The following is a 56,330-nucleotide window of genomic DNA, read 5'->3' as shown; positions in this document are numbered from 1 at the left end:
CTCGACGCCGCCAAGAGCGGCGTGAACGCGGTGCACATCATCGACGGGCGGGTGCCGCACGCGATGCTGCTGGAGATCCTGACCGACCAGGCCTACGGGACGATGATCCGCGCCCGCTGAGAGGGGGCTAGCGGTATCCTTCCGGATTGGCTTGCTGCCATCGCCAGCTGTCTGCGCACATCTGGTCGAGGTTTCGATGCGCACGCCAGCCGAGCGTGGCCTGAGCACGTGATGGATCGCCCCAGTAAGCGGGAACATCGCCAGGGCGGCGTGGACCGACCTCGTAGGGAATAGGTCCGGAGCTTGCGCGTTCGAAGGCGCGAACCACATCTAGCACCGACGCCCCCTGGCCAGTGCCGAGATTCAGCGTGACCAGCCCTGCATGGGTCTTCGCGTACTTCAGCGCTGCAACGTGTCCCTCGGCCAGGTCCATGACGTGAACATAGTCGCGAACGCCAGTGCCATCGGGCGTTGGATAGTCGGCGCCATGTACATGTAGCTTGTCGCGCAATCCCGTAGCCACTTGGCACACGAATGGCATCAGATTGTTAGGTTTGCCTTTCGGGTGCTCGCCTATCAGCCCGCTCTCATGAGCCCCGACCGGATTGAAATAGCGAAGCAGCCCGATGCACCAGCCTGGCTGCGATCGATATAGATCCGTCAGGGCCTCCTCCACCACGAGCTTCGAGCGTCCGTAGGGATTGGCTGGCCGCCGTGGCGCATCTTCCGGGATCGGCGAATGGTCGGGTGTGCCATAGACCGTGGCTGAGGAGGAGAAGATCAGAGTGCGCACCTCCGCTTGCTGCATTGCAGATGCAAGAACGAGACTGCCATGCACGTTGTTGTCGTAGTAGTCCAGAGGGGCCGCAACCGAATCGCCGACTGCCTTCAGGCCCGCCAAATGGATCACGGCTGCCAACTCTTGTTGGCCGAATATCTGAGCAAGCAAATTTCTGTCACGGACGTCACCTTCTATCAACTTGGGCGCGGTGCCCGTGATTTGACGCAACCGCTCCAGCACGCGCATATCGCTGTTGCAGAGGTTATCGAGGATGACCGGCGTATAGCCCTCGGCTGCGAGCGCCACGCAGGTATGACTGCCAATGAAGCCAGCTCCGCCGGTGACCAGAATACGTTGGCTCATGAAGGCTCTTTGTCTTGCCGAAAAAGTAGATTCTGTATCAGCTTTTGCCCACGGGCGTTGGCATGCGCTCACTGCGTCGCGCTGTGCGAGAATCAATTGATTACATCTTTGCACGCGCTCCCATGCAGAACGAAGAGACGACCAGTGCTTCCGGCGTAGAGACCCCCGCGGACACGCTCACTCCCCCGGCGCGCAAGCGCCCGAAGCCGGGTGAGCGGCGCGTGCAGATCCTGCAGGCGCTCGCCGCCATGCTCGAGCAGCCCGGCGCCGAGCGGGTCACCACCGCCGCGCTGGCCGCCCGTCTCGAAGTGAGCGAGGCCGCGCTCTACCGCCATTTCGCCAGCAAGGCCCAGATGTTCGAGGGCCTGATCGATTTCATCGAGCAGAGTGTTTTCACGCTGGTCAACCAGATCCTCGAGCGCGAGGGTGCCATCGGCGCCCAGCAGGCCGCCAAGATCCTCACGCTGCTGGTCCAGTTCGCCGAGCGCAACCCTGGCATGACCCGCGTCATGGTGGGCGACGCGCTGGTCTACGAGAACGAACGCCTGCAGCAGCGCATGAACCAGTTCTTCGACAAGATCGAAGCCACCCTGCGCCAGGTGTTGCGCGGGGCTGCCGCGGCCGACGGCTCGGCCACGCCCAGCGTCGACGCCCAGGTGCGCGCCGCTGCGCTCACGGCCTTCGTCGTGGGCCAGCTGCAGCGCTTTGCGCGCTCGGGTTTCCGCCGCGCACCGTCTGAGCACCTCGAAGCCACGATCGCATTGATCGTTTGATTCGCGCTCGTCCCTTGCGGGGCGTCGACCGGCTCGCCTTGGGTCTTCGAGCGGAGTAGCATCAACTCGCCCCTTGCCGCCGGGCCTCGGCGGCAGGCCAATGTTTGCGCAGGTTCCTCGATGGAGGGCGCATGCCCGATGACGCGCGCGACAACCGGCAGCCCACGCTGCAGACGATCCTCCTCACGGCGGTGGCCATGCTCGCGTTCGCGGCCAATTCGCTGCTGTGCCGGCTCGCGCTGCAGTACAAAGGCATTGATGCAGCGAGCTTCGGCAGCGTCAGGCTCGTGGCGGGAGCGCTCATGCTGGGGCTCATCGTGCGGTTCAGGGCGCAGCCGCCGGTCTCGTCCGCCCGCGTCGATTGGCTGGCCGCCGTCATGTTGTTCGGCTATGTCGCGTTCTTCTCCTTCGCCTACCTCAGCCTGTCGGCGGGCACGGGCGCGCTGATCCTGTTCGGCGCGGTCCAGCTGACGATGTTCGGCGTGGGCTTGCGCTCCGGCGGCGAGCGCTTCGGGGCTCTCGCATGGTTCGGCTTTGTCCTGGCGGCTGGCGGACTCGTCTACCTGGTGTCCCCGGGCATCGCCGCGCCGCCGCTTCTCGGCGCCGTGCTGATGGCGATCGCGGGTGTGGCGTGGGGCGTGTATTCCTTGCGCGGCCGTGGGGTGGCTGACCCGCTGGCCGCTACGGCACGCAACTTCACGCGGGCCGTGCCGCTTGCCTTGGCGTTGAGCCTGGTGTTTGCGGCCAGCGCTCGCGTGGACGCGACCGGCCTTGTGCTTGCCGTGGCTTCCGGCGCGTTGACATCGGGCCTCGGCTACGCGGTCTGGTATGCGGCGCTGAGCCGTCTTTCGGCCATGCGCGCGGCCACCGTGCAGTTGTCGGTGCCGCTCCTGGCTGCGTTCGGCGGCGTGCTGTTCCTGTCGGAGGCGATCACGCCGCGGCTGGCGGCTGCTTCGGTGGCAATTCTAGGAGGCATCGCGCTGGTGCTGAGTCAGAAGTCGCGAAGCGCCCGCCGATAGCCGCCGGCGCCAAAGCCCTATGCGACGGCCACGCCTACCTTGGCTCCCGCCGCGACGATTTCTCCCCACGTCGCGTCGTCCACCCAGATTCCGTCCTTGCGCCGCGCCGCGCGCGCCTTGCGCTCCGGCTCGCCGGCAATCTGCACTTCGTCGAAGCCTTGCCCCGGCGGGCTCTGCCGCAGCCAATCGACGAACTCCCGCGCCTCTTCATCGAAGGACTTTTGCGTGCCCAGCCGCGCCGGGTCGATCAGCACCGTCAGCATGCCGTTCAACACCGTGCGCGCCGTGTCCGCCGGCCGGTGCCACGTGCCGCCGCCAGTGAGCGCACCGCCGAGCAGCTCGCACGCCACTGCCATCCCGTAGCCCTTGTGCTCGCCGAAAGTCATGAGCGCGCCGAAGAGCCCGTTGCCCTGCGGCACCACCACCACGCCGGGGTCGTTGGTCGGCGCGCCGTTCTCGTCGATCAGGTAGCCGTCGGGCACGCGCTCGCCCTTGTTGTGCGCCACGCGCATCTTTCCCTGCGCCACGCGGCTGGTCGCGTAATCGAGCACGAAGGGCTCGGCACCCGCGAGCGGAATGCCGATGCAGCACGGGTTGGTGCCAAAGCGCCCGTCGCCACCGCCCCACGGCGCGACCACCGGCCGCGACAGCACGTTGACGAAGTGCATGGCCACCAGCCCCTGCGCCGTCGCCATTTCCGCGAAATGCCCGATGCGCCCCAGATGGTGCGCGTGCGAGAGCGTGAAGATGCAGCTGCCGTGCTGCTTGGCTCGCGCGATGCCGAGTTCCATCGCCTGCACGCCGACGATCTGCCCGTAGCCGTGCTGGCCGTCCAGGCCCATCAGCGTGCCGATGTCGAGGTTGACGCGCACCGCTGCGTTCGGCTTCAGTCCGCCCTCGGCCACTGCATCGACGTAGCGCGGCAGCATGCCCACGCCGTGCGAATCGTGGCCGCTCAGGTTCGCCAGCACGAGGTTGGCAGCCACCTGTTGCGCTTCGGCCGGCGAACTGCCCGCGGCCTCGAGGATGCGGGTGACGGTGGCTTGCAGGCCGTTGGCCTCCAGTGTTCTGGACATGGATCAGACTCCCTTCGCGTTCAGCGTGATGGCATAGAGCGACGTGGTCGCGCAGATGAAAAGGCGGTTGAGCTTGGGCCCGCCGAAGCAGACGTTGGCCACGCGCTCGGGGATCAGGATCTTGCCGAGCAGCGTGCCGTCGGGGTGATAGGCGTGCACGCCGTCGAGTGCGCTGGTCCAGATGCGGCCTTCGGTGTCGAGCCGGAAGCCGTCGAACAGCCCGTTGGTGCATTCGGCGAACACCTCGCCGCCGTCCAGCCTCCTGGCATAGGGGCCGACACTGAAGCGGCGAATGTGCCGCGGCCCGTCCGCCGCATGGCTCGCACCCGTGTCGGCGATGTACAGCGTCGATTCGTCGGGCGAGAACGCCAGGCCGTTGGGCTTCACGAAATCGTCGGCCATGCGTTCGACTTCGCCGCTCGCCGGGTCGATGCGGTAGACATGGCAGGCGCTGATTTCGCTGTCTGCCTTCAGGCCCTCGTAGTCGGAGAGGATGCCGTAGCTCGGGTCGGTGAACCACACGGCGCCGTCCGAATGCACGACCACGTCGTTGGGCGAATTGAGACGCTTGCCCTGCCAGTGCGAGGCCAGCACGGTGATCGTGCCGTCATGCTCGGTGCGAGTCACGCGCCGCGTGAGGTGCTCGCAGCTCACGAGCCGGCCCTGGCGGTCGACCGTATTGCCATTGGTGTTGTTCGACGGCTCACGGAAGATGCCGACCGTGCCATTGACTTCGTCGTAACGCAGCATGCGGTTGTTCGGAATGTCCGACCACACCAGCGTGCGGTGCGCCGCGAACCACACGGGGCCTTCGCACCAGCGCGCACCGGTCCACAGGCGCTGCACGCGCTCGGGGCCGGGAATGCAAGACTTGAAGCGAGGGTCTCTATGCTCGAAGCCGGTGCCCTCGAGAAAGCCGAAGGGGAGGTTGGCCATGTCGTTCCTTGCCGATGGATTCACATCACGTCACATCACCGCGCCGACCTGCCACGGCACGAACTCGTTCTGGCCGTAGCCGTGCTGTTCGCTCTTCGACTGCGCGCCCGAAGCGGTCGCCAGCACCAGCTCGAAGATGCGCTGGCCCATCTCCTGGATCGACGCCGTGCCGTCCACGATCTCGCCGCAGTTGATGTCCATGTCTTCTTCCTGCCGCTGCCACAGCGCGGAGTTGGTCGCGAGCTTGAGCGAGGGCGAAGGCGCGCAGCCATACGCCGAGCCGCGCCCGGTCGTGAAGCAGATCAGGTTGGCGCCGCCGGCCACCTGGCCCGTGGCGCTCACCGGGTCGTAGCCCGGCGTGTCCATGTAGACGAAGCCGTGCGCGGTGACGGGCTCGGCGTATTCGTACACCGCCTCGAGGTTGCTGGTGCCGCCCTTGGCCACCGCGCCCAGTGACTTTTCGAGAATGGTGGTAAGCCCGCCGGCCTTGTTGCCCGGCGAGGGGTTGTTGTTCATCTCGCCTTCGTTGATTTCGGTGTAGTGCTCCCACCACTTGATGCGGTCCACCAGCTTCTGCCCCACTTCGCGCTTCACCGCGCGGCGCGTCAGCAGGTGCTCGGCGCCGTACACCTCGGGCGTTTCGCTGAGGATGGCGGTGCCGCCATGCGCCACCAGCAGGTCGACCGCCGCACCCAGCGCCGGGTTGGCGCTGATGCCCGAGTAGCCGTCCGAGCCGCCGCACTGCAGTCCGATGGTGATGTGCGCCGCACTGCACGGCTCGCGCTTTGCCGCGTTGGCGCGCGGCAGCATCTCGTTGATGAGCGCCACGCCCTTCTCGACCGTCTTGCGGGTGCCGCCCGTGTCCTGGATGTTGAAGGTGCGGAAGTTCTCGCCCTCGGCGAGATGGCCGGTCGCGAGCCAGGCGTTGATCTGGTTGGCCTCGCAGCCGAGCCCGACCACCAGCACGCCCGCGAAGTTCGGGTGCGTGGCGTAGCCCGTCAGCGTGCGCTCCAGGATCTGCATGCCCATGCCCTGCGTGTCCATGCCGCAGCCGGTGCCGTGCGTGAGCGCGACGATGCCGTCCACGTTCGGGAACGCCGCGAGCGCCTGCGGGTTGGTCTTGCGCGAGAAGTGGTCTGCAATGGCGCGCGCGGCCGTGGCCGAGCAGTTCACGCTGGTCAGCACGCCGATGTAGTTGCGCGTGGCCACGCGGCCGTCGGCGCGCTTGATGCCCATGAAGGTGGCCTCGCGCTTCGCAGGGGCGGGCTTCACGTCGGCGCCGAAGGCGTAATCGCGTTCGAAGTCTCCCTTGTCCGGGCCCATGTTCAGGTTCTGCGTGTGCACGTGCTCGCCGGCGGCAATGGACTTGCTCGCGAACCCGATGATCTGGTTGTAGCGCCGCACCGGCTCGCCCTGGGCGATGTCGCGCATCGCGATCTTGTGGCCCGGCGGAATCAGGCCGCGAACGGCCACACCTTCGACGACGGTGCCGCCGAGCAGTTGCGAGCGCGCGATGACGACGTCATCGGCGGGGTGGAGTCGGATGTAGGGAGTCATCGTGAGTGCCTGTCGGCGCTTGTTTGTTTGTCAGGAGACCTTCGCGCGGCGCCAGCTCGCGCTGAATCTCTGGTGGAACTTGTCCATGTGCTGGTGCATTGCCTCGCGCGCCGCTGCCGGGTCGCGCGCAGCGACGGCGTCGAGGATGGCTTCGTGCTCGCCGATGGCGGCCTGCCACGAGTCCATGGTCTCGAAGTAATCGATCATCCGCGCAAAGATCGGCCCGTGGCGCGACTCCAGGAAGCCCTGCACCGTCTCGGTCAGCACCACGTTGCCGCAGGCGTTGACGATGGCCAGGTGGAAGGCGCGATCGCCCTCGTGCGGTACTTCGCTGCGCGCGGCCATCTCGCGCATCATCTTGATTGCGCGGCGGATGGCGTCCACGTCCTTGCGCTTGCCGTACTGGGCCGCCGTGGCGGCGGTCTCGCCTTCGACCAGGCGGCGCGCGCGGATGATTTCGAGCGGCCCCCACTCGGCGCCAGCCGCTCCGTTGGCGGGCGGCGCCGTGCGGTGCGAGCGGTCGAGCACGTACACGCCCGAGCCGGTGCGGATCTCGACCCAGCCTTCCACCTCCAGCGCGATCAGTGCCTCGCGCACCGAGGGCCGGCTCACGCCCAGCTGCTTGGCCAGGTCGCGCTCGGCCGGAATGCGCGCGCCCACCGCGAACTCGCCCTTGCCGATGAGCACACGCAACTGTTCGGCAATCTGGCGGTAGAGGCGCTGGGGTTCGAGGGTCTGGATCGGCACGGGAACGAAAAAAGGAGGTCGAGGGGCTTAAGGGTTGTCCTGAATTGGACAAGTGGTAAGGCCAATTCAGAATACGATACACCGCCCGCGCCATCATCGGGCCTAACCCGAAGACACGACCAGAGGAGACACCGATGAGATTGCAGGGAAAGACCGCGCTGGTCACCGCCGCCGGCCAGGGCATCGGCTACGCCAGCGTGCTGGCCATGGCCGCCGAGGGCGCGCAGGTCTGGGCCACCGACGTCAACGAGAAGCTGCTCGAGCGCTACGCGGGCGTGCCCAACGTCACCGCGCTCAAGCTCGACGTGCTCGACAAGGCAGCCATCGGCGCGCTGGTGGCGAAGCTGCCCGCGCTCGACGTCCTCTTCAATTGTGCGGGCGTGGTGCACAACGGCACCATCGAGCAAGCCACCGACGACGAGCTGCTTTTCGCCTTCAGCCTCAACGTGCGCGCCCAGATGTGGACCATCCAGGCCGTGCTGCCCGGCATGCTGGCGGCCGGGCACGGCAGCATCATCAACATGGCGAGCGTGTGCTCCAGCATGAAGGGGCTGCCCAACCGCTTTGTCTACGGCACCACCAAGGCGGCGGTGCTGGGCCTCACCAAGAGCGTGGCGGCCGACTACGTGGCCCGGGGCATCCGCTGCAATGCCGTGTGCCCGGGCACGGTCGACACGCCCTCGCTTGGCGACCGCATCAACGCCAATGCCGACCCTGACGCCGCGCGCAAGGCCTTCATCGCACGCCAGCCCATGGGCCGGCTCGCGCAGGCCGAGGAAATCGCGCCGGTGGTTGTATTCCTTGCCAGCGACGAATCGGTCTTCGCCACCGGCCAGGCCTTCACCGTCGACGGCGGCATCACCATATGAACCAGCTCGACTTCAAGGGCCGCCACGCGGTCGTCACTGGTGGCGCCACGGGGCTCGGCTTCGGCATCGCGCAGCGGCTCGTGGCCTCGGGCGGCAGCGTCACGCTGTGGGACCGCGATGAAGACGCCGCTGCGAAGGCTGCCGAATCGCTCGGCGACAAGGCTTTTGCGCTGAAGGTCGACGTGTCGCAGCAGCCCTCTGTCGCCAAGGCCGTGGCCGCCACGCTGGCGCACGCGCCGCGTATCGACGCGCTGGTCAACAGCGCCGGCATCACTGGCCCCAACACCAAGCTGTGGGACTACCCCGTGGACGACTGGCGCCAGGTGATGGACGTCAACATCAACGGCGTGTTCCTGTGCTGCCGCGAAGTGGTCGCGCAGATGCGCAAGCAGGGCCCCGGCGGTAGCGGTGGCTACGGCCGCATCGTCAACATCGCCTCGGTGGCCGGCAAGGAGGGCAACCCCAACGCCAGTGCCTACAGCGCGAGCAAGGCGGCCGTCATCGGGCTGACCAAGTCGCTCGGCAAGGAGCTGGCCGACACCGGCATCCGCGTGAACTGCGTGACGCCCGCGGCCGTGAAGACGGCCATCTTCGACCAGATGACGCCCGAGCACATCGCCTTCATGCTCTCGAAGATTCCCATGGGCCGCTTCGGCACGGTGGAGGAGGTGGCCGCGATGGTCGGCTGGCTCTGCACCGAAGATTGTTCGTTCTCCACCGGCGCGGTCTTCGACCTCTCCGGTGGCCGCTCCACGTACTGATCAATTCAATTCAACGCACTGAAAGGAAAGCATGAAACTCGTCCGCTATGGCAACCCCGGCAAGGAAAAGCCCGGCCTCATCGACGACAAGGGCCAGCTGCGCGACCTGAGCGCCGTCGTCAAGGACATCGGCCCCGAGCAACTGGGCGATGCCGCCATTGCCAAGCTGCGCAAGCAGAAGATCGACAAGCTGCCGCTGGTCAAGGGCAAGCCGCGCTTCGGCAGCCCCGTGGCCAACGTCGGCAAGTTCATCGCCATCGGCCTGAACTATGCGGACCACGCGGCCGAATCCGGTCTGCCGGTGCCCAAGGAACCCGTGGTGTTCACCAAGGCCAACAGCTGCATCCAGGGCCCGAACGATCCGGTGATGCTGCCCAAGGGCTCGGTCAAGACCGACTGGGAGGTCGAGCTCGGCGTGGTCATCGGCACGCGCGCACGCTACGTGTCGCAAAAGAGCGCGCTCGACTACGTGGCCGGCTACTGCACCATCAACGACATCAGCGAGCGCGAATACCAGATCGAGCGCGGCGGCACATGGGACAAGGGCAAGGGCTGCGACACCTTCGGCCCGCTCGGCCCCTGGCTGGTGACGCGCGACGAAATCGAGAACCCGCAGAAGCTTTCGATGTGGCTCGACCTGAACGGCCAGCGCGTGCAGACCGGCAGCACCAAGACCATGATCTTCAGCGTGGCCAAGATCGTGAGCTACGTGAGCCAGTTCATGACGCTGATGCCCGGCGACGTCATCACCACCGGCACGCCGCCCGGCGTCGGCATGGGCATGAAGCCGCCGCTGTTCCTGAAGAAGGGCGACGTGATGACGCTGGGCATCGAAGGCCTGGGCGAGCAGCGCCAGGAAGTGATTCCGTTCAAGCTCTGAACGCGGTTCTCTGAGATCATCCGGCGGATGAAGACGCCGCCGGACCATCGCTCGCAGGTCTTTGGAACGCCCTGGGAGGGCGTCCACGGCACCGCGATGGACAGTGCCCGCCACTACGGCCGGCACTGGCATTCGACCTACGGCGTCGGCCTGCTCGACCATGGCGCGCAAAGCTCGGCCAGCGGCCGCGGCAAGGTCGATGCCTATGCGGGCGATCTGATCACCACCAATCCCGGGGAAGTGCACGACGGCCGGCCGCTCGGCGGGCCGTCGCGGCGTTGGCGCATGGTGTATCTCGACGCGGCAGTGATGGCGGGCATGCTGGGCGGCGCCGCGATGGACGGCAGCGTTGAATTCACACGGCCCGTGCTCAAGGACTTGCGGCTGGTCCAAACACTGCGCCGCCTGTTCACCCGTCTCGACGATTGGCGTAACTGCGCCGCGAGCGCCTCTGCAAGCGCCGAAGCCCTCGCCTGCGAAGAGTCGCTGGTCGAAGTCTGCGGCCTGCTGCTCGATGGCCATTCCACCGCCGTGCCGCAGCCCGAGATCGATGGCGACGTGCGGCTGGTGCGCGAGCGCCTCGCCGATGACCTGCTTGCCGCGCCCATGCTCGATGAGCTTGCAGCGATGGCCGGCCTCGGCAAGTTCCAGCTGCTGCGCCGCTTCCAGAAAGCCTACGGCGTGCCGCCCCACGCATGGCTTTTGCTGCAGCGCGCCGAACGCGCACGCGCCTTGATCCGCCGCGGCACGAGCCTCGCGGACACCGCCGCCGCAAGCGGCTTCGCGGACCAGAGCCACATGACGCGCATCTTCACGCGCCACTTCGGTTTCACGCCCGGCGCCTGGCAGCGGGCGTAGCGTTCAGCGCAGCACGCGGATCAACTCGTCGTACACCAGCCGCACGCGCGCCGGCACAGGCGCCCGTTGCGAGCGGTAGACATAAATCGGCCACGGCTCGGGCGCCTCGGCCTCCAGCACCGACACCAGCGCGCCGCGCTCGATCCAGGGCTCGGCCAGCGAGCCGATCAACTGGGCGAAGCCCAGGCCTGCGAGCACCGCGGCGCACTCGGTGTCGAAGTCGTCGGTGACGAAGGCCGGCGAGGTCACGGCCAGCTGGCGCTCTTTGCGGAACATCATCGGCCAGGGCCGGCCCGACTTGCGGTCGATCAATGCGGTGAGCGGCAGCGAGGCCAGCGCCTCGATCTTCTTCGGCACGCCGGTACGCGCGATCAGCGAGGGCGCGGCCACCACGTGCAGCGCCATCCGGCCGACCGGCCGCGCGACGAAGCGGGCATCGCGCAGCGGGCCCACGCGCACGCCGATGTCGATCTGCTCGCCGACCACGTCGGCATGCGACTCCGAGACGCGCAGGTCGAGCACCAGGCCCGGGTGCGCGGCGAGCATCGGCGCCAGCGCCTGCGGGATGAGCTGGCGCCCGAAGATGCCCGGCGCCGTGACCCGCACCGTGCCCTGGTGCTGCGACAGTGCGCGGCGGTCGGTGCGATGGAAGAGTTCGTCGACTCCGCTCAGGGCAGTGCGCGCCCGCTCCGAGAGCTGCCGACCGAAGTCGGTGAGCTGCACGCCGCGCGTGCTGCGGTGGAAGAGGGGCTCGCCGAGCTCGTCTTCGAGCTCGCGCACCGCGCGCGTCACCACCTGCGGTGACACCGAAAGCCGCGCCGCCGCGTCGCGGAAGTTGGCGGCATCGGCGGCGGCGCAGAACACGCGCAGGGCTTCGAGACGATTGGACATGGTGTTGAGAGTTCCTTTCTGAGGAATTCTGAAGTCGCCAGAGTTTCATTTACGGGAACATGTGGATTTTCCACACTGGAGGCACTTCTTCCACACACCCGAAAGGAATTTCCCATGACATCCGTTCAAGACAACATCAAGGGCAAGGTCGCCATCGTTACCGGCGCGAGCAGCGGGCTCGGCGAATCGACGGCGCGTCACCTGGCTGCGCGCGGCGCAAAAGTGGTGCTCGCGGCCCGCCGCACCGACCGGCTCGACAAAGTCGTCGCCGAGATCCGCGAAGCCGGCGGCGAGGCCATCGCCGTGGCCACCGACGTGGCCAAGCGCGCCGACCTCGACAAGCTCGCAGCCGCCACCGTCGAGGCCTTCGGCCGCATCGACGTGCTGGTCAACAACGCGGGCGTGATGCCGCTGTCGCCCCTCGACAAGCTCAAGGTCGACGAGTGGGACCGCACCATCGACGTCAACATCAAGGGCGTGCTCTACGGTATTGCCGCCGTGCTGCCGCGCATGCAGGCGCAGGGCAGCGGGCACATCGTCAACGTCGCATCCATTGCCGGGCTGAAGGTGTTCACGCCCATCGGCACCGTCTACAGCGCAACCAAGCACGCGGTGCGCGCCATCTCCGAAGGCCTGCGCGTGGAAGTGGGCAACAGCGGCGTGCGCGTGACCATCGTGTCGCCCGGCGCGGTCGAGTCGGAGCTGAAGTTCGGCAGCAGCGATGCCGAGTCCGCTGCGGGCGTGAAGGCGTTCTACGACGCCAACCAGATCCCGTCCGATTCGGTGGCGCGCGCCATCGTCTACGCGGTGGAGCAGCCGGCGAACGTGGACATCAACGAAGTCGTGCTGCGGCCGGTGTCGCAGGAATTCTGAAGAGAGCTTCCGAGGGGTAGGGATGGGGCCGATTGCGCCCCGTCCCGCATCAATTAACCTTCAATACCTGAAGGTTTCTTGCGGGCGAAAGTGGTAAAGCCCTGCAAAATAGAACGACCGTTCGTTTTTGCATGGAAATTCCACGATGACCGCAGCAGCCGTTCCCGCCAAGCCCGTTCGCGCCGCCCAGAAGGGCCAGCAGACCAAGGCCGTCATCGTCGACGCCGCGCTGGCGCTAGCCGCGCAGATCGGGCTCGAGGGCCTGTCGATCGGTGCGGTGGCTGAAATCACCAAGATGAGCAAGTCGGGCGTGTTCGCCCACTTCGGCTCGCGCGAAGAACTGCAGATCTCGGTGGTGCGTGAATACCACGCACGCTTCGAGCAGGAAGTGTTCTTCCCCGCCCTGAAGGCGCCGCGCGGCCTGCCGCGCCTGCGCGCCATGTTCGCCAACTGGATGAAGCGCACCTCGACCGAAATCGACTCGGGCTGCATCTACATCAGCGGCGCTTCCGAATTCGACGACCGCCCAGGCCCGGTGCGCGATGCGCTGGTCGAGTCGGTCAGCATCTGGCAGGCGGCAGTGCTGCGCGCCATCGTGCAGTCGCAGAGCGAAGGCCATCTGCGCGCCGATGCCGACGAGCGCCAGGTGGCGTTCGAGATTCACGGCCTGATCCTCGCACTGCACTACGAAGCGCGCTTCCTGCAGGTGCCCGGCTCCATCGGCCGCGCCAACGTCGGCTTCGACAACATCCTCGCGCGCAGCGCCACGCCCGATGCGCCCAAGGCCGACACGGCTGCGCCGGCCGGCCGCCGCCTCAAGACCGTGCGCTGAAGAAGCGCGCGGCCTGCCCCGTTTTCGTTTTCCCCTTTTTCTTTTTTCTATCTAGCTTCGACCAGGAGAGTTCCGGATGCCTACCTACAACCCACCCGTGCGCGACATGCAGTTCGTGCTGCACGAAGTGCTCAACGTCGCCGAGGAACTCAAGGCGCTTCCGGCACATGCCGAGACCGATGCCGACACCATCAACGCGGTGATCGAAGAGGCCGGCAAGTTCGCCGCCGAAGTGACCTTCCCGCTCAACATCAGCGGCGATGAAGAGGGCTGCACGCTCGACAAGACCACGCATGAAGTGAAGACGCCCAAGGGCTTCAAGGACGCCTACGCCAAGTACATCGAAGGCGGCTGGCCCGCGCTGTCGTGCGACCCGGCCTTCGGCGGCCAGGGCCTGCCGTTCGTGGTGAACCAGTGCCTGTTCGAAATGCTCAACAGCGCCAACCAGGCCTGGACCATGTACCCCGGCCTCTCGCACGGCGCGTACGAGGCGCTGGCGGCCCACGGCACCGACGAGCAGAAGAAGACCTACCTGCCCAAGCTCACCAGCGGCGAATGGACCGGCACCATGTGCCTGACCGAGCCGCACTGCGGCACCGACCTCGGCCTGCTGCGCACCAAGGCCGAGCCGCAGGCGGACGGCACCTACCGCATCAGCGGCAGCAAGATCTTCATCTCGGCCGGCGAGCACGACATGACGAGCAACATCATTCACCTGGTGCTGGCCCGCCTGCCTGACGCGCCCAAGGGCAGCAAGGGCATCAGCCTGTTCGTGGTGCCGAAGTTCAAGGTCAAGGCCGACGGTTCGCTCGGCGAGCGCAACCCGATCTTCTGCGCCGGCCTGGAGCACAAGATGGGCATCCACGGCAACGCCACCGCGCAGATCGTGATTGAAGGCGCCACCGGCACGCTGGTGGGCGAGCCCAACAAGGGCCTGGCCGCGATGTTCGTGATGATGAACGCCGCGCGCCTGGGCGTGGGCAACCAGTCGCTGGGCCTGACCGAAGTGGCCTACCAGAACGCGCTGGCCTACGCCAAGGACCGCATCCAGATGCGTTCGCTCTCCGGCGTGAAGGCCAAGGACAAGGAAGCCGACCCCATCATCGTGCACCCCGACGTGCGCAAGATGCTGCTCACTGCCAAGGCCTATGCCGAAGGCGGCCGCGCGCTGCAAATTTTCTGCACGCTGCTGCTCGACAAGGAACACAACCACCCAGACGAGAAGGTGCGCAAGGACTCCGGCGAACTGGTCGCGCTGCTGACCCCCATCGTCAAGGCCTTCATCACCGACAACGGCCACGTTGCAACCAACGCCTGCATGCAGGTGTTCGGCGGCCACGGCTTCATCAAGGAATGGGGCATGGAGCAGTTCGTGCGCGACAACCGCATCAACATGATCTATGAAGGCACCAACACCATCCAGTCGCTGGACCTGCTGGGCCGCAAGGTGCTGGGCAACAACGGCGCCTCGCTGAAGAAGTTCGGCAAGCTGGTTGCGAAGCTGGTGGAAGAAGAGGGCGTCAACGAGAAGATGGCCGAGTTCATCAACCCGATCGCGATGCTGGGCGACCAGCTCACCAAGTTCACGACCGAGATCGGTTTCAAGGGCTTCCAGAACCCCGACGAAGTGGGCGCCGCTGCTGTCGACTACCTGCGCGTGGCTGGCCACTTCGTGTTCGGCTACCTGTTCGCCCGCATGGCGCAAGTGGCCCTGCGCGAAATCGCCGCCGGCAACACCGACCCGTTCTACGTCGCCAAGCTGCAGACCGCGCGCTTCTACTTCGCCAAGCTGTTCCCCGAGACTGCGACGCTGATGCGCACCGCGCGCGCCGGCAGCAAGGTGCTGATGGACACCGACGCGGCACTGGCCTGAAGCAAGCCCTTTGCCTTTTCCTTCACTTCGCCGGGAGACACGCATGAAGAAAACATTCGCCGCCGTTCTGTTCGCCGTCACCGCAGCCTCGGCCATGGCCCAGGTCACGCCGGTCGGCCTGTGGCGCAACGTTGACGACAAGACCGGTGAGGTCAAGGCCGAGATCCGCATCGATGAAACCAACGGTGCGCTGCTCGGCCGCATCGAAAAGGCACTGGGCAAGGACGCCAAGCCCGGCGCCACCTGCGACGAATGCAGCGACGACCGCAAGGGCAAGCCCATGGTGGGCCTGGACATCATCCGCGGCGGCAAGAAGGCCGAAGGCAAGGAAGTCTGGGAAGGCGGCAAGATCCTCGACCCCGAGAACGGCAAGGAATACCGCGCGAGCTACACGCCCGTCGACGGCGGCAAGAAGCTCGAAGTGCGCGGCTACCTCGGTCCCTTCTGGCGTACCCAAACCTGGAACCGCGTGCAGTAACAAGCCTGCGCGCAACCAATCCAAGAAATACCAAGCAACATGTCCCGATTTCAAGTGAAGAAGGTCGCCGTGCTCGGCGCCGGCGTGATGGGCGCGCAGATTGCGGCCCACCTCGTCAACGTGCGCGTGCCTGTCGTGCTGTTCGACCTGGCCGCAAAAGAAGGCCCGAAGAACGGCATCGTCACGCGCGCCATCGACAACCTCAAGAAGCTCAAGCCCGCGCCGCTCGGCGACGTGGCCGATGCGGGCCTGATCGAACAGGCCAACTACGAAGACGACCTTGCCAAGCTCGGCGAGTGCGACCTCATCATCGAAGCCATTGCCGAGCGCATGGACTGGAAGCTCGATCTCTACAAGAAGATCGCGCCCCACGTTGCCAAGCATTCGATCCTGGCCTCGAACACCTCGGGCCTGTCGATCACCAAGCTCAGCGAGGCACTGCCCGAAGCGCTGAAGCCGCGCTTCTGCGGCATTCACTTCTTCAACCCGCCGCGCTACATGTTCCTGGTGGAGCTGATCAACACGCCCACCACGCAGCCGCAGGTGCTCGACGACCTCGAAGCCTTCGTCACCAGCACGCTCGGCAAGGGCGTGGTGCGCGCGCACGACACGCCCAACTTCATCGCCAACCGTGTCGGCATCGCCGGCATGCTGGCCACGCTGAAGGAAGTCGAGAAGTTCGGCTTGACGCCCGACGTGGTGGACGACCTCACCGGCAAGAAGCTGGGCCGCGCGAGTTCGGGCACCTTCCGCACCGCCGACGTGGTGGGCCTCGACACGATGGCCCACGTCGTGAAGACGCTGCAGGACAACCTCAACGCCGAGACCGATCCGTTCTACGCCAACTTCGCGACGCCACCGGTGCTCGCCAAGCTGCTGGAGCTGGGCAACCTGGGCCAGAAGGCCAAGGCCGGCTTCTTCAAGAAGGTCGGCCGCGACATCCTTCGCTTCGACCTGAAGAGCGGCGAGTACGTGCCCGCCGGCGCCAAGGCCGACGAGGTGTATGGCCGCATGCTGAAGAAGCCCGCGGGCGAACGCCTGAAGCTGCTGCGCGAGAGCGAAGGACCGCAGGGCCAGTTCCTCTGGGCCATCTTGCGCGACGGCTTCCACTACGCCGCTGTGCACCTGGGCGACATCGCCGAGAGCGCACGCGACATCGACTTCGCCATGCGCTGGGGCTTCGGCATGAAGCAGGGCCCGTTCGAGCTCTGGCAAGAGGCCGGCTGGGCGCAGGTCGCCAAGTGGGTGCAGGAAGACATCGACGCCGGCAAGGCACTGAGCAGCGCGCCGCTGCCCAAGTGGGTGTTCGAAGGTCCGGTGGCCGAGGCCGGCGGCGTGCACACGCCCGAAGGCTCGTGGAGCGCATCGCAGAACAAGTTCGTGCCGCAGCGCAGGCTGCCGGTGCATGACCGCCAGCTGTTCCCCGAGAGCGTGCTCGGCGCGAACGCAGCCGATGCCAACACCGCCGGCACCACCATCAGCGACGAAGGCGACGTGCGCGTGTGGACGCTCGATGGCGAAGTGCTCATCGCCAGCATCCATTCGAAGATGCACGCTATCAGTCCCGACGTGGCCGAGTCGCTTGGCGCCGCGGTGGAGTTGGCCGAGGCCGACTACAAGGGCCTGGTGATCTGGTCGCCCGACGAAGTGTTCTCGGTCGGCGCCGACCTGCAGGCGATGCTGCCGGCCTTCGTGGTCGCGGGCATTGGTGCGGTCGAAGGTGCCGAGGAAGAGCTGCAGAACGTGATGCTCAAGATCCGCTACGCCAGCGTGCCGGTGATCTCGGCCGTGCGCGGCATGGCGCTGGGCGGCGGCTGCGAGCTGGCCGTGCATTCGGCCAAGCGCGTGGCGGCGATGGAAAGCTACATCGGCCTGGTCGAAGTCGGCGTGGGCCTGATCCCCGGCGCTGGCGGCCTGACTTACATCGCACGCCGTGCTGCGGAGAACGCAGCGGCCTCCACGGGTAGCGACCTGCTGCCGTTCCTCACCGAAGGCTTCACTGCTGCGGCGATGGCGAAGGTCGGCACCGGTGCGCTCGATTCGAAGAAGCTGGGTTACCTGCTCGATAGCGATGTGATCGTGCCGAACAAGGACGAGCTGCTGTACGTGGCGCTGCAGCAGGCCAAGGCCATGGCCGACGCCGGCTACCGCGCACCACTGCGCCGCACCTTCCGCGTGGCGGGCCGCAGCGGCGCCGCGACCATCAAGGGCCAGCTCGTGAACATGCGCGACGGCGGCTTCATCAGCGCGCACGACTTCCACATTGCCAGCCTGATCGCGAACGTGGTCACCGGCGGCGACGTGGACGCGGGCTCGCTCGTGACCGAGGAATACCTGATGACGCTGGAACGCAAGGCGTTCTGCTCGCTCATCGTGCATCCCAAGACGCAGGAGCGGATCATGGGGATGCTCAGCACCGGCAAGCCAGTGCGCAACTAAGGACAGATTTCATGAGCAAGCAAGTACAAGACGCCTACATCGTCTCCGCCACCCGCACCCCCATCGGCAAGTCGCACCGCGGCTACTTCCGCAACTACCGTCCTGACGACCTGCTGGCCACCACGCTGCGCGCGGCGCTGGCCGCCGTGCCCAGCCTCGACCCGAAGGCCATCGAAGACATCATCTGCGGCTGCGCGATTCCCGAATCGCAGCAGGGCCTGAACGTCGCGCGCATCGGCGCGGTGCTGGCAGGCCTGCCGACCAGTGTCGGCGGCATCACCGTCAACCGCTTCTGCGCTTCGGGCCTGTCGGCTGTGCAGATGGCTGCTGACCGTATCCGCGTTGGCGAGGCCGACGTGATGATCGCAGCCGGTGTCGAAAGCATGAGCATGGTGCCGATGATGGGAAACTCGCCCTCGCTGTCGCCCTCGATCTTCGAGCGCGAAGGCGACGTGGGCATTGCCTACGGCATGGGCCTCACGGCCGAGAAGGTCGCGCAGCAGTGGAAGGTGAGCCGCCAGGCGCAGGACGAGTTCGCGCTCGCCTCGCACCAGAAGGCGCTGGCCGCGCAGAAGGCCGGCAAGTTCGCCGACGAGATCACGCCCATCGAAGTGACCGACCGCACGCCGAACCTGGAGACCGGCGAGTCGATTGCCAAGACTCGCACCGTGAACCTCGACGAAGGCGCGCGCCCCGACACCAGCATCGAAGGCCTCGCCAAGCTGCGCACCGTGTTCGCCGCGCGCGGCACGGTCACGGCCGGCAACAGCTCGCAGACCTCGGACGGCGCGGGCGCGCTGATCCTGGCGAGCGAAAAGGCCGTGAAGCAGTACGGCCTCACGCCGCTCGCACGCTTCGTGAGCTTCGCCAGCAAGGGCGTGCCGCCGCACATCATGGGCATCGGCCCGATCGAGGCGATTCCGGCCGCGCTGCGCTATGCCGGCCTGAAGCACGAGGACATCGACTGGTTCGAGCTGAACGAAGCCTTTGCCGCGCAGTCGCTGGCCGTCATCAACACGCTGGGCCTCGATCCGTCGAAGGTCAATCCGATGGGCGGCGCGATTGCGCTGGGCCATCCGCTCGGCGCTACAGGCGCCATCCGCTCGGCGACCGTGGTGCATGCGCTGCGCCGCGAGAACCTGAAGTACGGCATGGTCACGATGTGCGTGGGCATGGGCCAGGGCGCTGCCGGGATCTTCGAAAGGGTTTGAGCAAACCCCCAGGCTTCGCGCACTTCGTGTCGCTGCGCCAACCCCCTTGCAGGGGGCAACACCTGCGGCCCGGCAAAGCCGGTTCCGCGGTGTTCCGCGAATGGACCGTGACCGTTCTGGAGAAACGAGCATGCAACAGGAAGTTCTGAAGGTCGACGGCGGCGCACAGCAACTGGCGGTACGCCGCTACGAGCCCGCCGGCGCACCGCGCGCCAGCATCGTGATCGGCGGCGCAATGGGCGTGCGCCAGTCGTTCTACGAACCCTTCGCGCAGTGGCTTGCAGAACAGCAGGGCCTGCGCGTCTGGACCTTCGACTACCGGGGCTCGGGCGATTCGCGCGGCGATGCGTCGCTGCGCGGCTTCAAGGCCGACCTGTTCGACTGGGCGCGCGACTATGAAGCGGTGATCGATGCCGCCAAGGCCGCACTGCCTGACCAGCCGCTCTACCTGCTGGGTCACAGCCTTGGTGCGCAGTTGCCGGGCTTCCTGCAGCGCCCGGAACAAGTCGACGGCCTCGTCAGCATCGCGGCCGGCAGCGGCTACTGGCGCGAGAACGCGCCGAAGCTCAGGCGCAGCATCCTCTACTTCTGGTTCGTGCTCGTGCCGCTGGTCACGCGACTGTTCGGCTACTTTCCGGGCCGCAAGCTGAAGAAGGTCGGCGACCTGCCGCGCGGCGTGATCCTGCAATGGCGGCGCTGGTGCCTCAACCCGCGCTACAGCGTGGGTGCCGAGGGCGAGCTTGCATCGCAGAGCTACGGACGCGTGCGCTTCCCGGTGCTCGCGCTGTCGATCACCGACGACGAACTCATGACGCTCGCCGGCACCGAAAGCCTGGTGAGCTTCTATGCCGGCGCGCCGAGCGCGGTCGAGCGCATCGCGCCGGCGGACGTGCAGGCCCGGCGCATCGGCCACTTCGGCTTCTTCCGCGAGCAGTTCAGCCAGAGCCTGTGGCCGAGCACGATCGACAAGCTGCACCGGCTGGCTGCGTTGACCGAACGTACTGCGGTGCAGCACGCCAACGTCCCGCACACGACTGCGTGACGCCATCCTCCGGAGGCACACTGCCGATCATGACGACCACGCAGCACCCCTTCGACAAAGCCCTGACGATCCACCACAGCGACATCCGCGTGGGGCACTTCACCGGCATGACCAGCCCCGACTACTGGAACATGGTCGGGCCCTTTGGCGGCACCACTGCGGCCCTGGTGCTGCAGTCGGTGATGCAGCACCCCGACGTGCTGGGCACGCCCATCGCGCTCACCGTCAACTACGCGGCGGCGATCGAAGCCGGCGCGTTCGACATCCAGGCCACTGCCGTGCGCACCAACCGCTCGACGCAGCACTGGACGGTGCAGATCACGCAGGCCGGCCCCAGCGGTGCGCCCAACATGACGACCACCGCCACCGTGGTGACGGGCGCGCGCCGCGACACCTGGGGCGAGAGCGACATGCCGATGCCCGAGGCGCCAAGGCCCGAGACGGTCGACCGCATGAGCATCGGCCCGTCCGGCGTGGCGTGGATCAACCAGTACGAGATGCGCCCCTTCAGCGGCGGCATTCCCGCGAAGTGGGACGAGAGCCTGCACCACAGCGAAACCCGCATCTGGCTGCGCGACGCACAGCCACGGCCGCTCGACTTCGCCTCGCTCGCCGCGATGAGCGACATGTTCTATCCGCGCGTGTGGCTGCGCCGCGCGAAGCACGTGCCCGCGGGCACGGTGTCGATCACTACCTACTTCCACGTCGGGCCGGCGCAGCTGGCCGAGGTCGGCACGGGCTATCTCCTGGGCCGCGCGGCGGGGCAGCAGTTCTTCAACGGCTTCTTCGACCAGGCGGCGCATCTGTGGAGCGAGAACGGCGTGCTGCTGGCTACCTCGAACCAGATCGTCTACTACAAGGAATAAAGAGACATGACCACCCTGCAGAAAGCCGCACTCGTCGTCGGTGCCGGCGATGCCACTGGCGGTGCCATTGCCCGCCGTTTCGCGCGCGAAGGTTTTGCCACCTGCGTCACGCGCCGCAGCCTCGACAAGCTGCAGCCGCTGGTCGCGCAGATCGAGGCCGACGGCGGCCGTGCGCACGCCTTCGCCTGTGATGCGCGCAAGGAAGAGGAGGTGGTCGCGCTCGTCGAGCAGATCGAATCGACCATCGGGCCGATCGAGGTGATGGTGTTCAACATCGGCGCCAACGTGCCCGAGAGCATCCTGAACGAGACCGCACGCAAGTACTTCAAGGTGTGGGAGATGGCCTGCTTCTCGGGCTTTCTCAATGGACGCGAAGTGGCGAAGCGGATGGTGGCGCGCGAACTGCCGAAGGGCGGGCATCGCGGCACGATCATCTTCACGGGTGCGACGGCATCACTGCGTGGAGCGGCCAACTTCGGCGCTTTTTCGGGCGCGAAGATGGCTTTGCGTGCGCTCGCACAGTCAATGGCACGCGAGCTTGGGCCACAGGGCATTCACGTTGCGCACGTTGTGGTCGATGGCGCTATCGACACTGAATTCATCCGCAGCAATTTCCCCGAGCGCTATGCGTTGAAGGAGAGCGACGGCATCCTGAACCCGGAGCACATTGCCGACAGCTACTGGATGCTGCATTCGCAGCCTCGTGACGCGTGGACGCACGAACTCGACCTGCGGCCGTGGTCCGAGAAATTCTGAGAGAAGGAGACAACCCCATGGCGAAATCCGTCGACTTCTATTTCGACTTCGGCAGCCCCGCCGCCTACCTGGCGGCAACGCAGTTGCCGCACATCTGCGCCGACACAGGCGCCGAGCTGGTGTGGAAACCCATGCTGCTGGGCGGCGTGTTCCAGGCCACCGGCAATCATTCGCCCGCCGAGATCAAGCCCAAGGCCCCGTACATGACGACCGACCTGAAGCGCTTTGCCAAGCGCTACGGCGTGCCCTTCGTGCACAACCCCCACTTCCCGATCAACACGCTGCTGCTGATGCGCGGCGCCACGGGCGTCCAGATGAAGGAGCCGGCGCGTTTCGATGCGTACGTCGATGCGGTTTTCCACGCGATGTGGGTCGATCCGAAGAACCTCAACGACCCGGCAACCGTCGGTGCCGTCTTGCAAAATGCGGGCTTCGACGCCGCGGGCCTGCTTGCGCTGGCCGGTGCTCAGGAAACCAAGGACCGCCTCAAGGCCGTCACGCAGGAAGCCGTGGAGCGCGGCGTGTTCGGCGCTCCCACCATGTTCGTCGGCAGCGAGATGTTCTGGGGGCAAGACCGCCTCGATTTCGTTCGCGAAGCCCTTTGCGCCTGACCGCGGCGCCAATCTTTTTCATCCAAGGACTACCACCCATGAGCGACATCCTCGTCCACACCGAAGCCGGTGTGATGACCATCACCTTCAACCGCGTCGACAAGAAGAACTCCATCACCAGCGCCATGTATGCCGAGCTGGCCGACGCGCTGGCTACAGCCGAAAGCGAAGCGGCCGTGCGCTGCGTGCTGATCCAGGGCGACCCGACGATCTTCAGCGCAGGCAACGACATCGGCGACTTCCTCAACGGCCCGCCGTCGACGGAAGAGTCGCCGGTGTTCCGCTTCCTGCGCGGCATCGCGACCTTCCCCAAGCCGATCGTTGCGGCTGTGTGCGGCCCGGCTGTGGGCATCGGCACCACGATGCTGTTCCATTGCGACCTCGTCTATGCGGGTGACAACGCCGCTTTCTCGATGCCCTTCGTGAACCTTGGCCTGTGCCCCGAGGCAGCGTCGAGCCTGCTGGTGCCGCAGATGCTGGGCTACCACCGCGCGGCCGAGGCGCTGCTGCTCGGCGAACCCTTCATGGCGGAGGCCGCGCTCGAAGTGGGCCTGGTCAACCGCGTGGTGCCGCCGACCGAAGCGAACGCCATCGCGCAGACGCAGGCTCGCAAGCTGGCCGCCAAGCCGCTGAGTGCGCTGGTGGAAACCAAGCGTCTGCTGAAGAAGGCGCAGATGCCCGCCGTGCTCGAACGCATGGGTGAGGAGGGCGCGAGCTTCGGTCGCATGCTGCGCGAGCCGGCGGCACGCGAGGCTTTCGGTGCTTTCATGGAGAAACGCAAGCCGGACTTCTCCAAGGTCTGATGCGTTTTCGGGGCTTGCACGCGTACACTGGCCGCCGTGCAAGTTTCAGAGACAAGAACGCTCACAACGCCCGTCCAGCGGGCGAATGATGCTACTGAAAAAGTAGCAATCGACTTCACGCGCCGGCGTACTTTCGGCTTGCTGGCGGGTGCCTTGGCAGCGCCTTCGCTGGCCTTGGCGCGTGTGCGACCGCTGCGCATCGGCGTCATCGGCTCATGGTCCGGCCCTTACGCGGGCGGCGGGCGGCAGTTCGATGCCGGCATGGCCGTCTGGCTGGCGGCGCACAACCAGAACATCGCTGGCCGGCCGGTCGAGCTGCTGCGGCGCGATGTACCCGGCAGCGCGCCCGAGCAGGCACGCCGCCATGCGCAAGACCTCGTCGAAAGCGAGCGCGTCGACATGCTGGCGGGCCTGGATTTCAGCTCCAACGCCTACGCCGTCGGTACCGTCGCCACGCAGGCCAGGCTGCCCCTGGTGGTGATGAATGCTGCCTCTTCGGGCATCACGGCGCGCTGCCCGTTTGCGGTACGGGTGTCCTTCACCATCGGCCAGGTCACGCTGCCGCTGGCGCGATGGGCGCTCCAGCAGGGGTTGCGCGACGTCTGCACCGTGGTGGCCGACTACGCCTCGGGCGTCGATGCCGAAAGCGCCTTTGTCTCGGGCATCACCGCGGGCGGCGGCCGGGTCGGCGCGATGCTGCGGGTGCCGCTGAACACGCTCGACTACTCGGCCTACATGCTGCGGCTGCGCGAACTCAAGCCGCAGGCGGTGTTCTTCTTCCTGCCCTCGGGGCAGATGCCGGCCACCTTCCTCAAGTTCTGGCGCGACCGTGGCATGGCCGACACGGGCATCCGCCTGCTGGCCACCGGCGACGCCACCGACGACCACTACCTGGAAGGCATCGGGGAGCTGGCCGATGGTCTCGTCACCAGCCACCACTATTCGTTCGCCCACGAATCGCCGGCCAACCGCCGCTTCACGGGCATCTTCGAGACGGAGTACGGCAGCCATCTGCGCCCGGGGTATTTCGCGGTCGCGGCCCACGATGCGCTTGCCGCCATCGATGCGGCGATGAGCTCGCCCGTGGCGCGCGGCGGCGTGGTCGGGGAGCGGCTGGTGGATGCGTTCCGGGGCGTGAAGCTCGACAGCCCGCGCGGCCCGGTAGAGATTGACGCCCACACCCGGGACATCGTGCAGACCGTGTACATCCGCCGCGTCGAGCGGCGCGACGGGCGCTGGGTCAACCGCGAATTCGAACGCTTCGAGCGCGTGCGCGACCCGGGCGTCTGAGCCCGGGGGCGTTGCTCAGGGCTGCTGTTCGATGGGCCGTGGGCGGCCGTTGTCGTCGATGGCCACATAGGTGAACGTGGCCTGCGTCACCTTGATGTATTCGCCCTGCGCCCGGAAGCGCTCGGCAAACACCTCGACCGTCACCGTGACCGAGGTGCGCCCGATGCGCACCAGCTTCGAATAGAACGACAGGATGTCGCCCAGCCGCACCGGCTGCTTGAAGATGAATTCGTTCACCGCCACCGTGGCCTGGCGGCCCTTGGCGTAGCGCGCGGGGATCACCGAGCCGGCCAGGTCGCACTGCGCCATGACCCAGCCGCCGAAGATGTCGCCGTTGGCGTTGCAGTCGGCCGGCATCGGAATGACCTTGAGCACCAGCTCCATGTCGGTGGGCAGGCTCTTGAGGATGGCGGCAGCGGCAGCGCTGGAAGTATCTGACATGGGCACAATCTGGAACAAACAAGCAACCACGATTGTCTCCCATGCGCCGCAGCGGCGAAGCCCTTCCCCCCTCCCACTCCGTCTCCGGCCACCCGCCGGAGCGCAGCGACCGTTCCGACTGGGCGACGCTGCGCCGCCTGTTTCCCTACCTCTGGCAGTACAAGTGGCGGGTGGCCGCGGCGCTGGCCTTCATGGTGGGCGCCAAGGTGGCCAACGTCGGCGTGCCGGTGCTGCTGAAGAACCTGGTCGACACGATGACGCCCAAGCCGGACATGGCGCAGGCGCTGCTCATCGTGCCCATCGGCCTGCTGCTGGCTTACGGCCTGCTGCGTTTCTCGACCTCGCTGTTCGGCGAACTGCGCGAGCTGATCTTCGCCAAGGCCACCGAAGGCACGGCCCGGCAGATCGCGCTGGAGGTGTTCCGTCACCTGCACGCGCTGAGCCTGCGTTTCCACCTGGAGCGCCAGACCGGCGGCATGACGCGCGACATCGAGCGCGGCACGCGCGGCGTGCACTCGCTCATCTCGATGTCGCTCTACAGCATCGTGCCGACCATCATCGAGCTGGTGCTGGTGCTCACCATCCTGGGCGTGAAGTTCGATTCGCTGTTCGTCTGGATCACGGCGGCGGCGCTGGTGCTGTACATCACCTTCACCGTGACGGTGACCGAGTGGCGCACGCAGTTCCGCAAGACCATGAACGAGCTCGACTCGGTGGCGCAGAGCCGCGCGGTCGATTCGCTGCTGAACTACGAAACCGTCAAGTACTTCAACAACGAAGACTTCGAGGCCGGCCGCTACGACGCCAGCCTCGACCGCTATCGCAAGGCCGCCATCAAGAGCCAGCGCACGCTGAGCATGCTCAACACCGGGCAGCAACTTCTGATTGCAGTGAGCCTGGTGCTGATGCTGTGGCGCGCCACCTCGGGCGTGGTCGAAGGGCGCATGACGCTGGGCGACCTGGTGATGGTCAACGCCTTCATGATCCAGCTCTACATTCCGCTGAACTTCCTGGGCGTGATCTACCGCGAGATCAAGCAGAGCCTGACCGACCTCGACAAGATGTTCGTGCTGATGGAAAAAGAGCGCGAGGTGCGCGATGCGCCGGGCGCGCAGCCGCTGGCCGGCGCCGACGCCACCGTGCGCTTCGAGGACGTGAGCTTTGCCTACGAGGCCGCGCGCCCGATCCTCAAGCACGTGAGCTTCGAGATTCCCGCCGGCAAGACGGTGGCGGTGGTCGGGCCCTCGGGCTCGGGAAAGTCCACGCTCGCGCGGCTGCTGTACCGCTTCTACGACGTGCAGCACGGCCGCATCACCATCGGCGGGGAAGACATCCGCGAAGTGACCCAGTCAAGCGTGCGCCGCGCCATCGGCATCGTCCCGCAGGACACGGTGCTGTTCAACGACACGGTCGAATACAACATCGCCTACGGCCGCCCGGGGGCGAGCCGCGAAGAAGTGGAGGCCGCCGCACGCGCCGCGCGCATCCACGACTTCATCGTGGCCACGCCCAAGGGCTATGAAACGACCGTGGGCGAGCGCGGCCTCAAGCTATCTGGCGGCGAGAAGCAGCGCGTGGCCATTGCACGCACACTGCTGAAGAACCCTCCGATCGTGATCTTCGATGAGGCCACCTCGGCGCTCGACTCGGCCAACGAGCGCGCCATCCAGTCCGAGCTGAAGAGCGCCGCGCAGGACAAGACCACGCTGGTCATCGCGCACCGCCTGTCGACGGTGGTCGACGCGCACGAGATCCTGGTGCTGGAGTCGGGCGTGATCGTCGAGCGCGGCACGCATGCCGAGCTGCTCGCGAAGCAGGGCCGCTACGCCCAGATGTGGGCTTTGCAGAAGAGCGAAGCAACTCCATTGATGTAGCGCGATCATCCATTCCTTTTTATCGATCTCAGGAGTTCAGACGTGTCGACCAAGATTCCCCTGCTGGTGCTCAGCGGCCTCTCGAGTGCCCACCAGGCCCAGATTGCCGAGGTCTATGACATGACCTACGCCTTCGACCCCGCCCTGCGCGCGGCCGCCATCGCCGAGCACGGCAAGAAGTTTCGCGCGGTGCTGACCATAGGCGTCATCGGCATCACGCCCGAGGAAATCGCGGCGATGCCGGCGCTGGAGCTGATCTGCTGCATGGGCGCGGGCTACGAAGGCGTGCCGCTTGAAGTGACGCGCGCTCGCGGCATCGCGACGGCCAACGGCGCGGGCACCAACGACGACTGCGTGGCCGACCACGCCTTCGGCCTGCTGATCAGCATCGTGCGCGAGTTCCGCAAGCTCGACCGGTTGTGCCGCGAAGGCGTGTGGCGCGAAGCCATTCCGCAGCCGCCGAACGTGTCGGGCAAGAAGCTGGGCATCCTGGGGCTGGGCACCATCGGCCAGAAGATCGCGAAGCGGGCGGCGGCCTTCGACATGGAGGTCGGCTATCACAACCGCAAGCCGCGCGAAGGCGCAACGCAGCGCTACTTCGACGACCTGAAGTCGCTGGCCGCGTGGGCCGACTTCCTGGTGCTGGCCGCACCGGGCGGGCCCGCGACCAAGCATCTGGTCAATGCCGAAGTGCTCGACGCGCTGGGGCCGCAGGGCTACCTGGTGAGCATCGGGCGCGGCAGCGTGGTCGACACCGAGGCGCTGGCGGCCGCATTGCGCGAGAACCGCATCGCCGGGGCCGGCGTCGACGTGTACGAGAGCGAGCCGAAGCGGCCCGAGCCGCTGGTCGGCCTCGACAACGTGCTGCTGACGCCGCACATGGCCGGCTGGTCGCCCGAGGCGACGCAGAAGTCGGTGGACCATTTCCTCGCGAATGCCGAAGGGCACTTCGCGGGGCGCGGCGTGTTGACGCCGATCTGAGGCCTCAGCCCAACGCGGAGGGGCGGTACGCCGCCCAGCCGCAGGCCTGGTCATAGGCATGCCCGAGCCGCAGCACGTCGAGGTCCGCATGGATCGGCCCCGCCAGCTGCAGCCCCATCGGCAGCCCGCCTTCGCCGAAGCCGGCGCGCACATTCAGCGTCGGCAGCCCTGCCAGCGTGAACGGCGTGACGATCTCCATCCAGCGGTGGTACGTGTCGCTCTTCACACCGTTCACCTCGGCAGGCCAGTGCAACTCGGCATCGAACGGAAACACCTGCGCCGTCGGTGCCAGCACGAAGTCGAAACGTTCGAACAGCTTCAGGAACGCGCGGTACACGTTCGAGCGGTACACCGATGCCTGGTACAGCGAAGCCGCATCGAGGTGCCGGCTCTGCTCGATTTCCCATTGGGCCTCGGGCTTGAGCTGCCCGAACAGCTTCGGGTCGCTGAGGTAGGCGCCGAGCTTGCCGCCCACCAGCAGTTGCCTCAACCGCAGCCACGCGCTCCAGTTGTGCTCGCGCGGCACGTCGAGCGTGCAGGGCTCGACTTCGCAGCCGATGGTGCGGAAGGTGCCGAGCGCCTTCTCACCCAGCTCGCGGATGCCGGGGGCCAGCGGCAGGTCGGGCCAGATGCTGCCGAGCCAGCCGATGCGCAGACCCTTGCCGTCGCCGTCCAGCTGCAGCGCGTCGGGCGAGGGCAGGGCGTGCGGCGACGACAGCGGCACGCGCGTGTCGAAGCCCGCCTGCACGGCCAGCAGCCGCGCCGCGTCTTCCACCGTGCGCGCCATCGGGCCTTCGCAGCCCAGTTGCTGGAAGAACAGTTCCTCGTCGGGGTTGCCCGGCACGCGCCCGCGCGATGGCCGCATGCCGATCACGTTGTTGAAGGCGGCCGGGTTGCGCAGCGATCCCATCATGTCGCTGCCGTCCGCCACGGGCAGCATGCCCAGGGCCAGCGCCACGGCCGCACCGCCGCTGCTGCCGCCCGCGCTGCGCTCGGGTGCATAGGCGTTGCGCGTGATGCCGAACACCGTGTTGTAGGTGTGCGAGCCGAGCCCGAACTCGGGCGTGTTGGTCTTGCCGATGACAACGGCGCCGGCCGCCCTGGCGCGGGCCACGTGCAGGCTGTCGGTGCGCGCCGGCGAATGCGGTGACAGCGGCGAGCCCATCGAGGTCGGCAGGCCGGCGGCATGGCTCAGGTCTTTCACTGCCAGCGGAAAGCCATGCATCCAGCCGCGCCGGTCGCCTCGCGCCAGCTCGGTGTCGCGTTCATCGGCCTCGACCAGCAATTGCGCCGGATCGCGCAGCGACACGATGGCGTTGAAGCGCGGGTTCAGCGCCTCGATGCGGGCCAGCGAGGCCTGCATCACCTCGCGGCAAGACACGTCGCGCGCGGCGATGCGGCGGGAGAGTTCGGTGGCGCTGAGTTCGAGCAGGTCGGCTGAAGGCATGGCGAGTGCGGGAAAAGGAGGGGGCGCCCAGTATGGCGCGGCGCTCGCATAATCGCCGCGTATGGAAACCAAGTGGCTCGAAGACTTCATCAGTTTGGCGGAAACCCGCAGCTTCAGCCGCTCGGCTCAATTGAGGCATGTGACCCAGCCGGCGTTTTCCCGCCGCATCCAGGCGCTCGAAGGCTGGGCCGGCACCGACCTGGTAGACCGCAGCTCCTACCCCACACGGCTCACGCCAGCGGGCCAGACGCTCTACAGCCAGGCCATCGAGATGCTGCAATCGCTGCAGAGCACCCGCGCCATGCTGCGCGGGCACTCGGCCGCCGGGCAGGATGTGATCGAGATCGCCGTGCCGCACACGCTGGCCTTCACCTTCTTCCCCTCGTGGGTGACCAGCCTGCGCGAGCACTTCGGGCCGATCAAGAGCCGCCTCATCGCGCTCAACGTGCACGACGCGGTGCTGCGGCTGGTCGAAGGCAGCTGCGACCTGCTGATCGCCTACCACCACCCCTCGCAGCCGCTGCAGCTCGATGCCAACAAGTACGAGATGGTCAGTCTCGGCGAGGAAACCGTGGCCCCCTGGGTCAAGGCCGATGCCGAAGGCGCGCCGCGCTACCGGCTGCCGGGGCGTCCCGGCCAGCCGCTGCCCTACCTGGGCTATGCGCCCGGCGCCTACCTGGGCCGCGTGGTCGACCAGCTGCTGAAGGAGTCGGGCACTGCCATCCACCTCGACCGCGTTTACGAGACCGACATGGCCGAGGGCCTGAAGGTCATGGCGCTCGAAGGCCACGGCATCGCCTTCCTGCCGCAGAGCGCGGTGCGCAAGGAGATCAAGGCGCGCAAGCTCGTGAGCGCGCTGCCGCCCGAAATCGACAGCCTCGAGGCGACCATGGAAATCCGCGCCTACCGCGAGCGGCCCGGTGCGCCGGTGCCGGTCAAGGCCGGCGCCAGCCGTGCCGCCAGCAAGGCCGCGGCCGCTGACAGCCTGCAACCCAAACGCACCGCCGATGCGCTATGGTCTTACCTGGTCGGCACCCAGCCGCACCGCTGACAACGGAGATTTGTGCACCGCACAATCTATAAATGCCGCGCATAGGACTCCCCGCAAACGGCATTGGCGCCCCGAACCCGGCGCCTCTACAGTCGCGGCTGCTTTTAGTCGCTGTCACAGCAACATCTCCGGCACGCGCCCTGCGCGTGCTTTTTTTTAAGCCGAGGAACCTGTATGAGCCCCAATTTCAGGACTGAACACGACTTCCTCGGCGACAAGCAGATCCCTGCCGTCGCCTACTGGGGCGTGCACACGGCGCGTGCGGTCGAGAACTTCCCCATCTCCGGCACGCGCATCTCGGCCATGCCCGACCTGGTGCGAGCGCTGGCCTACGTGAAGAAGGCCGCCACGCGCGCCAATGCCGACCTCGGCGCCATCGACCGCGACCGCGCGGCGGCCATCATCCTGGCCTGCGAGGACATCATCGACGGCAAGCTGCTCGACGAGTTCGTGGTCGACGTCATCCAGGGCGGCGCGGGCACCTCGACCAACATGAACGCCAACGAGGTCATCTGCAACCTCGCGCTCGAAAAGCTGGGCCACGAGAAGGCGCGCTACGACGTGCTGCATCCCAACGACCACGTCAACGCCTCGCAGAGCACCAACGACGTGTACCCCACGGCAGTGCGGCTGGCGCTGTGGTTCGCCATCGGCCGGCTGCTCGAATCGATGGCCACCCTGCGTCGCAGCTTCGAGGCCAAGGCGCTCGAGTTCAAGGACATCCTCAAGATCGGCCGCACCCAGCTGCAAGACGCGGTGCCGATGACGCTGGGCCAGGAGTTCCTGACCTACGCGATCATGATCGGGGAAGACGAGGCCCGCCTTGGCGAGGCCCGCGCGCTCATCGAAGAAATCAACCTCGGCGCCACCGCCATCGGCACCGGCATCAACGCGCCGCACGGCTACGCGAACCTGGCCTGCCAGTACCTCGCCGAGCAGACCGGCGTGCCGCTCAAGCAGGCGGCCAACCTCATCGAGGCCACGCAGGACACGGGCGCCTTCGTGCAGCTGTCGGGCGTGCTCAAGCGCGTGGCGACCAAGCTCAGCAAGACCTGCAACGACCTGCGCCTGCTGTCCAGCGGCCCGCAGGCCGGCTTCGGCGAAATCCGGCTGCCGGCGCGGCAGGCGGGCTCGTCGATCATGCCGGGCAAGGTCAATCCGGTGATTCCGGAAGTCATGAACCAGGTGGCCTTCGAGGTCATCGGCAACGACGTCACCGTGACGATGGCCTCCGAGGCCGGCCAGCTGCAGCTCAACGCCTTCGAGCCGATCATGGGCTGGAGCCTGTTCAAGAGCATCCAGCACCTGAGCCGGGCCTGCATCACGCTGCAGGTGAACTGCGTCGACGGCATCGAGGCCAACCGCGAGTTCCTTGCGAAGAGGGTGCGCGAATCGGTCACGCTGGTCACGGCGCTCAACCCGCTCATCGGCTACGAAAAGGCCGCGCTCATCGCCAAGACCGCGCTCGCCACCGGCGGGCCGATCGACCTGGTGGCCGAATCGCTGGGCATCATGACGCGCGCCGAGATGGAGGCCCTGCTCGTGCCCGAGAACCTGACGCAGCCGGTGCGCCTGTCGGCCGCACCGGTTCCGCCGGCTGCCGAGCCTTCGGGCCAGGCTTCGGGCATAAAGGCTGCTTAGTGAAAGTCGGACAATGCCAGGAGGCAGGATCGCACCAGGCTGGCGCTGCCATGCGCATGCCCGGTGCAGTGTGTGTGTGTATGCACCGGGTTGGTCCGGGTATCACGCAAAATGTAAATGTCTAGAATTTAGTTGTATCTGTTTCAGTCACCCTCAGGAGTTTTCCGTATGAAAAAACAAGTATTGGCATTGGCAGTCGCGGCACTGGCCGCTGGCGGCGCGATGGCGCAAGCCAATGACACGCTGGCCAAGATCAAGGCTTCCGGTGTCATCACCGAAGGCGTGCGTGAATCGTCGGGCCTGTCGTACACACTGGGCAATGGCCAATACACGGGCTTCCACTACGACGTCTGCGCCAACATCATCAAGGACCTCGAGAAGGCCGCCGGCAAGAAGCTCGAAGTCAAGTACCAGCCCGTGACCTCGCAGAACCGCATTCCGCTCGTGCAGAACGGCACCGTGGACATCGAGTGCGGCTCGACCACCAACAACGCCACCCGCCAGAAGGACGTGGCTTTCGGCGTGACCACCTACGTCGAAGAAACCAAGATCGTCGTCAAGGCCAACTCGGGCATCAACTCGCTGGCCGACCTGAAGGACAAGACGGTTGCAACCACCACCGGCACCACGCCGCTGCAGACCGTGCGCAAGCAAAAGCGCGCCGAGAACCTGACCTTCAAGGAGGTCTACGGCAAGGACCACTCCGACAGCTTCCTGCTGCTCGAAACCGGCCGCGCCGACGCCTTCGTGATGGACGGCTCGATCCTGGCTGCACTGGCCGCCAAGTCGAAGTCGCCCAAGGACTACAAGATCCTGTCCGACGTGCTGGCCGTCGAGCCCATCGCCATCATGATCCGCAAGGACGACGCCGCCTTCAAGAAGGCCGTGGACGACAGCATCAAGGCACAGGCCAAGTCTGGCGAACTCGCCAAGCTGTACGACAAGTGGTTCCTCAAGCCGATTCCGCCCGCAGGCGTGACCATCGGCCTGCCGCTGGGCGAAGCCACCAAGAACGCTTGGGCCAACCCGAACGACAAGCCTGCTGAAGACTACGTCACCAAGGAATAAGCGCCGCGTCGCTGCGTGATGACGCCCACCTTTCGCGGTGGGCGTTTCTTTTCAAGGGACTGGTTTTCGAAGAGCTGAAGGAGTAAGAAAATGGGCAACTGGGATTGGCAGGTATTCTTCAACGATCCTGGCGGTGAATATCCAACTTATTGGCAGTGGCTGCTGTCGGCCTGGGGTTGGATGCTGTCAACGGCGTTGCTGGCGCTGGTTGTTGCGCTTGTGGTCGGTTCCTTGATCGGCATCATCCGCACACTTCCCGACAGTCCCTGGCTGGTTCGTCTGGGTAATGCATGGGTTGAACTGTTCCGCAACATTCCGCTGCTGGTGCAGATCTTCCTCTGGTACCACGTGGTCCCAGCCTTGATTCCGCCCATGAAGTCAGTCCCTAGTTTCACGCTCGTGGTGCTGGCACTGGGCTTCTTCACGTCAGCGCGTATTGCCGAACAGGTTCGATCAGGCATCCAGGCACTGCCCAAGGGGCAGCGTTATGCAGGGATGGCGGTGGGTTTCACCACCTACCAGTACTACCGCTACGTGATCCTGCCGATGGCCTATCGGATCATTCTTCCGCCTCTCACAAGCGAGACGATGAACATCTTCAAGAACTCGTCAGTGGCATTCGCTGTGTCGGTGGGCGAACTCACCGCATACGCGATGCAGGTGCAGGAAGAAACCTCGCGTGGTGTGGAGGTCTACCTTGCGGTGACAGTTCTCTATGTGATCTCGGCCCTGCTGGTCAATCGGATCATGGCCTTCATTGAGAAGAAGACACGAGTTCCTGGCTTCATTGTTTCGGCCAGCGCTGGCGGCGGAGGACATTGACATGGCTGAACTCGACCTATCCTTTTACAACTGGGACATCATCAAGAATTTCGTGCTGAAGGGCTTCTACTTCAGCGTCATGCTGACAGTGGTGGCCACGATCGGCGGTGTGATCCTTGGCACCTTCTTGGCGCTCATGCGACTGTCGGGCAAGAAGTGGCTCGATACGCCTGCGGCCATTTATGTCAACGGTATGCGCAGCATTCCGCTGGTGATGGTGATCCTGTGGTTCTTCCTGCTAATGCCGGCTTCGTTCTATTCGTTGTTCGGTGCTTGGGGGGCCAACTACCGTTCCGAAATCTCAGCCGTGATCACCTTCGTGGCTTTCGAAGCTGCCTACTTCAGCGAGATCATGCGCGCCGGTATCCAGTCGATCCCGCGCGGCCAGGTGAATGCCGGCCAGGCGGTCGGCATGACCTACGGCCAGAACATGCGCTTGGTCGTGCTGCCGCAGGCCTTCCGCAACATGCTGCCGGTGCTGCTGACCCAGACCATCATCCTGTTCCAGGATACGTCGCTGGTCTATGCGATTGGCGCCTACGACTTGCTGAAGGGGTTCGACACAGCCGGCAAGCAATACGGTCGAACAGTCGAGGCCTATCTGTTGGCCGCCGTCGTGTATTTCGTTTTGTGTTATTCGCTCTCTTGGCTGGTCAAGCGCCTGCACAAGAAGATCGCCATCATTCGCTGATTGTTTGAGTGGCTGAACCGGAGAGAAAGAAATGTCCGAAAAAATGATTGAAATCAAGAACGTATCCAAGTGGTATGGCCCGGTGCAGGTGCTCAACGATTGTTCGGTGAGCATTTCCAAGGGCGACGTGGTGGTGGTGTGCGGGCCTTCGGGCTCGGGCAAGTCCACCCTCATCAAGACCGTGAATGCGCTGGAGCCCTTCCAGAAGGGCGAGATCACCGTCAACGGCATTCCGCTGCACGACCCCAAGACCAACCTGCCCAAGCTGCGCTCCAAGGTCGGCATGGTGTTCCAGCACTTCGAGCTGTTCCCGCACCTGTCGGTGACCGAGAACCTCACGATCGCGCAGATCAAGGTGCTGGGCCGCACGCCCGATGAAGCCAAGACCCGTGGCCTGAAGATGCTCGACCGCGTGGGCCTGATGGCGCACAAGGACAAGTTCCCGGGCCAGCTGTCGGGCGGCCAGCAGCAACGCGTGGCCATTGCCCGTGCGCTGTCGATGGACCCGATCGTGATGCTGTTCGACGAACCCACCTCGGCACTCGACCCCGAGATGGTCGGCGAAGTGCTCGACGTGATGGTGAGCCTGGCCAAGGAAGGCATGACCATGATGGTGGTCACGCACGAAATGGCTTTCGCCCGCAAGGTCGCGAGCCGCGTGATCTTCATCGACGTGGGCGGCAAGATCCTGGAAGACTGCCCGAAGGACGAGTTCTTCAGCCACCCGGAAAACCGCCAGCCGCGCACCAAGGACTTCCTGAACAAGATCCTGCAGCACTGATCCGCTGCTGCCGCGCAGGAAAGCCAAAAGCCACGCTGTTCTGCAGCGTGGCTTTTTTCATTCTCGACCGGGCAATGCCTTGTCGAAGAAGGCCGGAATCTCAAGGCCCAACTGCGCCAGGAAGGCCTTCCTATCGAAGCCCGGCGGGTCGTTCCTGATGTCTCCGTCGTCGCTTGGAATGGCGCTGGCCGGGGTGTCCATGAACGCGAAATGCCAGGCGTTGGGAACCCGGTGGAGTTCGGCGCGGGGCATGTTCTGCGCAATCCATTCGGCGTGAAAACGCGGGACGAGGAACCGGTCCAGCTCCGCCTCATAGATCTGCGTCGGGATCCTGATCTCCGCCAGCGAAGACGCCGTGAAGACAACACCCGCCGGCGCCAGCAGCACGACTGCACGCACCCGCGGGTCGCGCAGCGAAGGCAGCACCGATGCCGCAGGTGGGCTGGCCGTCGTTGGGGCGTTCCGGCCCACGCCGCAAAAAACTGGATCGGCCTCGCGCTCACTCTCGCAGTGCCTGCGAATGCGCGACAGGTCGACCTGCCCACCTGCCAGTGCCAGCACGGTATAGCCGCCGGCCGAATGCCCCACCGCGCCAATGCGAAAGCCCTGGGCGTCGCTGGCGATGCGATCCTTCCACTGCGGGTCTTGCAGCAAGGCGTCGATCACGCGCGATACCTGCCGCGGCCGTTCGGTGAAGTAGACGCTGCCGCCTTTCTGCAGCAGCGACCCGTCCTGCCAGTTGTCGCCGGGATGGCGAAGGGCCGCGACCATGTAGCCGTCCCGCGCGAGGGCCTCGGCGAGGCTGCTGTGGCCCAGTTCGGTGCCGCCGATACCGTGGCTCAGCACGATCAATCCCTTGAACTTGTCCTCGGGCGGCGCCTGGATGGCCGCCTGTACCGTGAACGGGCCCATGGCCGTCGTGCGCTCCGTCGCCTTCGTCGGGTAGTAGAGCGCGACCACCGTGGGTGCGGCGTCGGGCGTGGCGCCCGGAATGCGCAGCTGCCGCCAGCCGGCCTGGGCGGCCAGGAGCTGGAAGGACAGCAGCAGGCCCGAGGCAAGCAGCAGGGTCTGGCGAAAGAAGAAGGCAGTGCGCATCGCGGATCTCCATCACATGGTTATGGAGTGCGCATGGTTGCCGCGCCGCGGCGCAACTTCCATGCGAATGCGATGAAGTGCGCCAAAGGCGGCGCGAGATGACCGGATGAAGCGCGCGCCGGAGCCCCGCTATCCCGCCGCCACGATCACATGTGCCTGAATCTTGCCGGCCACCGGGCCCTCTTTGCCATGGCGGCTGGCGATCGCCTCCGTTGCGCGCTCCGTAGCGAGCTGAAGCAGGCTGGCGTCGCGCGCCTCGATTTCGTTGCGCAGCGGCGTTCCCTGGCAATAGGCGGTGGCAACGTCGCGTGCCGAGGGCGCGCGACTCAGCTTCTCGCGCGTCTCGATCCCGATGTTGGTGAACCCTGCACGGCTCAAATCATCGCGGATCAGTGCGGTGTCGTGATAGCCGTGCGGCGTGCGGGCGAGAAATCGCGGAGGGTCATGCGGAAACACCGTGGCGACGGCGTTCGTGACGTCGTCGGCAAAGGCGTTCTCTTCGATGCGGTCCCACACGCTGAAGACAAAGCGCCCGCCCGGCCTCAGCACGCGACGCGCCTCGGCGTAGCCGGCAACCCGGTTGGGGAAAAACATCGCGCCGAACTGGCAGCAAACAACGTCGAACGATGCATCTTCGAACGGCAGGGCGAGCGCGTCCGCCTGCCGCCACTCGATACGGCCATCGGGCCCCTGCCGGGTGGCTGCATAGTCGAGCATGGGCTGGTTGAGGTCGGTTACCACGTAGCGCGCGCCGGCGCCGAGTTTTGGCGCAAGCGCCCGCGTAACCACACCGCTGCCGGCCGCCGTTTCAAGCACCGAGCCGGGCGAGGAGGCCGCAACAAGCTCTGCCATGTCGGTGGCGTAGGCCTCGAAGATGAGGGGGACCATCAGCGTGTCGTAGAACTTCGGGATCGAGCCTGCGAATACCTTGTCGCTTTCAGCCATGAGACCTCCTCGAAAGCCCTGAAATGGCGCGTTTGCTCACCTATTCCAGAGCGGGCAGGCCTCCCCGACGAGTCCGCCGCCTAGCTGGGCATTGGCGACGGTGCACCATGGTGGCTCCGCATGCCACTGCCGTCAACGTCGTTCTGGGGCGATGCAGCTCAAGGCAGGCGGGAAATGCGCTGCGTCAGCAGATCGAAGAACCCCTGCGCATCCCCCTCGGCAATCCAGTTCACGTTGGCGGGCTTCTTCAAACCGCCGTACCAGTCGACCACCGTCTGGCCGAAGCCCAGCCCTTCGCGGCTGTCGACTTCCACGTTCACCTTCCGGCCCCTGAACAGCGAGGGCTGCAGCAGGTAGGCGATCACGGTAGCGTCGTGCACCGGGCCGCCGGGCAGGCCGTAGTACTGCATGTCGTGCTGCACATAGGCATCGAGGATGTCGGCCACCGTCTTGCCTGCCTGGTTGCCGATGCCGCGCAGCCTGGCAATGCGCTCGGGGCTGGTCAGCACCTTGTGCGTGAGGTCTAGGGGCAGCATGGTGATCGGCACGCCGCTCTTGAGCACGATCTCGGCCGCATGCGGATCGGCGAACACGTTGAACTCCGCAGTCGGCGTGATGTTGCCGCCGTTGAAATGCGCGCCGCCCATGAGCACCAGTTCGCGCAGGCCGCGCGTGATGTCGGGAGCCTGTGTCAGCGCCAGCGCGAGGTTGGTCTCGGGCCCGAGCATGGCGAGTGTCACGCTTTTTTCGGGCGCCGCGCGCAGCGTGCGGATCAGGTAGTCGACCGCATTGCCATCGGCCAGCGGCTGGCTCGGCTCGTGCACCTTGACGCCGGTGATGCCTTCGCTGCCGTGGATGTCGGCTGCATAGATGGGCGTGCGCAGCAGGGGCCGCGGCGCACCGGCGTAGACCGGAATGTCGGGCCGCTTCGCCCACTCGCGCGCCAGGCGCGCATTGCGCGAGGTCTTGGCGAGCTGCACGTTGCCGGCCACGGTGGTCAGCGCCTGGATCTTCAACTGCTCGGGCGAGGCCATGGCGAACAGCAGCGCGATCACGTCGTCGGCGCCGGGGTCGGTGTCGATGATCAGCGTGTGCACGGTGGCATCGGCTGCATGTGCCTTCGGGGTGATGAAGCTGGTGGTCAAGAAAACGAGTGCTGCGAGAAGAACCGAAAAGATCGCGAAGCGCGATGGCCGTGTTGTTGCGACGGTCGATGCGGTGGACCTGAGATGCATGGTGAAGGAGGCTCCTTGCTGCGCGAAGAAGTGCGCTGTGCAAGTCAGTCTGCCAGAGCATCTCGCGGCGCGGCATCGGATCGCGGGTGCATTGTCGGTGGCGATGCACGGGCTCGCAACGGTGCGCATACCAAGGGGTTAGCGCGTGCGGGCGGCCGAAGTGGAAAGTGCGCAAACACGCCCAGGAAGAGGTCGGCCGCCTGTTGTGAAAACGCCGCTTGCTCAGCGCCGACGATCCAGCAGCCGCAGCGCAAAGAACGCCAGGATCTCGTCCCTTGCAGCAAGCGTCGGCTGCCCGGCCTCATCGATCAGGTGCGCCGTCACCACGCTGTGCGGGCTGGCCACCACCTGCGCGAAGAAGGGCGGCGTGTTCGGGTTGGCTGCGCCGTCGGGCAGCACGCGTGCGACAAAACGCTCGCCCAGTGCTTGAGAGAACGCAGCAAAGCGCTCGGCCTTGCAGAACCTGTCGCCGTCGAAGCGATAGGCCATCACGCTCAGGTCCTCGCGCTCCAGGCGTTGGCGCACGGCTGCGAGTTCGTCGGCCGCCACGTTCATGCCTGCCGGATCGTCGAGCGGCAGCGAAGGCTGGCACACCACCGGCGCGAGCATGGCCGGCTCCATCATCATCGAGAGCGCGAAGTTGCCGGTGAAGCACATGCCGATCGCGCCCACGCCCGGGCCGCCGCATTCCTCATGCGCCAGCCGCGCGAGCGCGCGCAGCCATTGCGTCACCGGGCTCGATGCGTTCGATGCGAAGGCGCGAAACTCCGCGCTCACGCAGGCGCGCTTGAACACGGCGGTGCCTTCCTCGGCCTGCGGCACCGCGCCGTCGCGGCCGAACAGCGAAGGCATGTAGACGGTGAAGCCCGCGTCGCGCACCCAACGTGCAAAGCGCGCCACGTGCGGGCTGATGCCAGGCATCTCGGTCATCACGATCACGGCGGGGCCCTGGCCCATCAGGTAGACCTTCTTCTCGATGCCGTCGAGCGTGATCTGGCGCGGAGTGAAGTCGTCGAGCGGATCGTCTTCGTTCAGGGAGCGGGTCGGTGTCATGTGAGTGCGGCCGTGGACGGCACGGGGAAAGCGGATGAGCTTGTATTGGGCCGCCCGCGTCGCCAGAATGGCAGTGTCAAATTTGACCGTTTCAGGGCTGAATCAGACATGCACGATTTCACCGTTCTGGTGCTGCCCGGCGCCTTCAATTCCAGCGTGGCGGTCACGCTCGACATCCTGGGCGCCGCGCAGGCCGTGGCCGCTCGTGCCGGCGTGGCGCCGCCGCGCTGGAGGCTGTGCTCGGTGCAGGGCGGCCCGGTGTGGTTGCAAGCGGGCATGAGCCTGGAGACCGCGCGCCTGCCCGTTCGAGTGCGTGACGACCGTTCGACGTGGGTGGTGCCGGGGCTGGGGCTCAACACGCCGGGCGAGATTCGGCGCTGCCTCGACGGCGATGACGCGGCCAAGGCCATTGCGGGCCTCGTGCGTCATGCGAAGGCCGGCGGGCAGGTCGCGGCCTCGTGCTCGGCGGTGTTCCTGCTGAATGCTGCGGGCCTGCTGCAGGGACGTCGCGCGACGACTTCATGGTGGTACGCAGCGCTGCTCAAGCAGATGGCGCCGGGCTGCATCGTCGACGTCGACCGCATGGTGTGTTCCGACGGACCCGTGGTCACGGCCGGCGCCGCGTTCGCGCAGACTGATTTGATGCTGCATCTGCTGCGCGAGCGCTGCGGCAGCGCGCTCACCGATCTTGTCTCGCGCATGCTGCTGATCGACGGGCGTCAGGCGCAGGCACCGTTCATCGTGCCGGAGGTGCTGGCCAACGGCAACGACCTTGTGGCGCGGGTGGCTGCACGCGTCGAATCGGCATTGCCCGATCCGCCCGCGGTCAGTGCGTTGGCGCGCGAGTTCTGCATGTCGGAGCGCACGCTGTCGCGCCACATCCAGAAGGCCACCGGCAGGAGCACGCAGGCGCTGGTGCAAAGCGTGCGTTTGCGGCGCGCCCGCGCGCTGCTCGAGTCGAGCCGGATGACTGTCGAGCAGGTGGCAAGCGCCGTGGGCTATCAGGACGCCACGGCGCTGCGGCGCCTGATGAAGAAGATGGCGGGCGCGAACCCGAGCCGCTATCGCGGCTGATGCGCCCGCACGGCGCCGTGCCTGCTCTTACTTCTTGCGCGCGGCAATCGCCTGCTCGGCCTTCGCCACCAGGTCGGCACCCACGGTCGGCTTCCACTTGTCGTACACCGGCCGCGTCGCCTTCACGAAGGCATCGCGTTCGGCCGGCGTGAGGCTGGTCACCGTTACGCCCATGCCCGCGATCTCCTTCAGCAGGGGCTTGTCGGCTTCGATCAGGCCTTTGCGCGCGATGACGATTTCTTCCTTGCCCGCATCGATGGCGGCCTGGCGCACGATGGCCTGGTCAGCCGGCGTCCACGATGCCCAGATTTCCTTGTTCACCACGAACACCAGCGGGTCGGCCACGTAGCCCCAGGCGGTCAGGAATTTCTGGCCCACGTTCTGCATCTTGAGCACGGTGAACAGGAACAGCGGGTTCTCCTGTCCGTCGACCGCGCCGCTCGCGAGTGCGGGCTGTGCGTCGGCCCAGCTCATCTGCGTGGGGTTGGCGCCGAGCGCGGTGAACATGTCGGAGTAGATGGGCGAGCCGACCACGCGGATCTTCATGCCCTTGACGTCGGCCGGCGACTTGATCGCCCGCTTCGAGTTGGTGATTTCGCGGTAGCCGTTCTCGCCCCACGCGAGCGGCACTACGCCGGCCTTCTCGAGCGTCTTGAACATTTCCTTGCCGACTTCGCCTTGGGTGAGCGCGTCGATGGCCGCGTAGTCGGGCATCAGGAATGGCATGGAGAACAGGTTGAGCTGCTTGACCTGCGGCGACCAGTTGATGGTCGAGCCCACGGCCATGTCGATCACGCCCTGGCGCAGCGCGCTGAACTCGCGCGTCTGGTCGCCCTGAATGAGCGACACGCCGGGGTACAGCTTGATGTTGATGCGACCCTGGGTGCGCTCCTTCACCATGTCGGCCCAGATCTTTCCGGCCTGGCCCCAGGGCGTGGGCGGGCCGAGTACCAGCGACATCTTGTATTCGGGCTTGTAGGCGGCTTGCGCCATGGCGCCGGTCGAGAACATGCCCAGGGCGGTTGCTGCGGCGGCGAGGCCGAGAAGGGTGCGGCGGAATTTCATGATGAGGGCTCTCCTTATGGTTCTGAGACGGGACAAAAATCAGTAGCCGAGCTTGCGCGGCAGCCAGAGTGCGAGTTCGGGAAAGATGATGACCAGCACCATCACCACGAACATCGAGAACAGCATCCAGCCCACCCAGCGCACGGTTTCTTCCATGCGCACCTTGGCGATGCGGCACGACACCATCAGGTTGACCGCGAGCGGCGGCGTGAACTGCCCCAGCGCCACCTTCAGCGTGAGGATCACGCCGAACCACACCGGGTCCCACTTGTAGTACTGCACGATGGGCAGCAGCAGCGGCACGAAGATCAGGAAGATCGACACGCCGTCGAGGAACATGCCGACCGTGATGAGCAGCAGTATCAGCAGCGCCAGGATGCCGTACTCGCCAAGGCCCGAATTCACGATGGCGCGCGTCACCGGATCGATCACGCCCAGCGTCGACAGCGAATACGCGAAGATGCCCGCCAGTGACACCACCAGCAGGATCACGGCAGAAAGCTCGCCCGACTCGCGCAAGATCACGAACAGGTCGCGCACCTTGATGGTCCGGTGGATGCACATGCCCACGAAGAGGCCGTAGAACACCGCCACTACTGCAGCCTCGGTCGGCGTGAACCAGCCCGCGCGCATGCCGCCGAGGATGAGCACCGGCGCGGCCAGCCCCCAGGTTGCTTCACGAAAGCTCTTCCAGAACGGCGGGCGCGGCAGCGTGGCTTCGAGCGCACCCATCTTGTGCTTGCGCGCCAGCATCACGGCCGGAATCATCAGCGCCAGGCCGGCCATCACGCCGGGGATCATGCCGGCCGCGAACAGCGCCGGCACCGAAGCACCGGGCACCAGCACCGAATACACGATGAACGCGACTGAAGGCGGAATCAGGATGTCGGTGGCCGCCGCAGCGCCCACCACGCTGGCCGAGAAGGCGGCGGGGTAGCCGGCGCGCGACATGGCCGCGATCATCACCGCGCCCACTGCGGCTGCATTGGCTGGGCCCGAGCCCGAGATGCCGCCGAGGAACATCGCCACCGCAATTGCCACCAGCGGCAGCATGCCGGGGCCGCGCCCAACGATGGCAATGGCAAAGTTCACGAGCCGCAGCGCCACGCCCGAGCGGTCGAAGATGGAGCCGACCAGCACGAACATCGGAATGGCCAGCAGCGGATATTTGCCGAGACCTGCATAGAAGTTCTGCGGCACGGCGAGCAGGCCGAACCATTGGGCGTCGCTGTTGGCCAGTGCGATGCAGGCGGCGCCTGCCAGGCCCAGCGCGGCGCCAATGGGCACGCCCACCAGCATCATCACGACGAAGGCAACGAAGAGCAGGGTGGCGATCACTTGGCGTCGTCCTTGCTCTCTTTGGTGTCCGAGCCGTAGTTCGTCTTGCGTCCGCGCCGGATCATGAGGCCCACCGCGCGCAATGCGATGGCGAACGACACGATGGGCAGCCAGATCGAATACCACCACGCGGGCAGCCCGATGCCCGGCGTCGTCTCCTCGAAGCGGAAGTCGTCCCACACCATGCGGATGCTGAGCGCGCCGATGAGCGTGAACAAAATGGCGATTGTCAGCGCGCCGAACTGCGCGAGCCGCTTGCGCCGCGCCATCGAGCCGCTTTCGGAAAAGTATTCGATGCGGATGTGCCGGTCGCGCGCCACAGCGGCCGAGCCGGCCACCAGCGCCAGCATGATCATGAGGAACACCGAGAACTCTTCGGTCCACGCGAAGGACGAGTCGGTGAAGTAGCGGACGATGACGTTGGCAAAGGTGATGAGCGCCAGCGCGCCCATGATGATGACCGTGAGCCAGTCCTCGATGGCAAGGGGAACCTTGGTCGGTTCGTCTGCTGCTTCGATGTCGGGGGGAAGGGGGCTGGCGGCGTCCAGCGTGGGGCCGGACTCGGGTGGAGTTGTCATCGCGGGATGGTCAGTGAGGCACGAACGGCGGGACGCGTCCGGTACACCTCGACAGGGAACAGCCTTCGATGCTAGGTGGTCGATGACCACTCATGTATCGGGGGTTTCCTTAGCTGCGGGGCTTGGGAAAGGCACTTCCGGGGTGTGTGCACAGGCCGCCGGGTACTCCCCTCCGCGAATGTCCCCCGCCCTTCGGGCTCCTCCTTTATTTCGCTGCGGGGAGTACCCGACGCCCTGTGCACGTTGAGTGCGGCTGTGGGGTTGGTGGTTCGACCGCTGCGGCGGATTGCTGATGGACGTGCGGGGACGTACCGCTGAGTTTTCGTGAGAGGCGAGCGCTGGACTAGCATTAGTCCGAAGGGCTGGTGTCGGCTGCGGTCGCGACCCGCGCGATTTGGCGGGCAGAATGCACGGAAAGTGCCGCAATGCTGAATGGGCACCCGCAAGGATGGATTTATGAACCAAGTCGAACAACAATTTTTCAACGACCTAGAAAAAAAGCTCTGGACATCCGCCGACAAATTGCGCTCCAACCTGGACGCCGCCGTGTACAAGCACATCGCGCTCGGCCTGCTGTTCCTCAAGTATGTGTCTGACGCCTTCGATGAGCGGAAGAAGCAGCTGGAGGCTCAGTTTCGCGACCCGTTCCATGACTACTACATGGACCCGGCGGACTTTCCCGAAGACTACGAGGCGAACGTCGCAACCGAGCTGGAAGTGCGCGACTACTACACCGAGAAGAACGTGTTCTGGGTGCCTGTCGAAGCCCGCTGGCAGACCCTGGTGAGCTGCGCTCAACTGCCACCCAAGTCTCCTCTGCCGTGGAACAAGCCCGGCAAGGACGAGCCCGAAGAGATGCGAAGCGTGGGCTGGCTAATCGACAACGCCATGGAAGCGATCGAGCGCGAGAACGCCAAGCTCAAGAACGTGCTGAACAAGAACTTCGCCAGCACTGAACTGGCATCGGCCAAGCTGGCCGACCTGATCGCCTTGTTCTCGGACACGAACTTCCACGCCACCGAGTACAAGGGCCAACCGCTGAACCTGCAGGCCAAAGACATCCTGGGCCACATCTACGAGTATTTTTTGGGCGAGTTCGCGCTGGCCGAAGGCAAAAAGGGAGGCCAGTACTACACGCCTAAGAGCATCGTCAGTCTGATCGTGAACATGCTGCAGCCCTTCAAGGGCCGGGTGTACGACCCGGCCATGGGCTCGGGTGGCTTCTTCGTGCAAAGCGAAGACTTCATCGAGCAGCACGCCGGCAAGAGCGCCAAGGACCAAGGCAATAAGGCCAGTGGCCAGATCAGCGTCTACGGCCAGGAGAGCAACCCTACCACCTGGAAGCTGGCGGCCATGAACATGGCCATCCGCGGAATCGACTTCAACTTTGGCGGCGGCCCGGGCGATACGCTGCAGAACGACCTGCACCCCGACTTGCGCGCCGACTATGTGATGGCCAACCCGCCCTTCAACATGAAGGAGTGGTGGAGCGAGAAGCTGGCCAATGACCCGCGTTGGCTGGCCGGCACGCCGCCGCAGGGCAACGCCAATTTCGCCTGGCTGCAGCACATGCTGTACCACTTGGCGCCCACCGGCAGCATGGCCCTGCTGCTGGCCAACGGCTCGATGAGCAGCAATACCAACAATGAAGGCGAGATCCGCAAACGGCTGGTGGAAGAGGATTACATGGAATGCATGGTGGCTCTGCCGGGCCAGTTGTTCACCAATACGCAGATTCCAGCCTGCATTTGGCTTCTCACCCGCGACAAGGCCAACGGGTACAACCTCAGCAAGAAGAAGCGCGACCGGCGTAGGCAGTTCCTCTTCATCGACGCCCGCCAGATGGGCTACATGAAAGACCGCGTGCTGCGCGACTTCACAGGGGAGGACATCCAGAAGATCGCGGATGCCTTTCACGCGTGGCAGCAGGGTGTGGGGTACGAAGACGTCAAAGGCTTCTGCTATTCGGCAAACTTGGACGACGTACGCAAGCACGAGCACGTACTGACGCCCGGGCGCTACGTGGGCGCCGAAGAGCAAGAAGATGACGGCGAAGCCTTCGCCGATAAGATGGCACAGCTGACGGCACAGCTGACGGAGCAATTTGCGGAGAGCGCGAAGTTGGAGGGCGAGATCAAGAAGAACTTGGCGGGGTTGGGCTATGGCCTTTGACTGGAGCCAAGCGACCGTCGGTCAATTCGTTGATCTCCAAAGGGGCAACACTTACCGCAGTGAGCTCTTGGATCAGCCTGGTCCGGTTCTCCTCGGTTTGGCATCGATTGAGCGAGACGGCGGATTCCGGTCGGGCAAGCTTCGTACATACGGTGGCGACAGCCCCAGGAAGTTGCTTGTGTATCCAGGCGACATCTACGTGTCACTGAAGGACGTGACCCAGTCTGGCGATTTGCTGGGTTCCGTTGCGCGCGTACCTGACATGGTTGCGGTGGGTCGAATGACCCAGGACACGGTGAAGCTCATATTCAAGAGCGATTTGATCGATCGGGCCTATTTGTATTGGGTGCTGCGTTCGCCGGAGTATCGAAAGTACTGTCGTTCGCGGTCAATGGGGACTACGAACTTGTCGTTGAGTCGAGACGACTTCCTGGCCTTCCCGATCCCGATACCTTCCGAGACACGACTTCTCCTTGTCAATGTGCTGGACGACGTAGAGGCCAAGATCGACCTCAACCGCCGCATCAACCGAACCCTGGAGGCTATGGCGCAAGCCATCTTCAAGTCGTGGTTTGTGGACTTCGATCCCGTCAAAGCCAAGATCGCAGCCAAGGACGAAGGCCGCGACCCGCTCCGCGCCGCCATGAGCACCATTAGCGGCAAGCCCGACGCCGAACTTGACACCATTCCCCCCGACCAACAAGCCCAACTCGCCGCCATTGCTGCGCTGTTTCCGGAAGCGATGGAGGGCTCTGAACTGGGGAGGATTCCGAAGGGATGGCAGGTCAAGACGCTCATGCAAATTGCCAGATTCCCCGGCGGGAAAATCGATGTGTCGAGCCTAGGCGCTACCACCTACGTTTCAACTGAGAACATGCTGGAGAACCGTGGAGGCATCACTGAAGCGAGTTCTCTCCCCAGCGTCACTTCCGTGCCCAGTTTCTCCTCAGGGCAAGTTTTGGTGTCCAACATTCGCCCCTACTTCAAGAAGATTTGGCTGGCCAGATTGGCCGGCGGTAGATCAAACGACGTGTTGGCGTTCGAGCCCATGGATGCCGACAGTTCAGAGTTCCTGTTCAATCTGCTTTACCAAGATCAATTCTTTGAGTTCATGAACAGAACGGCAAAGGGTGCCAAGATGCCTCGCGGTGACAAGGACGCAATCGCAGGATGGAAATTCGTCTGTGCGGGGGATTCTTTATTGAAGCTCTTTTCAGAAAAGGTCCGTCCCTTCTATCGCTACATCGACAGTCTCGCTCGGGAGTCGAGGGGGCTTGCGTCTGCGAGAGACTCGTTACTACCCAAACTTTTCTCCGGCGAGCAGCAGGTTCAAGATGTCGAGGCGGAGGCTGAAGCGTGACCGAGAACAGCCTGGGGCCCGGAGCCGAAGAGCCGGCATCCCCCAGCGACTACTTCACCCGCATCCCGCTCTGGAGCGTTGACGGACATACGAAGCGCTTCGAGGTGATGGCTGACGAGCTGAGCGGGCGCATCCCGGTCACGCGGCTGGAGAGTTGGCGCGACTTCACCCTATTACTTGAGGCCCCGTTCTTCAACCGCCCGGGCGTGCAGCTGGTGTTCCGCGGGCACCGTCGCCACGACTGGGACCTGATGCCCACGCTCGGCCGGGTGACGACCAACGGAATCGTCTCGGAGGCACTTGCCACGGCCCAGCTGGATCTGTTCAAGCGCGCGGTGCGCGGCCGGCTCAGCGACACAGGCTTGGTGGACCAAGACGATGAGCTGTGGGCGGTGGGCCAGCACCACGGGCTTATGACACCGCTGCTGGACTGGACCTATTCGCCCTACGTGGCGCTGTTCTTTGCCTTCCACAGGGAAGACGACAAGGACGAAAAGGACAACCCTTACCGTGCGGTGTATGTGCTCGACAAGAGCTTTCTATCCGCCAACGAGGATGAAACCGGCATTCGCGTGTTCGAGCCACGCAAGGACCAGCACGGCCGGCTGGTGAACCAGGCGGGCCTGTTCACCTTCTCCCCTTTCGACGCGACGCTGGAAAACAAGCTGACCGATGTGCTGACCGACGAAGAGGGCTTCACCGATGAGGCCTTGCGCGCGGCATCAGAGGAGGAGCAGCCCGAAATCCTGGCTCGCTACATCTGCAAGATCTACGTCCGCAACGAAGAGCGCGGCGCCTGCGTGCGCCACCTGCGGCGCATGAACGTGCACCACGCCAGCCTGTTTCCCGATCTGATCGGCGCATCGGAGTACTGCAACATCCTCACCGCCGAGGCTGAGCAGGCGGCAGAGATCGTCCGCCAAGCTGTCCGCCAAGCCGTAAGCACCCCGACGCCGCCGGAGGATGCGTCGGAGGCGGGAGCGCCGACACCCGATGCAGCGGGCGCCACAACGCAGAGCATCGAAGACATCCTGCGCCAGCCGGCAGAAGCCGCGCAGGTCGAGCCCGGCCGCATCGGCTTGATTGCCCAGGAACTAGCGAAGGCCATCGAGCAGAACAAGGTGGTGGACTGGGTCACTCGCGATGCGGTCCAGGCCCGGCTGCGTACAGCAGTGCGCGTGCTGTTGCGCAAGCTTGGCTACCCAACCACCGCGCGCGAAGCCGTCGTGGAGCACGTCCTGGTTATGGCCATCGCCGAGAGCAAGAAGGGCGGCAATTATGCTGAATGAGCACCAGCTCGAAGAGCAATGCATCCGTTGGTTTGGAGAGTCCGGCTGGCGGTATGTGCACGGCCCGGATATTGCGCCTGAGGGGGCGCATGTCGAGCGGGCAGACTATCGGCAGATGGTGCTACGTGGCCGTCTGCTGGGCGCCCTAGCGCGCATCAACGCGCACATTCCGCCGCAGGCGCTGGAAGAGGCAGCCGATGCCATCGCCAGGGTGAGTGAGCCGTTGCTGGTGGTGCGCAACCGCGCCGTGCACAGGCTGTTGTTGGGCGGCGTGGAGGTGAGCTTTCCTAGACCTGACGGCGAAGGCAAGACCACGGATCTGGTCAGCCTGATCGACTTCAACAACCCGTCGAACAACGAGTTCCTGGTGGTAAACCAGTTTACCGTTCAAGGCAGCAAGCAGCCGCTGCGGCCTGATCTGGTGGCCTTCATCAACGGCCTGCCAGTGGCAGTGATCGAGTTGAAGAACCCGGCCAACGAGCAGGTCGATATCTGGGATGCCTTCAACCAACTGCAGACCTACAAGGCCGAGGCCGCCGACCTCTTCAACTGCAATGCGGCGCTGGTCGTCAGCGATGGCTTTACGGCCCGCGTGGGCTCGCTGACTGCAGACGCCGAGCGCATGTTGCCCTGGCGCACCATCGCTCACGAGGACGACCGACCCCAGCTGCAGATGGAGCTGGAAACGATGGTGCGCGGCTTCTTCAAGCCGGAACTGTTGCTGGACTATCTGCGGCACTTCGTGCTGTTCGAGCAGGACGGTGACATCCTGATCAAGAAGGTGGCGGGCTACCACCAGTTCCACGCAGTGCGCGAGGCGGTGGCCGCCACGGTGATCGCCGCCCAAGAGGCCGACAAGGGCCTGCTAGAGGTGCAGGAAGAGCGCGCCACCTACGGCAGGCAGGTGCAGCCCGGCTCGCGCAAGGCGGGGGTGGTGTGGCACACCCAAGGCTCGGGCAAGAGCATCACCATGGCCTGCTATGCCGGCAAGCTGTTGCAACAGTCGGCGATGAAGAACCCGACAGTGGTGGTGGTAACCGATCGCAACGACCTCGATGGCCAGTTGTTCGGCACGTTCTGCGCGGCCAGTGACCTGCTGAAGACCACTCCGCTGCAGGCCGCCGGCCGCGATGATCTGCGCGACATGCTGGCTTCACGCCAGGCCGGCGGCGTTATCTTCACCACGGTGCAGAAGTTCGCGCTGCTGGAAGGCGAAGAGCTACACCCCGAGCTGTCGGCGCGGGCCAACATCGTGGTGATGTCGGATGAGGCCCACCGCAGCCAGTACGGCATGAATGGGCGGCTGAACACCAAGACGGGCAAATATGTGTTCGGCTTCGCCAAGCACATGCGTGACGCGCTGAAGAACGCCACCTTCATCGGCTTCACCGGCACGCCCATCGCGCTCGAAGACAAGGACACCCGGGCGGTGTTCGGTGACTACGTGAGCATCTACGACATCCAGGATGCGGTGGATGACCGTGCCACGGTGCCCATCTACTATGAGAGCCGGCTAGCCAAGTTGGATGTGAACCAGGCCGAGATTGACCGGCTGAATGCACAGGTCGATGAAGTGGTGGAGGACGAGGAAGACGTCGCCAGCCGCGAGAAGACCAAGAGCGAATGGGCGGCGCTGGAGAAGCTGGTGGGCGCCGACCCGCGCCTGAGGCAGGTGGCGATGGACTTGGTTCAGCACTTTGAGGCGCGCGTCAGCGCGATCGATGGCAAAGCCATGATCGTGTGCATGAGCCGCGAGATCTGCGTGCGGCTCTACGACGCTATCACGGCGCTGCTGCCGGGCTGGCACAGCGACGACCCAGCAGAAGGCGCCATCAAGGTGGTGATGACGGCGTCATCTGCTGACAAGGCGCTGCTACAACCGCACCGCTACACCCATGCGGTGAAGAAATCGCTGGAGAAGCGATTTAAGAACCCGGCCGACTCGCTGAAGCTAGTGATCGTGCGTGACATGTGGCTGACGGGCTTTGACGCCCCTTGTTGCCACACGATGTACGTGGACAAGCCCATGAAGGGCCACAACCTGATGCAGGCCATCGCTCGAGTAAACCGGGTGTTCAAGAACAAGCCTGGCGGCCTGGTGGTGGATTACATCGGCATCGCCAACGAGTTGAAGGCGGCGCTGAAGACCTACATCGACGCCAAGGGCAAGGGCGATCCGACTCACAACGCTGCCGAGGCGTTGGCCGTGCTACTAGAGAAGATGGACGTGCTGCGCGGCTTGATGCACGGCTTTAACTACACCGCCTACGAGACTCAGGCGATGGTGCTGCTGGTGCCGGCCGCTAATCACCTGCTGGGTCTGAAGGACGGCAAGCAACGCTTCCTGGATGTAATGACGGCAGTGAGCAAGGCGTTCTCGCTATGTGGCACGCTGGATGAGGCGGTGGCGCTGCGCAAGGAGATCGCTTTCTTCGCGGCGGTCAAGGCGGCCATCACCAAGTTCACCACGGTGGACAAGAAGCGCACCGCCGAGGAAAAAAACAGCGCGCTCAAGCAAATCCTAGACAACGCCATCTTGGCCGACGGTGTGTCGGACATCTTCGCGCTGGCCGGTCTGGATAAACCCAATATTGGCCTGCTGTCCGACGAGTTCCTGGAAGACATTCGGCAGATGAAGAGCCGCAACCTGGCCGTGGAACTGCTGGAGAAGCTGCTGCGTGACGAGATCAAGGCCCGCGCCCGCAACAACGTCGTCCTGGAAAAGAAATATGGCGACCGGCTGTTGGAGACACTGCGGCAGTACCACAACCGCGCGATTGAGACGGCCCAGGTCATCGAAGAGCTGATCGCCATGGCCAAGGAGTTCCAGGCCGTGCTTGAACGCGAGGCTGCGCTAGGCCTCGGCCATGATGAGATCGCCTTTTACGACGCGCTGGCCAACAACGAAAGCGCGGTGCGTGAGTTGGGCGATGACACGCTCAAGAAGATCGCTATCGAGATCACCGAAAAACTGCGGGCCAGTACCACGGTGGACTGGCAGGTACGTGATAGCGTGCGGGCTAAGCTGCGCATTCTGGTCCGCCGAACGCTGCAGCGTTGGAAATATCCGCCCGATCAACAGGCTGACGCAGTGGAACTGGTGTTGAAGCAGGCTGAAACGCTATCGGACGAGTGGTCCAAGTAATCGGGTGATGGCGGCCAAGCGCCTGGAATGACTAGTTCGACGTTGCCCGCTCACCCGCAGACCGGCCTCTACCCGCCAGCGTCAGACGCCCCGCGCCGCGCCTTCTCGCTCATCTGAAACAACTCCCCAGCCTTGCGAGCCAGTTCAGCCGCAAGCCAAAGCAGGTTGTCCAATCGTCGAGGCCCATCCCCGCTGCACCAGTCGATGTCTTCCCCGTGGCAGACCCACAGGAGAGCTTCAAGCTGAGAGAGGGTGTTTTCGAGAAGATCCGCCGGGTCTTGGGCGTTGTCTTCGGAAGCTACCGGCGTGAGAGGCCGGGCTATAGTCTTGGTAGCCATTTTTGTGCGGTCCTTCCAAGGTGTTGCACGAACTTGGTTAGACGGCTGGGGTGCTAGTAACGCCCTGGCCGTCGCCTTTTGATACCTCGCATCTGCATCGCTGCTTTCGCACCGACAACCTGCCGCGAGGCAAGCAGCCTTCAAACATTTCGGTGGTGGCTTGGTGTGTTGCGCCTTTCTTCTCCCCTTGTTGGGGTGTTGAGTGACAGGGGCATCCACTCTAGAGAAGAACCCGGCGAAGTAAGCGTTCCATGCGGCACGAAGTCTCGGCGACTGCCAACAAATGCAGCTTCCGCAGCGGCTCCGAACGATCACGCCGATGGGGTGCCTTGCGCAGCGAAATAAAGGAGGAGGCCGAAGGCCGGGGGACATTCGCGGAGCAAGGCACCCCGTCGGCGTGAGCGCCCCCCGATGCAATCCAAAAGCTTCAGTCCATCCAGGCCCGCGCCCGGTCCAGATGCTCCCGGCACTCACGCACCATGCGCTCGAGCAGCTCGGCACAAGTCGGAATGTCGTCGATCAGCCCGATGCACTGCCCGGCCGAGACCACGCCGTTGTGCACCTCGCCAGACTCCAGCGCCGCACGGCCCCGCGCGCCGGCCACCAGCGGTCGCACGTCCTCGAACTCGCAGCCACCCGGGCGGTTCTCCGTAGCCACCACCTCTTCGGAGATGGCGTTGCGGAACACGCGCGCCGTGTTGTGCAGGGTGCGGAACATCAGCTTCGTGTCGCGCTCGGTTGCCGCGACCAGCGCCTGCTTGATGTTGTCGTGGATCGGCGCTTCCTTCGTCACGCAGAAGCGCGTGCCCATGTTCACGCCTTCGGCACCCAGTGCCAGTGCGGCGGCCATGCCGCGCCCGTCGGCAATGCCGCCCGACGCAATGATCGGAATGCGCAGCTTGCGCGCCGCGACGGGCAGCAGCACTAGGCCGGGCACGTCGTCCTCGCCCGGATGGCCCGCGCATTCGAAGCCGTCCACCGACACGGCATCGACGCCATTGCGCTCCGCCGACAGCGCATGGCGCACCGAAGTGCACTTGTGCACGATCTTCACGTCATGGCGCTTCAGTGCCTCGATGAAGTCCTTCGGGCTGTTGCCCGCGGTCTCCACGATCTTGATGCCGCTGTCGATGATGGCTTGCACGTACTCCGCATACGGCGGCGGCTTCACCGCCGGCAGGATCGTGAGGTTCACGCCGAAGGGCTTGTCGGTGAGCGTGCGGGTGCGCGCGATTTCGTTGCGCAGGTCGTCGGGCGTGGGCTGCGTCAGCGCGGTGACGATGCCGAGGCCCCCGGCATTCGACACGGCCGCGGCCAGCTCGGCGCGGCCCACCCATTGCATGCCGCCCTGGATGATCGGGTAGCGGATGCCGAGCAGTTCGGTGATACGGGTCTTCATCGTCGAAGACCCCTTACAGCGCCTTCACCAGTTCCGGCACGGCCGTGAACAGGTCGGCCACGAGGCCGTAGTCGGCCACCGAGAAGATCGGGGCTTCTTCGTCCTTGTTGATCGCCACGATCACCTTGGAGTCCTTCATGCCGGCCAAGTGCTGGATGGCGCCCGAGATGCCTGCTGCGATGTACAGCTGCGGAGCGACGATCTTGCCCGTCTGGCCCACTTGCCAGTCGTTGGGGGCGTAGCCCGCGTCGACGGCCGCGCGGCTGGCGCCAAGGCCTGCGTTCAGCTTGTCGGCCAGAGGGGCCATCACTTCGGTGAACTTCTCTGCGCTGCCCAACGCCCGGCCGCCCGAGACGATGATCTTGGCCGCCGTCAGTTCGGGGCGCTCGCTCTTCGTGACTTCACGGCCCACGAAGCTGCTCTTGCCGCTGTCTGCAACGCCTTCGGCCGTTTCAACCGCTGCGCTGCCACCCGTGGCGGCTGCGGCATCGAAGCCGGTCGTGCGCACCGTGATCACCTTGGTTGCGTCACTGCTCTGCACGGTGGCAATGGCGTTGCCCGCGTAGATCGGTCGCTCGAAGGTGTCGGGGCTGTCGACTTTGGTGATGTCGCTGATCTGAGCGACGTCCAGCTTGGCAGCCACGCGAGGCGCGACGTTCTTGCCGTTGGCGGTCGAGGGGAACAGGATGTGGCTGTAGTTGGATGCGATCGCCAGCACCTGGGCTGCGACGTTCTCGGCGAGGTTCTCAGCCAGGCTGGGGCTGTCGGCCACGATGACTTTGGAGACTCCGGCGATCTGTGCGGCGGCCTTGCCGGCTTCGGCTGCATTGGCACCGGCCACCAGCACGTGGACATCGCCACCGCAGGCCAGCGCAGCGGTCACGGTGTTCAGGGTCGCGGGCTTGACGGTCGCGTGGTCGTGTTCGGCAATAACAAGTGCGGTCATGTTCAGATCACCTTCGCTTCGTTCTTCAGTTTGTCCACCAGCGTTGCAACATCGGGCACCTTGATGCCGGCGCCGCGCTTGGGGGGCTCAGCCACCTTCAGGGTCTTCAGGCGCGGCTTGACGTCCACGCCCAGGTCCTCGGGCTTGAAGACGTCGAGCGTCTTCTTCTTGGCCTTCATGATGTTGGGCAAGGTGACGTAGCGCGGCTCGTTCAGGCGCAGGTCGGTGGTGATGACGGCCGGCAGCGTGAGGGAGATGGTTTCCAGGCCGCCGTCGACTTCGCGGGTGACGGTGGCTTTGTCACCAGCGACTTCGACCTTGGAGGCGAAGGTGGCCTGGGGCAGGTCAGCAAGAGCCGCCAGCATCTGGCCGGTCTGGTTGGCGTCGTCGTCGATGGCTTGCTTGCCCAGGATGATGAGCGACGGTTGTTCCTTGTCCACCAGCGCCTTGAGCAGCTTGGCGACGGCCAGGGGCTGCAGTTCTTCGGTGGTTTCCACGAGGATGCCGCGGTCGGCGCCGATGGCCATGGCGGTGCGCAGGGTTTCCTGGCATTTGGCATCACCGCACGAGACGGCGATGACTTCGGTCACGACGCCCTTTTCCTTCAGGCGAACGGCTTCTTCAACGGCGATCTCGTCGAAGGGGTTCATGCTCATCTTGACGTTGGCAATGTCCACTCCGGTGCCGTCGCTCTTGACGCGCACTTTCACGTTGTAGTCGACGACCCGTTTGACAGGTACAAGAACCTTCATGGCTGTTCCTTTGAATGACGAAGAAATGAATGAGTGAATGGGTTACTCGAGCTTGGCGCCCGACTGCTTGATGAGGCGCTCCCACACCGGGCGCTCGGCCTTCCAGGCGGTGGCGAAGAGTTCGGGCGAGCTGTCCTTGATCTCGAAGCCCATGGCTGCCACGCGTTCGCGCACGTCGGGCTGCTGCGTGGCCTTGCGCACTTCTTCGGCGATGCGGTCCACGATGGGTTTCGGTGTCTTTGCAGGAGCCGCGATGGCGAGCCAGCCCGTCACGCGGTAGGCCTCGTCCTTCAGGCCCTGCTCTGCCAGCGTAGGCACGTTGGGCAGCGTGCTCATGCGGCGCTCGCCGCTCACGCCGATGGCGCGGATCTTCCCGGAATCGATGTGCGGCTTGGCCACCAGCGCGCTCGCATAAGCCATCTGGATCTGGCCGCCGATCAGGTCCTGCATCATCGGCGCCTCGCCCTTGTAGGCGACGTGGTTCATGTCGGACTGCGTGGCCAGGCTCATGTGCGCGCCGGCCAGGTGCGGGTATGCGCCCACGCCGTACGAGCCGTAAGCCACCTTGCCCTTGTTGGCGGTGACGTACTTCAGCAGCTCGGGACCGGTCTTCACGGGAACGCTCGGGTGCACCACCAGCACCAGCGGCGCCATCGCGATCTGGTAGACCAGCGTGAGGTCGCGCTGCGTGTCGTAGGGCAGCTTCTCGTACAGGAACTCGTTGGTCATCAGCGAATTGCTCAGCCCCAGCACGATGGTGTAGCCGTCGGGCGCAGCCTTGGCGACCGCGTCGGTGCCGATGATGCCGGCCGCGCCGGGCTTGTTGTCGATGATGACGGGCTGGCCCAGGCCGGCCGACATCTTCTGGCCGATCACGCGCGCGAGCACGTCGGTGGCGCCGCCGGCGGCGAAGGGCACGACCATGCGGATCGGTTTGTTGGGGTAAGCGGTCTGGGCATTTGCTGCGGGCAGCGCGCACAGCGTGGCGACGGAAGCGGCGGCGCACAGCAAGGCGCGGCGGTTCGGAAGGCGGATGGTCATGGCTTGTCTCTGTCTCTCTGTCTTGGTTTCAAAAATCACTGCGCCCCGATGCGCGTCTTGAAGGGCAGCGGCTCCAGCGCCTTCTGCAGCCGCTCCTGAAGCGATGCGGCCAGTGCGCCCGCT

52 protein-coding genes (2 of these 52 cut by a window edge) are annotated in these 56,330 nt (G+C 65.3%); 32 read left to right on the top strand and 20 right to left on the bottom strand.

The features are described from left to right. Positions 1 to 120 carry the 3' portion of an acetylglutamate kinase gene (gene argB / locus AC07O3_RS19935; RefSeq protein WP_093057279.1) on the top strand. The gene continues 774 nt to the left of window position 1, outside the view, so 120 of the gene's 894 nt are visible here — the last part of the coding sequence; the start codon falls outside the window, past its left edge; it ends in the stop codon at positions 118 to 120. A gap of 7 nt (positions 121 to 127) precedes the next feature. Here the strand turns inward: argB and galE are convergent, their stop codons facing one another. Continuing rightward, positions 128 to 1,144, bottom strand: coding sequence for a UDP-glucose 4-epimerase GalE (gene galE, locus AC07O3_RS19930; protein WP_495340133.1), 1,017 nt, complete (start codon positions 1,142 to 1,144; stop codon positions 128 to 130). Positions 1,145 to 1,266: 122 nt separating this feature from the next. Here galE and slmA point away from each other — a divergent pair, with 122 nt between their 5' ends. Together slmA and AC07O3_RS19920 are read left to right on the top strand one after the other, a co-directional pair. Beyond that, entirely contained in the window at positions 1,267 to 1,917 is a 651-nt protein-coding gene (gene slmA, locus AC07O3_RS19925; protein ID WP_495340132.1) for a nucleoid occlusion factor SlmA, read from the top strand. Positions 1,918 to 2,048: 131 nt separating this feature from the next. Beyond that, entirely contained in the window at positions 2,049 to 2,936 is an 888-nt protein-coding gene (locus AC07O3_RS19920) for a DMT family transporter (RefSeq protein WP_495340131.1), read from the top strand. 17 nt (positions 2,937 to 2,953) lie between these two features. Here AC07O3_RS19920 and AC07O3_RS19915 read toward each other — a convergent pair whose 3' ends face one another. The 4 genes from AC07O3_RS19915 to AC07O3_RS19900 are packed head-to-tail and all read right to left on the bottom strand — an operon-like array spanning position 2,954 to position 7,252. After that, positions 2,954 to 4,012, bottom strand: coding sequence for a malate/lactate/ureidoglycolate dehydrogenase (locus tag AC07O3_RS19915; RefSeq protein ID WP_495340130.1), 1,059 nt, complete (start codon positions 4,010 to 4,012; stop codon positions 2,954 to 2,956). 3 nt (positions 4,013 to 4,015) lie between these two features. Further along, positions 4,016 to 4,948 (bottom strand): SMP-30/gluconolactonase/LRE family protein, encoded by a 933-nt coding sequence (locus AC07O3_RS19910; RefSeq protein ID WP_495340129.1) that lies wholly within the window; start codon positions 4,946 to 4,948, stop codon positions 4,016 to 4,018. 30 nt (positions 4,949 to 4,978) lie between these two features. After that, positions 4,979 to 6,505, bottom strand: coding sequence for a UxaA family hydrolase (locus AC07O3_RS19905; RefSeq protein ID WP_495340128.1), 1,527 nt, complete (start codon positions 6,503 to 6,505; stop codon positions 4,979 to 4,981). Positions 6,506 to 6,535: 30 nt separating this feature from the next. Next, on the bottom strand, positions 6,536 to 7,252 hold the full coding sequence (locus AC07O3_RS19900; RefSeq protein WP_093057285.1) for a FadR/GntR family transcriptional regulator: 717 nt from the start codon (positions 7,250 to 7,252) through the stop codon (positions 6,536 to 6,538). Positions 7,253 to 7,386: 134 nt separating this feature from the next. Here AC07O3_RS19900 and AC07O3_RS19895 point away from each other — a divergent pair, with 134 nt between their 5' ends. From AC07O3_RS19895 to AC07O3_RS19880, 4 genes are read left to right on the top strand one after another with little or no spacing between them, the layout of a single operon-like run. Continuing rightward, positions 7,387 to 8,121 carry an SDR family oxidoreductase gene (locus AC07O3_RS19895; protein WP_495340127.1) on the top strand — a complete coding sequence of 245 codons (735 nt, stop codon included), beginning with the start codon at positions 7,387 to 7,389 and terminating at the stop codon, positions 8,119 to 8,121. After that, positions 8,118 to 8,882: an SDR family NAD(P)-dependent oxidoreductase gene (locus AC07O3_RS19890; RefSeq protein WP_495340126.1), complete on the top strand. Its 765-nt coding sequence runs from the start codon at positions 8,118 to 8,120 to the stop codon at positions 8,880 to 8,882. Before AC07O3_RS19895 ends, AC07O3_RS19890 begins: the two co-directional genes overlap by 4 nt. A gap of 31 nt (positions 8,883 to 8,913) precedes the next feature. Continuing rightward, positions 8,914 to 9,762: a fumarylacetoacetate hydrolase family protein gene (locus tag AC07O3_RS19885; protein ID WP_093057288.1), complete on the top strand. Its 849-nt coding sequence runs from the start codon at positions 8,914 to 8,916 to the stop codon at positions 9,760 to 9,762. Positions 9,763 to 9,789: 27 nt separating this feature from the next. Beyond that, positions 9,790 to 10,620, top strand: a complete 831-nt coding sequence (locus AC07O3_RS19880) for an AraC family transcriptional regulator (RefSeq protein WP_495340125.1) — start codon at positions 9,790 to 9,792, stop codon at positions 10,618 to 10,620. A gap of 3 nt (positions 10,621 to 10,623) precedes the next feature. On the opposite strand, the gene AC07O3_RS19875 is transcribed toward AC07O3_RS19880, so the two are convergent. Beyond that, positions 10,624 to 11,511 carry a LysR family transcriptional regulator gene (locus AC07O3_RS19875; RefSeq protein WP_495340124.1) on the bottom strand — a complete coding sequence of 296 codons (888 nt, stop codon included), beginning with the start codon at positions 11,509 to 11,511 and terminating at the stop codon, positions 10,624 to 10,626. Positions 11,512 to 11,625: 114 nt separating this feature from the next. On the opposite strand from AC07O3_RS19875, the gene AC07O3_RS19870 reads away from it, so the two are divergent. From AC07O3_RS19870 to AC07O3_RS19815, 12 genes are all read left to right on the top strand, one after another. Beyond that, a complete protein-coding gene (locus tag AC07O3_RS19870; RefSeq protein WP_093057291.1) occupies positions 11,626 to 12,384 on the top strand; it encodes an SDR family oxidoreductase in 759 nt (252 codons plus the stop codon). 145 nt (positions 12,385 to 12,529) lie between these two features. Then, complete coding sequence (locus AC07O3_RS19865; protein WP_093057292.1) at positions 12,530 to 13,216, top strand: TetR/AcrR family transcriptional regulator; 687 nt, start codon at positions 12,530 to 12,532, stop codon at positions 13,214 to 13,216. A 76-nt stretch (positions 13,217 to 13,292) separates the two neighbouring features. Beyond that, complete coding sequence (locus AC07O3_RS19860; protein WP_495340123.1) at positions 13,293 to 15,089, top strand: acyl-CoA dehydrogenase C-terminal domain-containing protein; 1,797 nt, start codon at positions 13,293 to 13,295, stop codon at positions 15,087 to 15,089. A 43-nt stretch (positions 15,090 to 15,132) separates the two neighbouring features. Next, entirely contained in the window at positions 15,133 to 15,567 is a 435-nt protein-coding gene (locus tag AC07O3_RS19855) for a DUF2147 domain-containing protein (protein ID WP_093057294.1), read from the top strand. A 39-nt stretch (positions 15,568 to 15,606) separates the two neighbouring features. After that, entirely contained in the window at positions 15,607 to 18,006 is a 2,400-nt protein-coding gene (locus AC07O3_RS19850; RefSeq protein ID WP_495340122.1) for a 3-hydroxyacyl-CoA dehydrogenase/enoyl-CoA hydratase family protein, read from the top strand. Between the two features lie 11 nt (positions 18,007 to 18,017). Then, a complete protein-coding gene (locus AC07O3_RS19845; protein WP_495340121.1) occupies positions 18,018 to 19,217 on the top strand; it encodes an acetyl-CoA C-acyltransferase in 1,200 nt (399 codons plus the stop codon). Between the two features lie 130 nt (positions 19,218 to 19,347). Further along, entirely contained in the window at positions 19,348 to 20,259 is a 912-nt protein-coding gene (locus tag AC07O3_RS19840) for an alpha/beta hydrolase family protein (protein WP_495340120.1), read from the top strand. 29 nt (positions 20,260 to 20,288) lie between these two features. Further along, positions 20,289 to 21,125, top strand: a complete 837-nt coding sequence (locus AC07O3_RS19835; protein WP_495340119.1) for an acyl-CoA thioesterase — start codon at positions 20,289 to 20,291, stop codon at positions 21,123 to 21,125. Positions 21,126 to 21,131: 6 nt separating this feature from the next. Continuing rightward, entirely contained in the window at positions 21,132 to 21,881 is a 750-nt protein-coding gene (locus AC07O3_RS19830; RefSeq protein WP_495340118.1) for an SDR family oxidoreductase, read from the top strand. 17 nt (positions 21,882 to 21,898) lie between these two features. Continuing rightward, on the top strand, positions 21,899 to 22,492 hold the full coding sequence (locus AC07O3_RS19825) for a 2-hydroxychromene-2-carboxylate isomerase (RefSeq protein ID WP_495340117.1): 594 nt from the start codon (positions 21,899 to 21,901) through the stop codon (positions 22,490 to 22,492). 38 nt (positions 22,493 to 22,530) lie between these two features. After that, positions 22,531 to 23,295, top strand: a complete 765-nt coding sequence (locus AC07O3_RS19820) for an enoyl-CoA hydratase (protein WP_093057301.1) — start codon at positions 22,531 to 22,533, stop codon at positions 23,293 to 23,295. A 183-nt stretch (positions 23,296 to 23,478) separates the two neighbouring features. Then, positions 23,479 to 24,585, top strand: coding sequence for an ABC transporter substrate-binding protein (locus AC07O3_RS19815; RefSeq protein ID WP_093079425.1), 1,107 nt, complete (start codon positions 23,479 to 23,481; stop codon positions 24,583 to 24,585). 15 nt (positions 24,586 to 24,600) lie between these two features. Here AC07O3_RS19815 and AC07O3_RS19810 read toward each other — a convergent pair whose 3' ends face one another. Further along, on the bottom strand, positions 24,601 to 25,026 hold the full coding sequence (locus AC07O3_RS19810; RefSeq protein WP_093057333.1) for an acyl-CoA thioesterase: 426 nt from the start codon (positions 25,024 to 25,026) through the stop codon (positions 24,601 to 24,603). Positions 25,027 to 25,067: 41 nt separating this feature from the next. Here AC07O3_RS19810 and AC07O3_RS19805 point away from each other — a divergent pair, with 41 nt between their 5' ends. Both AC07O3_RS19805 and AC07O3_RS19800 read left to right on the top strand, forming a co-directional pair. Next, complete coding sequence (locus AC07O3_RS19805; protein WP_495340116.1) at positions 25,068 to 26,900, top strand: ABCB family ABC transporter ATP-binding protein/permease; 1,833 nt, start codon at positions 25,068 to 25,070, stop codon at positions 26,898 to 26,900. Positions 26,901 to 26,942: 42 nt separating this feature from the next. Further along, positions 26,943 to 27,881, top strand: a complete 939-nt coding sequence (locus AC07O3_RS19800) for a 2-hydroxyacid dehydrogenase (RefSeq protein ID WP_093057303.1) — start codon at positions 26,943 to 26,945, stop codon at positions 27,879 to 27,881. Between the two features lie 4 nt (positions 27,882 to 27,885). On the opposite strand, the gene AC07O3_RS19795 is transcribed toward AC07O3_RS19800, so the two are convergent. Further along, positions 27,886 to 29,328, bottom strand: coding sequence for an amidase (locus tag AC07O3_RS19795; protein WP_495340115.1), 1,443 nt, complete (start codon positions 29,326 to 29,328; stop codon positions 27,886 to 27,888). 61 nt (positions 29,329 to 29,389) lie between these two features. Here AC07O3_RS19795 and AC07O3_RS19790 point away from each other — a divergent pair, with 61 nt between their 5' ends. From AC07O3_RS19790 to AC07O3_RS19765, 6 genes are all read left to right on the top strand, one after another. Beyond that, positions 29,390 to 30,379 (top strand): LysR substrate-binding domain-containing protein, encoded by a 990-nt coding sequence (locus AC07O3_RS19790; protein WP_093057305.1) that lies wholly within the window; start codon positions 29,390 to 29,392, stop codon positions 30,377 to 30,379. Positions 30,380 to 30,553: 174 nt separating this feature from the next. Further along, the gene (locus AC07O3_RS19785; RefSeq protein ID WP_093057306.1) at positions 30,554 to 32,020 is read left to right on the top strand and encodes an aspartate ammonia-lyase; all 1,467 of its coding nucleotides are present in this window, start codon (positions 30,554 to 30,556) and stop codon (positions 32,018 to 32,020) included. Between the two features lie 168 nt (positions 32,021 to 32,188). Beyond that, positions 32,189 to 33,088, top strand: coding sequence for an amino acid ABC transporter substrate-binding protein (locus AC07O3_RS19780; RefSeq protein ID WP_093057307.1), 900 nt, complete (start codon positions 32,189 to 32,191; stop codon positions 33,086 to 33,088). A gap of 90 nt (positions 33,089 to 33,178) precedes the next feature. Beyond that, positions 33,179 to 33,910, top strand: a complete 732-nt coding sequence (locus AC07O3_RS19775) for an amino acid ABC transporter permease (RefSeq protein ID WP_495340114.1) — start codon at positions 33,179 to 33,181, stop codon at positions 33,908 to 33,910. A 1-nt stretch (position 33,911) separates the two neighbouring features. Then, positions 33,912 to 34,601 carry an amino acid ABC transporter permease gene (locus AC07O3_RS19770; protein WP_495340113.1) on the top strand — a complete coding sequence of 230 codons (690 nt, stop codon included), beginning with the start codon at positions 33,912 to 33,914 and terminating at the stop codon, positions 34,599 to 34,601. Positions 34,602 to 34,644: 43 nt separating this feature from the next. Next, positions 34,645 to 35,382, top strand: coding sequence for an amino acid ABC transporter ATP-binding protein (locus AC07O3_RS19765; protein WP_093057334.1), 738 nt, complete (start codon positions 34,645 to 34,647; stop codon positions 35,380 to 35,382). A gap of 57 nt (positions 35,383 to 35,439) precedes the next feature. Here the strand turns inward: AC07O3_RS19765 and AC07O3_RS19760 are convergent, their stop codons facing one another. The 4 genes from AC07O3_RS19760 to AC07O3_RS19745 form a co-directional block, all read right to left on the bottom strand. Beyond that, entirely contained in the window at positions 35,440 to 36,477 is a 1,038-nt protein-coding gene (locus AC07O3_RS19760) for an alpha/beta hydrolase family protein (RefSeq protein ID WP_495340112.1), read from the bottom strand. A gap of 129 nt (positions 36,478 to 36,606) precedes the next feature. Further along, entirely contained in the window at positions 36,607 to 37,422 is an 816-nt protein-coding gene (locus AC07O3_RS19755; RefSeq protein ID WP_495340111.1) for a class I SAM-dependent methyltransferase, read from the bottom strand. Positions 37,423 to 37,580: 158 nt separating this feature from the next. Then, the gene (locus AC07O3_RS19750) at positions 37,581 to 38,567 is read right to left on the bottom strand and encodes a nucleoside hydrolase (protein ID WP_371127393.1); all 987 of its coding nucleotides are present in this window, start codon (positions 38,565 to 38,567) and stop codon (positions 37,581 to 37,583) included. A gap of 312 nt (positions 38,568 to 38,879) precedes the next feature. Further along, positions 38,880 to 39,710, bottom strand: coding sequence for a dienelactone hydrolase family protein (locus AC07O3_RS19745; protein ID WP_495340110.1), 831 nt, complete (start codon positions 39,708 to 39,710; stop codon positions 38,880 to 38,882). A gap of 108 nt (positions 39,711 to 39,818) precedes the next feature. On the opposite strand from AC07O3_RS19745, the gene AC07O3_RS19740 reads away from it, so the two are divergent. Continuing rightward, a complete protein-coding gene (locus AC07O3_RS19740; protein WP_495340109.1) occupies positions 39,819 to 40,784 on the top strand; it encodes a GlxA family transcriptional regulator in 966 nt (321 codons plus the stop codon). Between the two features lie 27 nt (positions 40,785 to 40,811). Here AC07O3_RS19740 and AC07O3_RS19735 read toward each other — a convergent pair whose 3' ends face one another. From AC07O3_RS19735 to AC07O3_RS19725, 3 genes are read right to left on the bottom strand one after another with little or no spacing between them, the layout of a single operon-like run. Next, complete coding sequence (locus AC07O3_RS19735) at positions 40,812 to 41,849, bottom strand: DctP family TRAP transporter solute-binding subunit (RefSeq protein WP_258351315.1); 1,038 nt, start codon at positions 41,847 to 41,849, stop codon at positions 40,812 to 40,814. A gap of 39 nt (positions 41,850 to 41,888) precedes the next feature. Then, entirely contained in the window at positions 41,889 to 43,187 is a 1,299-nt protein-coding gene (locus AC07O3_RS19730) for a TRAP transporter large permease (protein WP_495340108.1), read from the bottom strand. Continuing rightward, complete coding sequence (locus AC07O3_RS19725) at positions 43,184 to 43,765, bottom strand: TRAP transporter small permease (protein WP_435462524.1); 582 nt, start codon at positions 43,763 to 43,765, stop codon at positions 43,184 to 43,186. The genes AC07O3_RS19730 and AC07O3_RS19725 overlap by 4 nt, the downstream gene beginning before the upstream one ends. Positions 43,766 to 44,221: 456 nt before the next feature. On the opposite strand from AC07O3_RS19725, the gene AC07O3_RS19720 reads away from it, so the two are divergent. The 4 genes from AC07O3_RS19720 (at position 44,222) to AC07O3_RS19705 (ending at position 51,731) form a co-directional block, all read left to right on the top strand. Next, positions 44,222 to 45,937, top strand: a complete 1,716-nt coding sequence (locus tag AC07O3_RS19720) for a class I SAM-dependent DNA methyltransferase (protein ID WP_495340295.1) — start codon at positions 44,222 to 44,224, stop codon at positions 45,935 to 45,937. Positions 45,938 to 46,136: 199 nt separating this feature from the next. Further along, the gene (locus tag AC07O3_RS19715) at positions 46,137 to 47,297 is read left to right on the top strand and encodes a restriction endonuclease subunit S domain-containing protein (RefSeq protein WP_495340107.1); all 1,161 of its coding nucleotides are present in this window, start codon (positions 46,137 to 46,139) and stop codon (positions 47,295 to 47,297) included. Next, on the top strand, positions 47,294 to 48,586 hold the full coding sequence (locus AC07O3_RS19710; protein ID WP_495340106.1) for an FRG domain-containing protein: 1,293 nt from the start codon (positions 47,294 to 47,296) through the stop codon (positions 48,584 to 48,586). The genes AC07O3_RS19715 and AC07O3_RS19710 overlap by 4 nt, the downstream gene beginning before the upstream one ends. Beyond that, complete coding sequence (locus AC07O3_RS19705) at positions 48,576 to 51,731, top strand: type I restriction endonuclease subunit R (protein ID WP_495340105.1); 3,156 nt, start codon at positions 48,576 to 48,578, stop codon at positions 51,729 to 51,731. Before AC07O3_RS19710 ends, AC07O3_RS19705 begins: the two co-directional genes overlap by 11 nt. Positions 51,732 to 52,496: 765 nt before the next feature. Here the strand turns inward: AC07O3_RS19705 and AC07O3_RS19700 are convergent. The 5 genes in view from AC07O3_RS19700 to AC07O3_RS19680 are tightly spaced (at most 42 nt apart) and all read right to left on the bottom strand, a layout consistent with a single transcriptional unit that may run on beyond the window. Continuing rightward, on the bottom strand, positions 52,497 to 53,468 hold the full coding sequence (locus tag AC07O3_RS19700) for an NAD(P)H-dependent flavin oxidoreductase (RefSeq protein ID WP_495340104.1): 972 nt from the start codon (positions 53,466 to 53,468) through the stop codon (positions 52,497 to 52,499). A 13-nt stretch (positions 53,469 to 53,481) separates the two neighbouring features. Then, positions 53,482 to 54,414, bottom strand: a complete 933-nt coding sequence (locus AC07O3_RS19695; RefSeq protein ID WP_489017279.1) for an electron transfer flavoprotein subunit alpha/FixB family protein — start codon at positions 54,412 to 54,414, stop codon at positions 53,482 to 53,484. Between the two features lie 2 nt (positions 54,415 to 54,416). Further along, complete coding sequence (locus AC07O3_RS19690) at positions 54,417 to 55,166, bottom strand: electron transfer flavoprotein subunit beta/FixA family protein (RefSeq protein ID WP_495340103.1); 750 nt, start codon at positions 55,164 to 55,166, stop codon at positions 54,417 to 54,419. A 42-nt stretch (positions 55,167 to 55,208) separates the two neighbouring features. Beyond that, entirely contained in the window at positions 55,209 to 56,207 is a 999-nt protein-coding gene (locus AC07O3_RS19685) for a Bug family tripartite tricarboxylate transporter substrate binding protein (RefSeq protein WP_495340102.1), read from the bottom strand. A gap of 35 nt (positions 56,208 to 56,242) precedes the next feature. After that, positions 56,243 to 56,330: the 3' end of an acyl-CoA synthetase gene (locus AC07O3_RS19680; RefSeq protein ID WP_495340101.1), read on the bottom strand. 1,895 nt of this gene lie beyond the right edge of the window; only the last 88 of its 1,983 coding nucleotides appear in the window; the start codon falls outside the window, past its right edge; the stop codon is at positions 56,243 to 56,245.

It is taken from the genome of Variovorax sp. GW821-FHT09D05 (genome assembly GCF_059416325.1).
The sequence above is the reverse complement of the archived record's forward strand: the minus strand, read 5'-3'. Positions and strand labels throughout refer to the sequence as shown.

Excerpts from the sequence above, each read along its gene's own strand:
- AC07O3_RS19720 (WP_495340295.1), top strand. The coding sequence starts at position 44,222 with ATGAACCAAGTCGAACAACAATTTTTCAACGACCTAGAAAAAAAGCTC.
- AC07O3_RS19705 (WP_495340105.1), top strand. The coding sequence starts at position 48,576 with ATGCTGAATGAGCACCAGCTCGAAGAGCAATGCATCCGTTGGTTTGGA.
- galE (WP_495340133.1), bottom strand. The coding sequence starts at position 1,144 with ATGAGCCAACGTATTCTGGTCACCGGCGGAGCTGGCTTCATTGGCAGT.
- AC07O3_RS19860 (WP_495340123.1), top strand. The coding sequence starts at position 13,293 with ATGCCTACCTACAACCCACCCGTGCGCGACATGCAGTTCGTGCTGCAC.
- AC07O3_RS19760 (WP_495340112.1), bottom strand. The coding sequence starts at position 36,477 with ATGCGCACTGCCTTCTTCTTTCGCCAGACCCTGCTGCTTGCCTCGGGC.
- AC07O3_RS19895 (WP_495340127.1), top strand. The coding sequence starts at position 7,387 with ATGAGATTGCAGGGAAAGACCGCGCTGGTCACCGCCGCCGGCCAGGGC.
- AC07O3_RS19855 (WP_093057294.1), top strand. The coding sequence starts at position 15,133 with ATGAAGAAAACATTCGCCGCCGTTCTGTTCGCCGTCACCGCAGCCTCG.
- AC07O3_RS19905 (WP_495340128.1), bottom strand. The coding sequence starts at position 6,505 with ATGACTCCCTACATCCGACTCCACCCCGCCGATGACGTCGTCATCGCG.
- AC07O3_RS19890 (WP_495340126.1), top strand. The coding sequence starts at position 8,118 with ATGAACCAGCTCGACTTCAAGGGCCGCCACGCGGTCGTCACTGGTGGC.
- AC07O3_RS19785 (WP_093057306.1), top strand. The coding sequence starts at position 30,554 with ATGAGCCCCAATTTCAGGACTGAACACGACTTCCTCGGCGACAAGCAG.
- AC07O3_RS19775 (WP_495340114.1), top strand. The coding sequence starts at position 33,179 with ATGGGCAACTGGGATTGGCAGGTATTCTTCAACGATCCTGGCGGTGAA.
- AC07O3_RS19725 (WP_435462524.1), bottom strand. The coding sequence starts at position 43,765 with ATGACAACTCCACCCGAGTCCGGCCCCACGCTGGACGCCGCCAGCCCC.
- AC07O3_RS19700 (WP_495340104.1), bottom strand. The coding sequence starts at position 53,468 with ATGAAGACCCGTATCACCGAACTGCTCGGCATCCGCTACCCGATCATC.
- AC07O3_RS19795 (WP_495340115.1), bottom strand. The coding sequence starts at position 29,328 with ATGCCTTCAGCCGACCTGCTCGAACTCAGCGCCACCGAACTCTCCCGC.
- AC07O3_RS19810 (WP_093057333.1), bottom strand. The coding sequence starts at position 25,026 with ATGTCAGATACTTCCAGCGCTGCCGCTGCCGCCATCCTCAAGAGCCTG.
- AC07O3_RS19870 (WP_093057291.1), top strand. The coding sequence starts at position 11,626 with ATGACATCCGTTCAAGACAACATCAAGGGCAAGGTCGCCATCGTTACC.
- AC07O3_RS19885 (WP_093057288.1), top strand. The coding sequence starts at position 8,914 with ATGAAACTCGTCCGCTATGGCAACCCCGGCAAGGAAAAGCCCGGCCTC.
- AC07O3_RS19920 (WP_495340131.1), top strand. The coding sequence starts at position 2,049 with ATGCCCGATGACGCGCGCGACAACCGGCAGCCCACGCTGCAGACGATC.
- AC07O3_RS19865 (WP_093057292.1), top strand. The coding sequence starts at position 12,530 with ATGACCGCAGCAGCCGTTCCCGCCAAGCCCGTTCGCGCCGCCCAGAAG.
- AC07O3_RS19805 (WP_495340116.1), top strand. The coding sequence starts at position 25,068 with ATGCGCCGCAGCGGCGAAGCCCTTCCCCCCTCCCACTCCGTCTCCGGC.
- AC07O3_RS19695 (WP_489017279.1), bottom strand. The coding sequence starts at position 54,414 with ATGACCGCACTTGTTATTGCCGAACACGACCACGCGACCGTCAAGCCC.
- AC07O3_RS19835 (WP_495340119.1), top strand. The coding sequence starts at position 20,289 with ATGACGACCACGCAGCACCCCTTCGACAAAGCCCTGACGATCCACCAC.
- AC07O3_RS19690 (WP_495340103.1), bottom strand. The coding sequence starts at position 55,166 with ATGAAGGTTCTTGTACCTGTCAAACGGGTCGTCGACTACAACGTGAAA.
- AC07O3_RS19745 (WP_495340110.1), bottom strand. The coding sequence starts at position 39,710 with ATGACACCGACCCGCTCCCTGAACGAAGACGATCCGCTCGACGACTTC.
- AC07O3_RS19770 (WP_495340113.1), top strand. The coding sequence starts at position 33,912 with ATGGCTGAACTCGACCTATCCTTTTACAACTGGGACATCATCAAGAAT.
- AC07O3_RS19765 (WP_093057334.1), top strand. The coding sequence starts at position 34,645 with ATGATTGAAATCAAGAACGTATCCAAGTGGTATGGCCCGGTGCAGGTG.
- AC07O3_RS19685 (WP_495340102.1), bottom strand. The coding sequence starts at position 56,207 with ATGACCATCCGCCTTCCGAACCGCCGCGCCTTGCTGTGCGCCGCCGCT.
- AC07O3_RS19845 (WP_495340121.1), top strand. The coding sequence starts at position 18,018 with ATGAGCAAGCAAGTACAAGACGCCTACATCGTCTCCGCCACCCGCACC.
- AC07O3_RS19880 (WP_495340125.1), top strand. The coding sequence starts at position 9,790 with ATGAAGACGCCGCCGGACCATCGCTCGCAGGTCTTTGGAACGCCCTGG.
- AC07O3_RS19850 (WP_495340122.1), top strand. The coding sequence starts at position 15,607 with ATGTCCCGATTTCAAGTGAAGAAGGTCGCCGTGCTCGGCGCCGGCGTG.
- AC07O3_RS19840 (WP_495340120.1), top strand. The coding sequence starts at position 19,348 with ATGCAACAGGAAGTTCTGAAGGTCGACGGCGGCGCACAGCAACTGGCG.
- AC07O3_RS19780 (WP_093057307.1), top strand. The coding sequence starts at position 32,189 with ATGAAAAAACAAGTATTGGCATTGGCAGTCGCGGCACTGGCCGCTGGC.
- AC07O3_RS19915 (WP_495340130.1), bottom strand. The coding sequence starts at position 4,012 with ATGTCCAGAACACTGGAGGCCAACGGCCTGCAAGCCACCGTCACCCGC.
- AC07O3_RS19790 (WP_093057305.1), top strand. The coding sequence starts at position 29,390 with ATGGAAACCAAGTGGCTCGAAGACTTCATCAGTTTGGCGGAAACCCGC.
- slmA (WP_495340132.1), top strand. The coding sequence starts at position 1,267 with ATGCAGAACGAAGAGACGACCAGTGCTTCCGGCGTAGAGACCCCCGCG.
- AC07O3_RS19830 (WP_495340118.1), top strand. The coding sequence starts at position 21,132 with ATGACCACCCTGCAGAAAGCCGCACTCGTCGTCGGTGCCGGCGATGCC.
- AC07O3_RS19825 (WP_495340117.1), top strand. The coding sequence starts at position 21,899 with ATGGCGAAATCCGTCGACTTCTATTTCGACTTCGGCAGCCCCGCCGCC.
- AC07O3_RS19755 (WP_495340111.1), bottom strand. The coding sequence starts at position 37,422 with ATGGCTGAAAGCGACAAGGTATTCGCAGGCTCGATCCCGAAGTTCTAC.
- AC07O3_RS19875 (WP_495340124.1), bottom strand. The coding sequence starts at position 11,511 with ATGTCCAATCGTCTCGAAGCCCTGCGCGTGTTCTGCGCCGCCGCCGAT.
- AC07O3_RS19910 (WP_495340129.1), bottom strand. The coding sequence starts at position 4,948 with ATGGCCAACCTCCCCTTCGGCTTTCTCGAGGGCACCGGCTTCGAGCAT.
- AC07O3_RS19740 (WP_495340109.1), top strand. The coding sequence starts at position 39,819 with ATGCACGATTTCACCGTTCTGGTGCTGCCCGGCGCCTTCAATTCCAGC.
- AC07O3_RS19735 (WP_258351315.1), bottom strand. The coding sequence starts at position 41,849 with ATGAAATTCCGCCGCACCCTTCTCGGCCTCGCCGCCGCAGCAACCGCC.
- AC07O3_RS19820 (WP_093057301.1), top strand. The coding sequence starts at position 22,531 with ATGAGCGACATCCTCGTCCACACCGAAGCCGGTGTGATGACCATCACC.